Source organism: Legionella fallonii LLAP-10, assembly GCF_000953135.1.
GTDB classification, from domain to species: Bacteria; Pseudomonadota; Gammaproteobacteria; order Legionellales; family Legionellaceae; genus Legionella; species Legionella fallonii.
This window is the reverse complement of record NZ_LN614827.1, coordinates 4055858-4113528: the sequence shown is the minus strand read 5'-3', so window position 1 is coordinate 4113528 and position 57671 is coordinate 4055858. Positions and strand designations below refer to the sequence as shown.

Here is a 57671-nt window from a genome sequence, read left to right as displayed (position 1 = left end):
TAAACCCTCGGGGCCAAGCTGTCATTCGTGGCGAGATATGGAGTGTTTATGCCAAAAAGCCAATTGAGGTAAATAAGAAAGTTAAAGTCATCCAGACCTCGGGCCTTTGGTTGGAAGTGGATATTGATGAGGAGCCAATAGAATAATTAAAATTAACAAGAATTCTTATGGAGGATGTGAGATGGCCGCTTTTCTGGGAGTTATCGCTATAATAATTGCTTTATTGTTAATGTCCTCGTTCAAAGTTTTTCGAGAATATGAGCGTGGTGTCGTTTTTTCCTTAGGTAGGTTTTGGCGGGTTAAAGGCCCTGGGCTAGTTATTATTATTCCAATAATTCAACAAGTTGTTCGCGTTGATTTAAGAACCATAGTAATGGATGTGCCTAGTCAGGATGTCATTTCAAGAGACAATGTATCTGTTAGGGTAAGTGCGGTACTTTATTTTCGCGTGGTTGTTCCTGAAAACGCCATTATCCAAGTCGAAAATTATTATGAAGCAACCAGTCAATTAGCACAAACCACCTTACGTTCTGTTTTAGGCCAACATGAATTGGATGAAATGCTCTCTGAACGTGAGAAACTGAATAGTGATGTGCAAAAAATATTAGACTCACAAACAGATAATTGGGGTATTAAAGTATCCAATGTAGAAATTAAACACGTAGATTTAGATGAAAGTATGATTCGGGCTATAGCAAAACAGGCAGAAGCTGAACGTGATAAAAGAGCGAAGATCATTCATGCTGAAGGTGAATTGCAGGCATCAGAAAAGTTGTTACAGGCCGCTCAAGTGTTAGCACAGCAACCGCAAGCCATGCAGTTACGATATTTGCAGACACTCGCTGCAATTGCTGAAGAGAACAATTCAACGATAGTATTTCCTATGCCTATGGAGTTAGGTGATATTTTGACAAATATGGCTAAGAAAAAATAATATGGGGATGCCTTTGAGTCAATGTCGCTCTCTAATTGGACAGTGGGTTAATTTTTAGATTAACCACAACTTAAGCGAGGGGGTATTGGCGTTTCTCAATAAAGAATCGTAGTGATAAAGCGAGTTTTTCCATACGAATAAGATTATTATTTTATCAATATCAACTTTCGTTTATGGTCATTTTATGATAGAACTCTATTTTTTAGTATTAATTAGGTTCAACCATGTCAATTAAATCAGATCGATGGATAGAAAAAATGGCGGTAGAGCATGGAATGATCTCTCCATTCCAACCAGAACAAGTGCGCGAGAATGCCTCTGGTCGAATTATTTCTTATGGCGTTTCTAGTTATGGTTATGATGTGCGTTGCTCTAATGAATTCAAGATTTTCACCAATATAAATTCGGCTATAGTTGATCCCAAAGCTTTTGATGAAAACAGTTTTGTAGATGTTCAGTCAGATGTTTGTATTATTCCTCCTAACTCATTTGCACTAGCTCGGACAATAGAATATTTTCGTATTCCTAGAAATGTGTTAACTATTTGTCTTGGCAAATCTACTTATGCTCGATGCGGCATTATAGTTAATGTCACTCCCTTAGAGCCTGAATGGGAAGGTCATGTTACTTTGGAGTTTTCCAATACAACCACGCTGCCAGCAAAAATTTATGCCAATGAAGGGGTTGCGCAAATGCTCTTTCTTGAAGCTTCAGAAGTATGTGCCGTTTCCTATAGAGATAGAGGTGGAAAATATCAAGGACAAACCGGAGTTACTTTACCTCGGGCTTAACTTTTCTCGGAAGAGTTCCCGGGGTATGCTTCATCTGTATACCCCGTGAACAGATACGTTTTCTCTAACTCGATGTAGATAACTTGTACCGCCTTGACGCAGCATCACGTAATCAAGGTTTATTGATTTTCCTTATAAAAAAACGTCTATTCCCTTGCTCTAGGAATAGACATACTTTGATCCAATTGATGGGATGATATTAAACAGTTACTTCTCATCATCTTTGGGAAGCGGGTGCTTAGCTCGCGATGCGTCAACACGTTCACGTAGCTCCTTCCCTGGCTTAAAGTGGGGGCTATGTTTGGCCTCTGTGACCACTTTCTCACCGGTCTTGGGATTATGGGCATTCCGCGGTGGCCGGTAATGGAGAGAAAAACTACCAAAACCACGAATCTCGATTCGTTGGCCCTTAATGAGTGCTTCGCTCATTAATTCCAGTATTCTATTAATTCCATCCGCCACTTGTTTCTCTGTAAGATGCGTCATTCGAGCAGCGATGTGTTCAATGAGTTCCGATTTAATCATACCCACCTCGTTTTGTCGCGTGTGCTTTTTAGTCCGCCCCATGACACATCAGGTGCTGACAGCTTTCTTTGTTCTTGTTTTATAAGTATAGACTGGGTAAAAATTTATTCAATCTTTTCAAGCCAGTTAGTTAAAATTTGTTTTTCTCGTATGAATATATGCTTCAACGATCCCCCAACTCATCTCTATTTTAGTGCTGGTGATATGGAATGAGTCATGGACAGTTATGGTCTTGCTAGTAGTAATAATAGTATGTAGATTGGGTAGATTATTTAGTCGAAAACTTAAGTGTTCCCACACCGCACCCAAAATGGTCGTTGAATTGACAAAGACTAACGTTGCTTCATCTAAATTCACTTTAAGAAAGTCTCCCAAGATAAACTCAATTTTTTTAGCTTTTTCTATATAGTTTGGCCGCATTGCTAATCGAGCAACTTGCTCACAGGCTGCTTGATGTAGTTCGGGTAATAACTCTATGCCGACACATTTACTTACAGGATAAACCATGGCACAAGCAAGAGAGGCTTTACCTGTACCACTGCCCAGATCATAAAAAATCGTCTTATGATCCGGGCTTACTAAAGATAAAAGTGCAATAAATGGCAAGAATTCTATCTCTCCATAGGTGAACTCTATGGCATCTAGCCTCTTTCGTCCTTGCTGGGAAAGCTGAAAACCATCGACATGTTGATATAGTTGCTGGAAGGTGAGTTGGTGCTCCTGCAAATTTAATGATTTCTGCCATTGTTTAATCCGCTGTCGCTTTCTTAGTTGGTGAAAATAAATAAAGAGCAAGGCTATTGTTAGAATAAAGAAACAAACCAGCCCTGGTATTATATTCGTTAAGAAAGACGTTTTATCCGCCATGTTGTAATACGTTGTCATTTATTATTTTAGTTTTTTCCTCAAGGGTTAATCTAGGCCAGGCTTGCAGCAAGGCCTTCCCCGCTTGACGCTCGCTCACTGCTTTGTGGTGCGTTTCCCAAGGTAGCTCCCCATTTAAATAAAGCACAATAAAAAAAGCAGTGGCTATTGTAGTAAATACAGTGAATAAGCCAAAGCGCATTTCAAACATGCTCAGCAGTTTATTACTTTTATGTACCGCATCACTAGCAACACGTTCCACGTGATCACAGCTTTCATTGGCAACACGATGAAATTGATGCACATCATATTTAGCCAGTTGTTTGCCAATTGCCTCAGTTGCTTTGGCACAATGCTGTTCAATTTTAGTCACGCACTGTACCGTTAACAATTCCAGTTGCTCCTGTTGCTCTTGAAAATTCGCAGTAAATTGATTGCAACTGTTTTCAAGAAGCTGTAGCTGGATCTCTCCCTGGGATAAGGCTTTTTCTGCAATTACACGAAAACGAGTCGTTCCTGCTTGTGATAATAGCTCTTCCAGAGCAGTTAATTCGTTTTGTAGCCGTTGAGATTGTTGATTTATGCGCGTTGCTTGTTGTTCCAACTCCTGGCGCCATTCAATCATTTTGCTCTCTGCCAGCTCAAAGTAGGCAATAAATTCACCAGTATGTCTTAGCAATTCTTTTATCTTGCTCAAGTCATTCTCTTGAAGATGTTCCATGTGTGCTCCTTTTATCAGAGTGTCTCAGAAAAATATCCTTATTCTTCCCTATAGGATTGATTCACTTTTACATCTTTAGCATATAAGACTTCTTTCGAAACTCCCCTGTATCGGTGAGTTGTTTCTTTGATACGGTGTTCGATAAAGCGAGTTTCGAAAGAAGTCTACTGAGGAATAAAAAATTTTTTACCAATTTAACTATAGACTTATTTTGAGAAACACCGCGAATTAGTTATTAGTTTTAAAAATTAAATTTGTCATTAAAATAAACAAATTGTTTGTTTGCAACTATACTCATGGATAGATTTTTGCGTCTTAAATAATAAACACACTGTTAATATTTCCTTAATCTAGATTCATTAAAATAAAGATATAGCCTAAATGTAGGAGAGCAAAATGACACGTACTGGTTTTTTTACTAGAACTCCTGCGACACTTTCTTTTATTCACGTTGGTGGAGAACCTTTTCATGCGGCTGCTGTGGCTTTTATTGACGCGTTGAAAAAAGCGCCGCGAGTCAATGAAACTACGTTGAAAGTAGTATTGGATCGTTTTTTCGCCCATTATCCCAAGCTTAAGTCTCAGCAACCTTATCTTACCTTGGCTGAGCGCATGGATATTCTTATTAACGGCCCACGTAAATCAGAAATAGTCGAGTGTATGGCCTTTGTATTACGTCAGCTTGCTGTCGATGAAATTTATGCAAAACCTTTAGAGTATAAAGAAGTATTTGATGGGTTAGATTCCTCCACCCCAAAAAGTTACCTGCGTGATCCGGCAACACCAATGCCTGTATCTGCTTTAAGAGCACTGCCCCAAGTATTAGGAATAACTTTTGTTTTATCTCATGTAGAGCATGGAAAAGAGTTGAGAAGTAGAGAAATTTATGCCAATAGTTCGGTGGATACTTTCAAGCTAGAGTTAGTCTTACAAGTACAGGGTGAACAGTGTTTTCCACGAGTAAAAAATAAAACTGATTTTGCTTATGTAGGAAAGTTAGCTATTAATCCGCCTCAACCTGTTGAAAATGACAGTGAGAAGAATAGTACTATAGCTGAAATTCTTTCCCTAATTAATCAAGATAACAAAAGATTACTCCATTCTTATTTGCAATCGCGACAAAACTTACTTGCTACGATTGATGAGCATAAGTTATCTAACTCAGACATCATTCAAGTGTATATGGAGTTTTTGCCGGGTACCTACAGTCCTCATAATGATAGCTCTCAGTTTTTTGCTAAATTAGTCGATGCGGTAACAACCCCAGCAGCAGTAGAGAAACTTGGCAGTTCCAGCAAGCAGATTAATGATGGTCTAGTGAGCTCTCTAGCCGGTTGGATTAGCATGAATAAAATCGACGAAGAGCAATTATTTGAGCGTATGGAAGAATCATCAAGTAGAACAGCAAGCCCTGCTGCTTAATTAAAGCAACAGGACTTTTGTCTATAGACATTATATGACTATAGAAAACCTTGTGCTTTCATCCATTCATCGTTTGCAAATTTAGACATATAATTGCGGATGGAGTCAGGAATAATCACCAGACATTTTTGCCCTTTTTTAAGTGATTTGGCAGCTTGTAATGCGGCCCACATCGCTGCGCCACTCGATCCTCCTACTAATAAACCCTCTTCTCTTATTAGCCGTCTTGCAATGTGAAACGAATCTTCATCATTGGTTTTAACGTATTGGTCAATTAGGTTGTTATCTAAAACATCAGGAAAGAAATCATAGCCTATGCCCTCTACAAGATAGGGTTTAATTTCTGTACCTCCCCCGAGAATTGACCCCTCAGGATCCACACCTACAATTTTGATGGTTGGATTATATTCTTTAAGATGTTTGGCTATGCCTGTAATAGTACCACCAGTTCCTACCCCAGCTACTATCATATGTAAATCTTTGCCGAAATCATCGATAATTTCTTGGGCCGTGCCTTTATAGTGGGCATTGGGGTTATTCGGATTGGCATACTGATCTAAAATGTGCGAATTCGGTATTTCAGTCTTTAGTTTTTTAGCCAAAGAAATATGGCTGTCTGGATCTGAAGAGGCGGCTTCTGTGCGTGTTCTGTAGATTTTAGCCCCTAATCGTTCAAGTACACACTGTTTTTCCTGGCTCATTTTTTCTGGCATGGTAATAATCACGTTATAACCCAGTACTGCACCGGCAAGAGCTATTCCTATCCCTGTATTACCTGAAGTCGGTTCAATTAGGGTATCTCCTGGTTTGATGGTACCGCGGCGCTCAGCGTTGACTACCATTTCATAGCCAATGCGGTCTTTTACAGAGCCTCCCGGATTGAAAAACTCGCATTTTGCATAAAGCTCACATTCCAATTCACGACCTAGACGATTAATTTTTACAATGGGGGTATGTCCTATGGTCGCCAGTATATTGGGATAAATCATAGTAGTCCTTTATATAGATTAGAATCACAGATTATAAGCTTATAGCTTGTAAAAGGAAAATAAGAGATTAATTAGTTCCTAAAGTGCAAAATCAATTGATACTTTGTTTTGTGAGAATTAGAATGCGTTGCTCAAAATGGATACATGGAGTTTAGGTTATGAAACATATAGTAATCGACATATCCAGTTTAATTAACGATTTTAGACGAAAGCGCTCTCTACATGGCGTTACTCGTGTGACCTTGGCTTATCTGCACTATTATTTGGATAATATGCAAGCTCTGGTTCGACTTAAAAAGCGTGTTATTATTTTTCCCAAAGAGATTTCTAAAGAGGTTGCTCTTTTGCTGCTTTCCTGGGACCTTAGTCGTTTATCGGAGCTGATTCGCATTGTTATAAAAGGCATCTTGTCATCACGGCGAGCACTACCTAGCACTAACTGCTTTTTACTCAAAACAGATCATGGCGGCTTTAAAAATCCAAACTATATCAAGGCAATAAATGATAAGCAGCTTAGGTTATTAGTGGTAATACATGATTTAATTCCTATTCTATATCCTGAGTATTGTGCATCAAGTAATTCGCCGAGATTTTCTCAATGTCTGTCTGTTATCCTAGAGCATGCCAAAGGGATATTAGCAGTTTCAAATGCTACTCATAGTGATTTATCGAATTATGTTTTATCAACTAGAAAAAACTGTCCTCCGGTGATAACGGCAACATTAGCTCCGGGTATATCTCCAGGATTGCCCATAGATAAGCCACTTATTGATGAGCCTTATTTTATTACTATAAGTGCTATCGGGCCTCGGAAAAATCATTTGCTGTTGTTACGGATTTGGCGCAATTTAATTAATAAATTGGGAAGCAAAACGCCAAAACTTGTTATTGTAGGTATGCGTAATAATCCGTGTTGGAACACTCTGGCTATGCTCGATCGTTGTGAGGCCTTACGTGATTTTGTTATCGAGACCGAAGCCTCTGATAAGGAGCTAGCGAATTATCTATGTTACGCTAGAGCGCTCCTTTTTCCTTCCTTTCTAGAGGGATATGGATTGCCATTAGTTGAGGCCTTGAGCGTTAATGTGCCAGTTATCGCCAGTGACTTAGCTGTCTTTCGTGAAATTGCTGGAGCAGTACCGGATTTTCTTGATCCTTTAGATGGCAAAGGATGGATGGAGTATATTGAAAACTACGCGCAGGAGGATAGTAGTCTCAGGCGGGCTCAAATGCAACGTATGACAAATTTTTGCGCTCCTAAATGGCATGAGCATTTTGCTAAGGTAGACGTTTTTATGAATGAACTAGAAGGTTCCTTATGATTAAGTCTTCTATAGTGAATAGGCCTCTTCGGAAACTCGCAGAGGGGGATGAGGTGCAAGGCGAGACGACGTGCAGAACCGGAGTGTACACGCCTGTACATGAGGATTTGAGCACTGGAGCGACGAAGCAATCTAATGATGTTATTTCTGAAGATATTCCTGCCGATTTTTATCAAAAATTAATGGGGCATTTTCGCGGTTCTACAGGAAAAATTAAATCCCAGTTAGAAGTCTATTTGCCGTTCATTCAAGAGTTAAAGCGGTTTTATCCTGAATCTTTATTATTGGATTTAGGTTGTGGTAGGGGCGAGTGGTTAGAGTTACTACAAGAACATAACTTCACAGCTTATGGAGTTGATTCTGATGAACAACTTGCTGCAATGGCAAGGCAACGCGGATTAGATGTTTTATGTACGGATGGAATAACTCATTTAAAGCAGCTTCCGGATGAGAGTTTTTGCGTTCTGTCTGCATTTCATTTGGTGGAGCATCTGACTTTTGCTGAACTGCATGTTCTTGTGAGAGAAGCGCATCGGATTCTCGTACCTGGAGGCATTTTGCTAATGGAGACTCCTAATCCTGAAAATATTCTTGTGGGTAGCTCTCTTTTTTATCTTGATCCGACTCATCGGCGCCCTATTCCCCCCGAGTTGCTTGCATTCTTACCTCAGTATTGGGGATTTTCACGTATCAAGATAATACGTTTACAAGAGAAACATGCTTTAAGACAGAAAGAGCAGTTGACTCTAATGGATGTGTTTTCTGGCGTCAGTCCTGATTATGGGGTGATTGCTCAGAAAAATGCAATAACCACTATCATGGAGGCGACGCAACAACCCTTTGCCCAGCAGTATGGCCTACGGTTAGATGAGCTTGCAGAGAGCTATCAACAACAAATAGAAGACAAATTAGATCGAATTGTCCCGATTAGAAAATTTCTATTTAAATTTACCGCAAAAAATAAAAATAGATTAAAAGTATGGTCTAGTCAGTTAAAGCTGTTAAAAACTCTTTTTAAAGAAAAACAGTTTTATATTTCTTTTCGTACGTATTGGCGAAAGGCTGAAATAGCTACAGCAAAATATAGACATTTGCTACGTCAATTGGGGAGACGTTTATTTTGGGTTTTAACCCATAGTTATTATATAAAACAGAATGAAAAAAAGTCTTTGTTTCTATTGGGAGCTATTAATGCTTCATCGCAAGAAACAGCTATGCAGGACATTAAAGAGCAGCAATCTTTATATAGTGTTGCAAACACCTCAATAAGTATGAATCCATCCGCTTTATTAGGTTACTTAAAAAGGTATGTGAGAGACTCGGTCATTTTAAAAGAGGCGCCGCAATTATTTGTTGATATATCCGAGTTAGTAAAAAAAGATAATGCTACGGGAATTCAACGTGTTGTTCGTTCTATTTTAATTCACTGGCTAATAAATCCTCCTCAGGGGTGGCGTGTACAACCAGTATATGCAAATAAGTACGATGGCTATGTATACGCACATCACTTTACTTTAAAGCTATTAGGAAGTGATAAACCCTTTCTTAATGATATTCCTATAACTTATCGCGCTGGGGATATTTTTTTTGGTTTGGACCTTTGTTATGACATAGTTATTGCTCAACAGAGTTTTTATCGAAAACTACGAGAGCACGAAGTGAAAACCTGCTTTTTAGTCCATGATTTATTACCTGTTTTAATGCCAAATTATTTTCCTACTTCAGAAAGTAGAGTATATCGTCATTGGCTTGAGGTAATTGTCAGAAGTAATGGCCTTTTTTGTGTCTCTCAAAATACGGCCCAGGTGTTGAACGAATGGATAGTAAACAATAAGCTAAATCAAACGGATAGAGCTCATATCTCTTGGTTTCATCTGGGGGCCGATCTGCAAAATTCTGTACCAAGTTTGGGATTACCTGCTGATGCAGAGTTGCTTCTTAAACAACTACGACAGAATATGAGTTTTCTTCTTGTTGCTACTTTGGAGCCACGAAAGAGCCATAAACAAGCGTTAGATGCATTTGAGCTGTTATGGCAACAAGGCCATTCCCTCAATTTAGTTTTTGTGGGGAAAATTGGTTGGATGATGGACTCTTTCGTAGAGCGCATCAAGTCTCATCCTCAATACGGTATTCATTTATTTTGGATAGACAATGCCAGCGATCAATATGTGCAAAAAATATATAAGGCAGCTACCTGTCTGCTTTTCCCCTCAGAAGGGGAAGGATTTGGTTTGCCAATAATTGAGGCGGCTAATTATGGGTTACCTATTCTGGCTCGCAACCTTCCTGTATTTAGAGAGGTTGCTGGTGAATATGCTCATTATTTTAGTGGGTATGAGGCCAGCGATCTCGCAGAAGCAATTAATGATTGGATCCTCCTTTACCAACAGGGGGCGGTTTCTGACTCATCAGCAATGCCCAGATTAACGTGGAAGGAAAGTGCCACTCGATTATTAGCAAGTATTTTAATGCTGTCAAAAGATGAGTTTGAACATGAGTAGACAAAAAATCCCAATCTGCTAGGATCGCCAAGGCAATAATGGAAAGTTATTGATTTATTTTAACTTTGATTTAAAAATAATCAACATGGAGTAAGGACGTAAATGATGTGTCAGTCTATTAGTAAAACATGTGTTATCAGTTTATTATTAGCGAATGCAACTCTTTCTTATGCTGGAGGTATGGGCGAGGTTGATAGTGGTAAACGATTTTTTTTCAGCGCAGCACCCATTTATGGTTCTCTTAGCGATGCATCGCTTGATAAAATCGTATTTGCTGACACGATTGGTGCTGGTGGTGCAATTCGTGGAAATGAGGCTAATGTTGACTCCCGGTGGGGGTATTCGCTCTCTGCGGGCTATCAGTTTGGACCTGAAAGACATCATGATCTTGTATTGAGTTATACTCATCTATCAAATCGCGGCGACAATGTTGTGACCAATGGTAACGCGAATGACATTTTAATCAACAGATTAAGTCAAATTGTTCGAAATGATGAATTCGGCTTCCCTCAAGTTTCTACCGGCGGCGCTTATTTATATGGTCCTGCGACTGCTGCAATGATGAGCCATTATGATTATCAAACCGGTGATTTGATCACTCATAGGAATTGGCAAAGTACTTTTTTAGAGAATGTCCATTTTTCACGCTTTTACGGCATTAAGGCAACTCAATTTAAAAAAGATTTTTTTGCTCAATATGTGGGTACTGGTCGTGGCACAGGTGAATTTTTTAATGTGATAACTGCTCCCGTGAATGATGAAATAAATTATGAAGCAAAATATTTCGGTATAGGCCCTCGTATAGGGATGGGCGCGTCCTGGGATCTTAACCGCTTCATTAGTATTGGCGGCGACGTTTCTGCCTCAATATTAGGAGGCTCTTATAATTCCCAATGGAGTGAAACCATGGTAACCAGTATGCAGATACAGAATTTACCTGCGTCAGGAGTATACACCTACAACCAAAGTACCGATACATCACTTTGGACTTCTCTCATATTGGGCACCAACTTAGCAGTTGCCGCGAATTTTGATTTGCATAATGGCAGCCGAGTCGGGGTTCAAGGCGGTGTTAGCACAGAGCAGTATTGGACCAATGCATCAGCGGATTCTTTTGATGCTAAAAACGGTACCAATAGCGTTGGTGTTAACCAGCGTTTTTCAGTACAAAATGTATTCGTAAAATTCTCTTATCTTTGTTAATTAAAAAACGGCATGATTTATCGATGTTACTCAATCATGCCGTTTTGTAACAATATTACTTTTCTAGTGATATCAATCCAGGATAATACGTTGCATTAAGTTTTAAATATAGATGTTGTGGAGGTAAACCCATGCAAATGAGTCCGTTAGATCATGCCCATGTGTCCAACAAAGTTGTTTCTATCCCTAATCGAATTCACCCAACAGCAATAATTGCTTCAGGCGCAAAAATTGGTTCTGATGTTAGCATTGGCCCTTATACTATTATTGGCGATCACGTGACTATTGGTAATGGAACCTCTATTGCGTCACATGTCACTATAGAGGGTTGGACTCAGATAGGTGAACGTAATCAAATTGGTATAGGGGCTATTATTGGTGGTATTCCCCAGGATCTGAAGTATCGTGGGGAAATTAGTACGGTGTGCATAGGCAATGACAATATTATCCGCGAATACGTCACTATTAATCGTGGTACTGCTGGTGGGGGTGGTGAAACGCGTCTCGGCGATCAGAATGTGATTATGACTTCAGCTCATGTCGCTCATGATGTCGTCATAGGAAATCACAATATTATTTCTAATGGGGTGGCTGTTGGTGGGCATGTGGTGATTGAGGATTGGGTTACGGTTGGTGCTTTATCTGGTTTACACCAATTTATAAAATTGGGCAGACTCTCCATGATAGGGGCATTGAGCCTCATTACAAAAGATGTCGCGCCTTATACTCTAGTTACCGGAAATCCTGCCAAACGCTATGGAATTAATATAGAACGATTGCGTCGCAATGGTTTTTCTTCAGAAGCACGACAATCCATTCAACGGGCTTATAAAACCCTCTTTCATGAAGGACTTACTTTATCCGACGCTATAGTAAATTTAGAGCAGAATTTTCCAGACAATATTGATATTGGTTATATTACAAAATTTCTTCGCGGATCTACTCGGGGTACCTATCGCTAATATTATTCTATTAAGGTTTTTTTATGTCATTTTCGCAATTCGCCACTCCTTGTGGACCATTTTCTTTAGATGAATTGGCTGAAGTATCCGGGGCTTCGCTTTTGGATAGTAAAAGCGCGTCGTTCATGGTATTTGATTTGGCTACTCTATCAGCGGCAAGAGCTGATACTCTGAGTGTGTTACATCAAAAAAAATATTTGAACGAGCTGAAAACGTCTTTGGCTGGTGCCTGCATTATCGCCTCCGACCATATAGATTATGCGCCTAAAAGCATGCATTTATTAGTGCATCCTAATCCTTATAAGGCATTTGCTTTGATTGCTCAAACATTTTTTCCAGCAGAAAACATCGCTGCTTATATTGCTCCATCAGCTTATATTGCTCCTAGTGCCACTATTGGTGAACGCTGTTTTATTAGTCATGGTGCCTACATTGGTAATAACGTCACCATTGGAAATCGATGTAAAATTGGTGTTAATACTTTCATTGGTGATGGGGTAATCCTCGGTGATGAGTGCTGTATTGAAAATAATGTCAGCATCCAGAACACCATCATGGGTAAAAAAGTAGTCATTTATCCTGGTGCGTGTATAGGACAGGATGGCTTTGGCTTTGCAAGTGACCAACATGGACACTATAAAATTCCTCATCGTGGAGGGGTCCTTATTGGTAATGAGGTGAGTATAGGAGCCAACACCTGTATTGATAGAGGTACATTAGATAATACAGTCATTGAGGATTGGTGCCGTTTAGATAATCTGGTGCAAATTGGCCATAATGTAACAGTGGGAAAAGGCTCTATTTTGGTTGCTCAGGTAGGCATTGCTGGTAGCAGTCAACTCGGTAAGTTTGTTGTTTTAGCTGGGAAGGTTGGAGTGAGTGGACATCTAAAAATAGGGGAGCACACAACCGTTCTTGCTGGCTCAATAGTAGCCAAAGATGTTCCACCAAAAGCACGAATGGGTGGCTTTCCTGCCATCCCTGCTCGGGATTGGCATAAGCAAACTTGTTTTTTAAAAAAACAATTATCTCGTAAAAAACGATAACCACGCTTGATGCAATGATGCGAACAACTAGACAATATCTAGAAGATTGAGAATTGCTAAGGCTGCTTTTTGATTCGCATTTTTCTTTAACGTTTGATGAATATCAGTAAATTGTTGTATCAACAGATCATGATTGGGTGATTGTAATAGATGAAGTACGGAGCATGCAATTGCTTGAGCATGCGCCCTCCCTTGAATAAATTCTGGAACTAGTTTTTGCTGTGCAAGCAAATTCGGCAATGAAATATAAGGGATTTTAACTTGCGGTGCGATAATGGCATGAGTGAGTATCCCCCATTTGAAGGCAACTACCATGGGGCGTTTTAGGAGCATGGCTTCAAGAGTTGCTGTTCCCGACTTTACCAAAACCACGTCGGCTGCCGCCATGGCTTCTTGCGCGTGGCCGTTCGTGATTTCTAAGTTTAAACGATGGGGTACTGCTTGTGCATGACGCCAAAAGATCTCATGTAATTTGGGATTCGCTATGGGGACGATAAAATGTATCAGTGGATCGTGCTTGCTGAGTTCTTGCATTACCTCAAGAAATAAAGGGGCCATGTATTTTAATTCGCCAGAGCGACTACCGGGCAGGACGGCAATCACTTTATCTTCGGGGATGTAACCTAAGTGCTTTTTCTGTTGGGAATGATCATGCTGCAATGCAATAGAGTCTGCTAAAGGATGTCCTACAAATTGGACGGGAACGCTATGCCGTTGATAAAACGCCTCTTCAAAGGGAAACAAGGTTAAAACTAAATCGACCGCTTTTTTTATATAAAAAACGCGCTTTTGCTTCCAAGCCCAAATTTTAGGTCCGACAAATTGAACGGTTTTAATCCCTCTTTTTTTTAATCGTGCGGCTAGGGATAAGTTAAAACTGGAATAATCTATACCAATAAATACGTCAGGTGGATTAGTTATCCATTCATTATATAAATGTTGACGTATTTTATAGAGTTCGGGATATCTTTTAAGCACATCGCCAATACCCATTACCGAGAGACGCTCTATTGCAACTAGAGAGTTAAAACCTTCTTGTGCCATATGAGGGCCACCTATTCCCACGAATTCAACGTGGATTAGGTGTTTCTTTAATTCTCGAATCAAACCGCCACCTAAAAGATCGCCTGACATTTCTCCGGCCACTATGGCAATTCGTAAGGGGGGGGATAAAGCCAAAATAATCCTCTGTGACTAGTCGCTTAAATGGTTGTATACTAGCGTAAGTAGAATGTTTAAAACAAGTCCTGATTGCTTTATGATGAGCAGATTGTAGGTTATGGTGGCTCATAAATTCTTGTCGCTAATCAATAAATCATTACGCTGGGGCAAAGCAGAAAATGGAATATCTTTTTCATGGTTGAATTACAACGCGACATTAGTACACTGCAAGTTACTTGGTTGGGGCGCTGTGTTTATTTTTTGTCGTTTTTTAGAAATAATCAGGCAAGGAATAATATTGCACGGGTCTTTGGACAAATACTTTCTCCGTCTGCAAAGAAACGATTGGCCATGGCCTACTTCTCTCATCTTATGACTTCTCTCAAAGAGATTTTCTTATTTACGTGGATTAGTAATAAACGCTTGGCAAAGCGCGTACAGTTTATTGGTATAGAGCATTTACATCAGGCCACAAATGAAGGGAAAGGAGTTATATTACTTACCGGTCATTTTGGTAGTTGGGAGTTTGCGCCCCTTTTTTTTCTAGTAAGGGCCCCTCAATATACGAATCGATATTATTGCGTGCGAAAATCGCTGCGATTTACCTTTTTGGATAACATTCTTTTACGTCGCTATGAAAATGCAGGGTGTCAGATCATTAACAAAAAGAATGCAGTGAGACGCATTTATTCTGTCTTGCAAAAACAAGGAGTTGTTTTATTTCCATTTGATCTTCGACCGGCATACCACACTAAAAATAAATTGCGAGTCAATTTTCTAGGACAAGAAACGAGTACTTATACTAGCCTGGCTTTTCTCGTTGATAAACTACAGTCACCTGTAGTGCCTGTTACTTCCTACCGATTAAATAAAAAACACCATGTAATTGAATTTTACCCAGAAATAGAATGGGAACCCTATGCAGATAAGGAGCAAGCTTTTTTACATAATACCCAACGGTACAATAATAGACTTGAGGATATGTTGTTGGCCAATCCTGCTCAGTGGTTATGGTCTTATAAGCGTTGGCAGGAATAATAATGGCTAATATCTATCTTTCTAAACTCCGCATTACCCTTTGGGGGCGTTTATTCTATAAAATGTTTCCAATTCGAAAACAAATAGTTCTAGATAATATTGACCGTGTTTTTAAAGATGGTGCATCACCTGAGGAAAAGGAACGATTAGCACGAGCATTTTATTCCCACGTCTGTTCTATGTTAAAAGAATTGGCTTTATTAGGGTGGCTATCGACAAAACGAATTAAACGACAGGTAGAGCTACGCGGGGTTGAGCATCTTTTGGCGGCTGAAAGACAAGGACGGGGAGTGTTAATTTTGACAGGACACCTTGGCTGTTGGGAGTTTGGACCTGTTGGACTTCAGAGTATTACCCAGTTAGCTGATAAAATGTACGTTATTAGACGGCCCATTCGTAACAAGTGGTTAGAAAATAAAATTTTTCAGCGCTTTGATCGTTGGGGAATTAAGCGTATCAATAGCATTGATGGTATAAAGAAAATAAATGCGGCTTTAAAAAAACAAGGGATCGTTGTTTATCTTTTTGATCAACATGCCGAGACTCACAGTGGCATGGGAATCGCCGTCGATTTTTTTGGTATCCAAGCAGGAACGTACAGAAGCTTGGCGTTTTTTGCACAAAAATATCAAACACCTGTAATACCTGCGTCTATCTATCGAGAGAAAGGTAATAAACATGTGCTCGAGTTTCATCCACCCATAGGTTGGGAAAATAATGCCGACAAAGAGGTCGCTATATACAACAACACGTTAAAGTATAATCAGGCACTAGAAAAAATAATTTTAGAGCATCCAGGGCAATGGTGGTGGGTGCATAGAAGATGGAAATTGTAACTTAATTGAATAATTAGATTAATGAAATACATATGGCCATTTACTATCTTTTAATTTATATTAATTAATGAGTTGTAGTACTTGCAAGAAACTATCAGATATATTTTATTAACTTATGCAGGAAGCTGATTATGATAAATTTCAAATCATGTAAATGGGCTTATGGGATTGCGATATCTTTAGTCCTAGGATTATCTGGCTGCTATATGGATGGACAGAATCCACAAAATGTAGATTACTCTACGCACAATACAGCTAGAGTGGACACTGGAGCTGTAAAAGCAAAAAAAGTAGCTAAGAGCACTGCATCGTCAGCCAAAGAAGTACCTCAAAAAACAATGCCGGGTCCTAAACAAACAGCGGCTCCTCAACTTCCAGTAATTCAATAGTTTTAATTTTCTTTATATTGACCCCTCTTATTAATAAGAGGGGTCAATATCCTTACAGTCGTTTGCTAACTTGTGTAAATAAGGCGCATTTCCTTTTATATGGGTTTAAATTACTTTATACTCAGATGCTCTATTTCTATTCCATATGTAGTTGCCCTACGGCAAAATGGAGTTTGCTTTATCTATGAGTATGAAAACAGTAGTAGTTATTATTCCAACTTATAATGAGTCTCTGGTTATTGAAGAGACTATTCATCAAGTATTTAAAGCAACGTCCTCTTCTGAATTCAGTTTCCATATTTTGATTTTTGATAGTTGTTCAACGGATAATACTCAGGATGTAGTGTCTCGTCTTCAAGAAGTGTATCCGCAACTGCATTTAATAACCGAACCGCAAAAAACAGGGTTGGGGTCGGCTTATTTACAAGCAATGCGTCATGCATTAAACCGCTTAGGAGCGGATATTGTTGTAGAGTTTGACGCTGATTTATCGCATCAGCCACATTATCTATTGCCAATGATAGAGACAATGCGCGATCACGATGTTGTTGTCGGTAGTCGCTACATTAAAGGGGGAAGTATCCCTCACAATTGGGGATGGCATCGTAAATTTCTATCTAAATTTGGCAATATAGTGGCACGCATTATCCTTATTCCGAAGTATAAAGATTTTACTAGTGGGTTCAGAGCGACTCATTATTTGGCTTTAAATAAAGCGTTACCAAAGCAATTTATTTCAAATCATTATGCGTATAAATTAGAGCTTTTATGGAACCTGCATAAGACCAAAGCAAAAATTACGGAGTATCCCATTGCCTTTGTAGACAGGGTACAAGGAATAAGTAAGCTTCCTGCAAATAGCATCTTTGATTCTCTTCGTGTCTTAGCCATATTGCGTTTTAAAGAGCTAAAGCCCTATCTCAGCATGTGCGTAGTGGGTTTTGTTGGTTTAATTCTTCAATGTTTGGCATATAACTCCCTTCGCTTCTATTGTACCCCATTTATTGCTGCTCAATTGGCTGTTCTTGTCGCTATAATAAATAATTTTATTTTGAATAACCGGGTTACCTTTAAAAATAGAAATTTGAAGTTACGATTTAAATCTTTTGCCTTTTTTGTCAGTTACTCTTTGGTTATGGTCGGATTTCAAAGTAATTGGATGAGACTAGGAATTAGTTATTGGGGATCTGGATTATTAAAAGAAAATCTCATTATGTTTTCGGGGGTTGTAGTGGGCTCTGTATTAAACTATCTTTTTTACTCTCGAATGATTTGGAGAAAAAAAGAAAAGAGGTTGTTTTACAATAAAATTGCAGAGTAATAGCTCAGAGCCTCATTCTAATGTTTCATAACGACTACTTTATAATAAAAAGGAATATTTTTTACTCTCTGTCCTTGCCCATAAGACCATATTTTCTTTAGTTTTGACTGTTCCTTAGTGAGTTTGTTGATATCAGGCATCTCAAATCGCCATAATTCTTTTGAAATGAGTATTAATGGTCTTCCCGAAAGTTCTATTCCATTTGACCAAAAACGGTACATTAAACTTTCAAGACCAAAAATATGCGCTCCAAATATAGGGTATGTTTTTTTGATTGTGCCTTGGCTCAGAAATTTAGCTTGATAAAAAGATAGCTCACTTCCTATTGGAAAATTATCCAAAGGAATAAATATTGGTGTCTTGTGGGTTTCGACCTCAATTTGTTCTGCCACCTGATGAAATTGTTTAATTAAACGTTCCCAGGCGACCATTTTTATAAACAACTTTTCCTGTGCCACCTTAGACGTGTTAAAAACAGTAAACAAGGTTACTCCACCGTAGCATGCTAGCAACAAGAAGGCAGAGCCAAGCCATAAATTACGTTTTTTGGGATAATTGGTCATGAGCATGGCAAGCCAGGGGACAAGAGCCAAAAACAGAGGACCTATCCAGTTTAAATTGACTTCGTGATTAAGGCTATACAATGCAAAAAAAGCTAAGGGGATCAGAATAAAAATACGCATAAAGCGTATGGCATTGTATGCATCTTGAACATTCGCAAGAGTATTTTTTTTCAATAGCTCCCATAAACCGAAAACACCTAATGGAGTGATAAATAAAACAACCAATGCAAGAAGATAATGCAAATCGATAGAGGTGGTAGAGGCAAAACGCCGCTTGCTTTGGAACAAAAAAGATATCCATTCATGAGTTGCATTCCAGTAAATCACTGGAGAAAATATTACTGCAGCAATAACTGCACAGAGATAGGGTTCCTTGCGTTTAAACCAGAAGCGAGCAGAAGGGGTCGTCGTTATGTAGAAAAGAGTCGCCAATCCAAGTAAAACAATGGTGTATTTTGATAGCATTCCTAATCCTAGCCAAATGCCTGCTTGGTACCAGTAGTTTGCTTCATTTGAGATGAGGGCACGATAAAGACAATAAAGAGCAGCTGACCAGCATGCTAAGAGTGGTAAATCAGGCGTAATAACCAGCGTTTGCCAGAAAAAAAAAGGTAATACTGATAAGAACATTACAGCATACATGCCAGCATTACGCTCGATTGATGAGGTTAATTTATAGCTGAAAAGCATAGTGAGGAACCAGCATAGTAAGCTGCCCAACCGTACACTGAAATCATTCATACCAAAAACGGTGGTAGATAGTTTGATGAGCAAAGCGACCATGGGAGGATGGTCCAGATAGCTAAAATCAAGATGTTGGGCATAATTCCAGTAGTATGCTTCTTCAACTAACAGATCAGTTGAGATCATACAAAATAAATGGATTAATAGGGAAAACACCAAAATCATCAACAGATAGAATAAGATTTTTGGAGCTTTCTGTGAGCTCGCTGAATATGCTTTAAATAGACTAGTCATTTAGTTTGTACTACTAAAAAATTACAGTTTTTTATATGCCTTCTTGATTTTAAACAAGGGGGTTATTTTGTAAGTTGCTCCAGTTTGCTAACGCTGAAGCACTAGTATTCTGAAGAGTTGTTACTGCCCTTGATTATAGATGAAATCATCTGGATGAGAAATAGCATTTTTTTTCCTTATTCGCACCACCTTGTAGTAGTAAGGAATACCTTTTATACCTTGTCCTTGACTTACTGAGACTATTCTTTTCATCACTGATTGTTCTATGGTTTGCTCCTTAAGTATTGGATTGTCGAAGGAGGCTGGCTCGGTCGAGATTAAAATTAATGGTTTATCTAAATAATCTATTTTATTGGACCAATAACGATACATTAAGCTGTTATTACCAAAAACATGGGAGCCTGCTACAGGGTAGCTTTTTGTTATACCCCCTTGGGATAGCAGTTTTGCTTGATAAAAAGATAACTCGCTCCCTATGTGATAACTGTCTAAAGGGACAAATGTTGGACTTTGTTGCATTTCTTCTTCAATTTTTGCCGCAAGGATATTAAATTGTTGTGTCAATTTATCCCAGGCAAGGATGTCCTTAAGATATTTTTTATGGATTGTTTGGGATGTATTAAAGAACAGAAACATTAGAATAATGGCATAACAACCTAATAAAAAAACACAGGATTTCAACCAAGATAGGCGGGTCGCTGGATTGTTAGCAATAAGGGCTGCAAGCCATGGAATCAGTGCTAAAAAGATAGGCCCTACCCAATTGAATTTTACAGCGTGATTTAAGCTAAATAAGGCAAAAATTGTTAATGGAACTAAGGTGAAAATACGCATAAAGTGCTTTGTATTGGTACTGATGCTTGATATTTCCGGGCTATTTTTCTTCATGAGCTGGCAGAAACCATAAATACCAATGGGCATCAAGAAGAATAGAGTTAATAAAATGACATGGTGCAGACGTATGGATGAGGTGGATACTAAACGGCGGCTGCTTTGAAATATAAAAGAAACCCATTGGTGTGTTGCATTCCAATAAATGACAGGTGTAAAAATGAGCAATGCAATTCCGGCACAAAAATAGGGTTCTTTTCGTCTGAGCCAATAGCGAGCCGAGGGTATCAGCAATATATAAACAAGCGCAGCTAGTCCTACTAAGGCAATAGTATATTTTGATAGCATGCCCAGTCCCAGCCAAATGCCTGCAAGATAATAGAGGTTTGCTTCATTACGAACCAGTGCTCGATAAAGGCAATAAATGGATGCAGACCAGCAGGCAATAAGTGGGACATCAGGGGTAATGATTTGTGAGTGTAAGAAAAAAAAAGGCAATATTGCCAGTAGTATTAGTGCATAAGGGGCTGAGTTTTTATTGATTAACTGGGTAAGCTTGTAGCTATAAGTTGCTGTGATTATGAAACAGAATATGGTTATTGCTCGAACACCAAATTCGGTAGTTCCAAATATTAAAGTGGACAGTTTGATAAGAATGGCTACCATTGGGGGATGATCAAGATAACTAAAATCAAGATGCTGGGCGTAATTCCAATAATAGGCTTCCTCTACAATTAACACTGTTGTAGCGATAGATATTAGATGAAGGAATAAGGAAAATCCTAAAATTAAATAGAAATACTGTGTGAGTTTGCGATCTTGACATACGTTTAACAGAGATGTTGGAACTATTTTACACACTTGACTTTTTATCGTTGTAAAACCAATAGATTGCATTATTTACTTCCTGATTTGAGCCTATTTCATAGGCTGCAAGTTGATCCTTCATCATAGAAACGCGATTACCTAGGGCAATCGCGTTTTAAATTCAAGAACAATATCCTACTTTGGTGAAATCATTTCCTCTGGTTTGACATATTCTGCGAACTGTTCCGCGGTCAAAAAGCCTAATTTCACTGCCGCCTCTTGCAACGAAGTATTCTCATGGTAGGCCGTTTTAGCGATTTTTGCTGCTTTGTCATACCCTATATGTTGGTTAAGAGCGGTTACGAGCATTAACGAGTGATGCAAGTAGTAATCAATCACTTGATGATTCGCTTCAATTCCTTCGGCACAAAACTCTTGGAATGAATGGCAGCTATCAGCCAATAGGTTCAATGAATGAAGTACATTGAAGATAATGACGGGTTTAAATACATTCAGTTCAAAATTGCCTTGGCTCGCAGCGATTCCCACGGTGGTATCATTGCCTAGAACTTGGGCACAAACCATCGTCATTGCCTCACATTGAGTGGGATTTACCTTGCCAGGCATAATAGAAGAGCCGGGTTCATTTTCTGGAATGATTAATTCGCCAATACCACAGCGTGGGCCGGAGGCTAACCAGCGGATGTCATTAGCAATTTTCATTAAGGCACAAGCAAGAGTTTTCATTGCGCTGTGTGCAAAAACCAGGGGTTCATGAGATGCTAACGCCGCAAATTTATTTGGTGCAGTAACAAAAGGTAATTTAGTTATTTTAGCAACATGTTCTGCTACTTTAATTGCAAATTGTGGATGAGTATTTAATCCAGTTCCAACTGCTGTACCACCTGCAGCCAACTCATACAATTCAGGTAATACTTCTTCAAGTCTATGGATACACGCATCGAGTTGGGCTACATAACCTGAGAACTCTTGACCTAGAGTAATGGGGACGGCATCTTGCAAATGGGTTCGGCCTATTTTTACGATGTCTTTAAATGCAGCTACTTTGACCGCAAAAGCATCGCGCAAATTGCGTACAGCAGGTAATAGCTTTTTATTAAAGGCTAGGGCTGTTGCTATATGCATGGCTGTTGGGAAGGTGTCATTTGATGACTGAGACATATTGACATGATCATTAGGGTGAATGGGGGTTTTGCTACCCATGCTGCCACCAGCCATTTCTATTGCTCTATTGGAAATAACTTCATTGGTGTTCATATTGGATTGAGTACCACTACCTGTCTGCCAAACATGCAAGGGAAAATGAGAGTCCAATTTGCCCTCACTGACTTCTTCTGCCGCTTTAATAATTAAATCAGCTTTATCTTTGGGCAATTTTCCTAATTCTAAATTAGTTAATGCGGCTGCCTTTTTTAAAATGCCAAAAGCATGAGTGACTTCACGTGGTATGATGTCCTTACCGATATTAAAGTGATGTAACGAGCGTTCCGTTTGAGCGCCCCAATATTTATCTGCAGGGACTGCAATTTCACCCATACTATCTGATTCTATGCGTGTTGTGGTCATAAATATTCCATGTCTATTGTGAAAGTCAAAATTCTAGCATAGCAGACGAAAATAAGTAATTTTTGTGATACTGTGGAATGCGATTAGCATCAAGTAGTGACGTTCTGCTTGGAAGAGTATTATTTTTTTATTTATTAGTGGTGAATTAAGGTGAGAGAAATACGTATTTATCAACCAGGTAATTATCAAAGTGGGCAAGCTTTAGAGTTATCCTCCGAGGCGGGACAACATGTTGCTGTGGTTTTACGTATGCAGCCTGGAGAGAAAATCACTTTATTTTGTGGTGATAATCGTGAATTTACAGCAACTATCGAAACAGTAAAAAAGAAACAGGTAGTTGTCCATGTAGAGGCGGTAATAGAGAAAAGCAGAGAGTCCCCCTTAATGATCCATTTAGCCCAAGCCATTTCCAAGGGGGAACGCATGGAGTTAGTGATGCAAAAGTCCGTGGAGTTAGGCGTAGCAAGTATTACTCCATTAATCACAGAACGTTGCGTTGTTAAATTAGATAAAGAGCGTCTGGAAAAAAAACTACATCAATGGCAAGCTATTGTTGTCGCGGCTTGTGAACAATCCGGGCGCAATACAATTCCAACCGTTCATCCACCATTGGCTTTGGAATATTACGTAAAAACAACCCAAGCCCAATTAAAGTTCATCTTGCATCCCGAAGGCAATGTTACATGGCGAGACTATGCAATTGGCTCTTCGGAAATTGCTTTGGTTATCGGCCCCGAAGGGGGGCTGAGTCACGATGAGGTCACTATGGCCTATCAGCATGGATTTTCTCCTTTATCTCTTGGGCCTAGAATATTACGTACAGAAACTGCAGCGATTACTGCATTAAGTGTGTTGCAAGCTGTTGGCGGTGATCTATAATAGTAGATTGGAGTGATAAATAACTGAGGTCTAAACATGAGTGATCATATTAAAACGATAACAGATGCAAGCTTTGAGCAAGATGTTATCAATGCAGGTAAACCAGTGCTAGTCGACTTTTGGGCTGAGTGGTGTGGCCCATGCCGCGCTCTAACGCCAATTTTAGAAGAAGTGGCTGCAACACACGGTAAAGACGTGATTTTTGCTAAAATAAATATAGATGAAAACCCTCAAGCTCCATCAAAATTTGGTGTGATGAGTATTCCTACTTTAATTTTATTTAAAAATGGCGAAGTCGAAGCTGTAAAAATGGGCTTATTGTCCAAATCACAATTAAGTGCTTTTGTCGAAAGTCACGTTTAATCAAAGAATCCATCATCAGTAGTATCGACTGACTCGTTTTATGTCATTCCCGCGAAGGCGGGAATCTTTCATCAATTTAGCACTATGCTTCAATTGTGAATGATTCCCTGAGTTCACCGGGATGACAGTTTATCTATTTGAAGATAAGCTCATCAAATTGAACGCTTCGCGTATAGATAAGAAACACGGCACAGCAAAACATAAAGAGAAGAAGAAGAAAGGAATAGCGACGACATTGGAATAATCACTAATTTTAACAGCAAAGTATCCAAAAATAGAAGAAGCGGTTAGTTCGCTAAGTACAATCCCCCAATATCCTATTTTTTCTTTTTGATTTTCAATAAACAATGACGGATGGCGCAACAAATCTCCTCCTGATTTAGGGGTTCGTTTGAACTCACTTGATACGCCTAAAATCGCTTTAATGATGCCAAAAGAATAATTGGCCAGTGGCATTAGCTGTGAAATAAAAAATAAGGGGGTAAATAAAAAAGCTTTTTTCCAGCCAACAAATAAGGACTGATACATATAAACAGCAATTATATTGATAAATGAGAGCAAAATGATGATGTTTTGCATGGTTTGAATAAAAAAGTCTTTATAAGGGGTTTTAAAGACCAACAAAACTAAAGAGGGCAAGACTAATAAGCAGAGAAAACATAAAAGGCTATTACTTTGCACAAAGAAGTCTTTTATCTGCGTCAATTTCAGTTTGAATGACGTTTGTTCCCATAATGCTTTACTTTTTCCCATCGCAAGCATTTGTATGGCATTTTGCATCCCTCCTTGGCTCCATCGAATGCGCTGATTTTTATAAGCCTTTATGTTTTCTGGTAGTTCGCATAAGCAACACACATTAAATAAATATTTGCTTTGCCAGTTATTATAATAAGCGCGCATGGAAAGATTGCTATCTTCACATAAGGATTGAGTATACCAACCGCCACTTGAGACTATAGCTTGTTTTCTCCATACTCCTCCTGAGCCTCTGAATGTTGAAAATTTACCAAGATTGCGTAATCTGAAGATGTCTGCCTTAAACATACTCGCAGCTTGGATCTTGGTAAAAAACGATGAAAAGGTATTTAGATAATCCCAACGTGTTTGGATAAATGCCAATTGGGGGTGATTAAAAAAGTGAGGCACAGTGTTTAAAAGAAAATCTTTGGGCGGAATAAAGTCCGCATCAAAAATAGCGATGTACTCTGCATCAGTATATTTTAGTCCCTCATCAAGAGCACCTGATTTAAATCCATTTTTATTACCCCTGCGTATGTGTTGAATCGCAATATCAGAATTTTTGAATCGTTGTAAATGCTCGGTAATAATACTCGATGTATCATCAGTTGAATCATCCAATAACTGGATTTCTAGTCGGTCATGAGGATATTCCAAGGCAGCAACAGCATCAATGGTTCGGCGAATAACTAATGGTTCATTATAAAGAGGAATTTGCACTACAACTTTAGGCAAGTCACTCCAAGAATGATTTTTGTAGTAGTTTTCAATATAGGCTTTATCAGTGGCTATAATTTTTTTATTTTTTCGTATGGTAAAAAAAGCTCTTAAGATAAAAAGGGTCGAAACAAAAAAAATAACTATCAACATGATCTATAATCCCTAATATGTTTTGAGTCGATGTATTTTCCCCTAATATGATTCAAATAGATATGTTTTTTCCTTTTATGGTATGGTATTTGTACTGAATTTCATTATTTATTGGTTTTTCTATTTCTCTTGTTAAGAGAGTAAGATTTTATAACCTATTGATATTATTATTAAATAAAAATAAAGAAAACGCTTTACAAATTAGTTTACATTTTTTTGTCATAAAAATGTTGAATCTTGTTGTAAAGCTGTGATAGCCTGTTTGTTATATGGGACATGTCTTTAAAGCAAGGGTGTTTCATAGGCAGCAGAATCCCTAGCTGCTATTCTCTAACAAAAATTTTCTCGGATATTCAATTCATTAAATAACAAATCAAGTGAGAAGTATGAATCTTAGTGAACTTAAGCAATTACCTATTGCCGATCTCGTTAACATCGCACAAGAAATGGGGGTAGAAAATACCTCTCGTATGCGCAAGCAAGACATTATTTTCGCCATTCTTAAGGCCCATGCTTTAAAAGGAGAAGACATCCACGGTGATGGCGTTTTAGAAGTTTTGACCGATGGCTTCGGATTCTTGCGTTCCTCTGACGGCTCTTATTTGGCTGGTCCCGATGATATTTATGTCTCTCCAAGTCAAATCAGACGTTTTGGTCTTCGATCTGGTGATACCATCTCCGGCAAAATCCGTCCTCCCAAAGACAGCGAACGTTATTTTGCATTATTAAAAGTAGATCAGATCAACTACGATACGCCAGATAGTGCTAAACGTAAGATTTTGTTCGAAAACTTAACTCCTTTATTTGCCGCAGAGCGTTTGGTGATGGAGCAAGGTAATGGTAGTACTGAAGATTTAACCGCCCGAGTTGTTGATTTATGTGCTCCTTTTGGCCGAGGTCAACGTGGCCTGATTGTTTCTCCACCCAAGGCTGGTAAGACATTGATGTTACAAAACATCGCACGTTCTATAGAAAAGAATTATCCAGAGTGCTATCTCATTGTTCTTCTTATTGATGAGCGTCCTGAGGAAGTGACTGAGATGCAACGTTCTGTTAAGGGCGAAGTGGTTGCTAGTACTTTTGATGAACCAGCGAATCGCCATGTTCAAGTCGCCGAAATGGTAATTGAAAAAGCAAAACGGTTAGTTGAACATAAGCGTGATGTAGTGATTTTGTTGGATTCTATTACTCGCTTGGCTCGTGCATACAACACTGTAGTTCCTTCATCAGGTAAAGTACTTACTGGGGGAGTGGATGCAAATGCCTTACAAAGACCTAAGCGTTTATATGGTGCTGCACGGAATATAGAAGAAGGCGGTAGCTTGACTATCATTGCTACAGCTTTGGTTGATACTGGTTCTAAAATGGACGAAGTAATTTACGAAGAGTTCAAGGGAACAGGTAATATGGAAATCCACTTGAGCCGTAATATTGCTGAGCGTCGTGTTTTCCCTGCAATTAATATTAACCGCTCAGGTACTCGTCGAGAGGATCTCCTGTTAAGTCCAGAAGATTTACAGCGTACTTGGATCCTGCGTAAGATTCTTCAATCTATGGATGAATGTGATGCTATTGAATTCTTATTAGAGCGTATGAAGAACCATAAGACTAATGCGGAGTTCTTTGACGCAATGAAACGTCAAGAGTAAATTTAGCTCACTTTATTGTTTGTATTATGTAGTCCATATTGGGCAGAATGTATGATAAGGGTCTATATCACCCTCTATCCAAGGTACGTTTTGCTAATATGGACTATGTTTTTAATCGGCTTTCTTTCGTTAATCAGTCCATATTAAACATTTAGAGTGAGGTAACGATTGCGAATTCCTGTAATTTTGAGATAAACCACCAATGAAATACTCTGATCTTAGAGACTTTATCAATCAGCTCGAATTACGAGGACTATTAAAACGTATTGAATACCCCGTCTCTCCTCATCTTGAAATGACCGCTGTTAGTGATCGCGTATTACGCGCTGGCGGCCCAGCTCTTCTTTTCACTAATACACCTAATAATACAATGCCCGTTTTGACCAATTTATTTGGTACTGTGGAACGAGTTGCTATGGGTATGGGAGAAGAGAGTATCACTGCCTTAAGAGAAATTGGTACGTTATTAGCGGCTTTAAAAGAGCCCGAGCCACCCAAGGGGTTTAAAGATGCCTTTACTAAATTACCCTTACTAAAACAAGCGCTGAATATGGCTCCTAAGTATGTTAATGGTGCTGAATGTCAGACTCATGTCTGGGAAAAAGAGGAGGTCGATCTAACTTTATTGCCTATTCAGACTTGTTGGCCAGGGGATGTTGCTCCTTTAATTACTTGGGGTCTAGTGACGACAAAGGGGCCTCATCAGTCTCGAGAAAATATGGGCATTTATCGCCAACAGCTATTAGGCAAAAATAAATTAATTATGCGCTGGTTGTCGCATCGCGGCGGTGCCTTGGATTATCAAGCTTGGCAACAAGCCTATCCTGGCGAACGTTTTCCTATAGCCGTTACTTTAGGTGCTGATCCTGCAACTATACTGGCTGCAGTGACCCCTGTTCCTGATACTTTATCTGAGTATGCCTTTGCTGGCTTACTACGAGGACAACGCACGCGATTGACGCGTTGTATAGGTAATGAATTGCATGTGCCTGCTAGTGCAGAAATTATTTTAGAAGGTTATATTGAACCCGGCGAGGAAGCGCCGGAAGGGCCTTACGGAGATCACACAGGTTATTATAATGAAATACAATCATTTCCTGTATTTACTGTTGAGCGTATTACTCATAGAGAAAACCCTATTTATCACAGTACTTATACAGGAAGACCCCCAGACGAGCCGGCTATTTTAGGCGTTGCTTTAAATGAAGTGTTTATTCCCTTATTGCAAAAGCAGTTTCCTGAGATTGTTGACTTTTACCTGCCGCCAGAAGGCTGTTCTTATCGTTTGGCAGTAGTCACGATGAAAAAGCAATATCCTGGACATGCTAAACGTATTATGATGGCTGTTTGGTCTTTTTTACGTCAATTTATGTACACCAAATTTGTTATTGTTTGTGATGATGATGTGGATGCCCGCAATTGGCAAGATGTCGTTTGGGCCATGACTACTCGCATGGATCCTGCTCGTGATACGGTAATGATAGAAAATACACCGATAGATTATCTTGATTTTGCATCACCTGTTTCCGGATTAGGCTCTAAAATGGGTATGGATGCAACCAGTAAATGGCCTGGAGAAACTCAACGAGAATGGGGTAGACCTATTGTTATGGATAAAGAAATCTTAGAGAAAGTCAATGCCTATTGGCCTGCATTGGGGTTAGACGAATGAATGAAAAAATAATTCGCGCCCAGGTTGAAACGATTTCACCTTTGACCGATAGCATTGTTCAATTAATTTTAACTCCAGATGAATTTATAACGTATCAAGCAGGGCAATACCTACAAATTTTGCTTGATGAGGAGGCTTTTAGTTATTCAATTGCTAACGCACCTTTAGGTTCACATAAATATGAATTACATATCAGGCATAGTCTTGATAATCCATATAATCAACGTTTATTTGCTTACATTAAAGAGCATGGTGCCGTTTCTTTGCGTTTACCTTATGGTGAATGCTCTATTAACAAGTTAATAGAACAGCGCCCCATCATATTTATTGCTGGCGGCACAGGGTTTGCGCCTGTCAAGGCAATGATAGAACAACTATTGGCTTGGTCAGATTCTCGGCCTTTTGAACTTTACTGGGGAGCGCGCTCGCAAAGTGATTTGTATCTGGATGAAAAGGTGACTAGTTGGCAGACTCATGTTAGCCAATTTAATTATTTTTCTATACTGGCTAATACCAATAAAGAAACCTTAGCATCTAATGTTTTAAGAAAACATCCAATAGATCTGCGGGAATGGCAAATGGTAATTAGTGGCCCTTTTGATATGGTTTACAGCACTCGCGATGTATTAGTAGAACATGGCGTGTCTCGTACTCATTTATTTTCAGATGCATTTAGCTTTGAAGCTCAATGAGTGAGCTCTAGTGCTACTAAATAAGGAAAAAACGAGCAGCGATAATAGGAATTTTTATCGAAGTCAATTCATTTAAATGTCAGGTTTGAGTTAAAGGGGAAGGAAAAACGTATGAATACTCTCTATCAAGTTTTAGGTCTTTTGGGCGCAGGGATGATTTTATTTTTACTGTATCGCACGATTAAAGGCCGACCAGAACTATTCAGTAAAGAGAATTTAAATAAAAGTTTTTTTACCATGGGTATATTAGCCATAGGTTTAATTGGCTTTATTGCCTTATTAATATTGATGTTGAGAAACTCTTAGCGTTTAACTGTTTCTTCTCTTAGGGTGAATGTAATGGACTTCTTTCCAAACGCTACTGTGGAGGGAAGTTGCTTCGTCAATACGGAGCTCGAATTCTCATGTACTGGCCCACTCCGGTTCTGCGCTCCGTGCCTCTTCGTACTTTCCACGCCACAGCGAGTTTGGAAAGAGATCTAATGTTTGGAGTTCACATTATGATAGCCTCCTTCTCCTTCATTTTCGTTGAAATAATCGTGAAGGTGAGGATTATTAATGGGGTGGTGATTCGGATCAGCAATTAACATGGTCTCTTCAACATAAGTTATTTGGCTACTGTCATCAACTAATAAACGGTACCAGGGGTGACGTGTAGCAAATTCATGTTTAGGGGCCTGTGGATTGTAGTGTCCAGAGGCTTGAAATAAGGGATCTACATCTACAACTATAGCTCGGTACCGAATGCGTTTGTGAATAACTAAATCCCCTATATTAAATTTAGCTATTTTATTCATTATCGATTCCTTTTCTTGGCATTATGAGTTTTTTATCGGCATAAAGGAAAAGAGCTTGAGATGTTTTCACGTGAATGATTTAGGCAAAATAAATTGCCAAAATAATGCCCAATTCGTAAAGGAAGCATAGTGGTAATGCAAGCATGAGCTGTGACAACACATCGGGAGGAGTAAGTAACATTCCTATAATAAAGGCCCCCACGATGATATAAGGTCTGATTTTTTTCAATGTGATGATTTCAATGATTTTTAGGCGTACCAGAATAAGGATAACTAGTGGAAGTTGAAAACAAAAACCAAATAATAGGAGCATTCGTGTTATAAAGTCTAATGCATAGGCCATATCTGGCATAAAACGTACCCCTTTGGGGAGGGCATGGACAAAAAATTGAAACATGAATGGCAGAATTAAATAAAAACAAAAAGCTAAACCGGCAAAAAAGAATAAAATACTTAGGCTTATGGTTCCACGAAATTGCTTTTTTTCATTTTGATGCAACCCCGGGCTGACAAAGCGCCACAAATGATATAAAGCAAATGGGGTACTGAGTAGCATGGCTGCATTGACAGCAAGTCTCAGGGGGGTGACCAGAGGAGAGGTGACATGTGTTGCAATTAGTCCATCTTGATTGGGTATTACAGAGAGCAACGGGCTCATTAAGGCATGAAAAAGATCGCCCGCTATAAAAAAAAATATAAAGAATAAAACGCCAAAGCAGCAAAGGGTATAGATAGCTCGTCGGCGTAATTCAAGGAGATGAGTGATCATAGGCTAAAAATAGTTTAAAAGTTGCCTTAGCTTGAGGTATCGGTTCGTATTATAGGACATTCCCGCGAAGGCGGGAGTCTCTATCACTCGAATTATCAATTAGACTGCACAGGGCACTCTATTTTTAGCACCAATTCGCTCAGGTCTAATTTCTTTTAGGCGGTTAAATTGATCTACAAATACTACAGTGGGGACTAGTGTGGCGCAATCCTCTTCTAATACTTGAGCAAAAGAAGCAATGATGACTAAATCACCCGGGGTTACTAAATGAGCGGCAGCTCCGTTAACGCATATATCGGTTGAGCCTTTTTCACCGGTGATAGCATAAGTTTCAAAGCGTGTACCAGCGGTAACATTCCAAACATTGACCGCCTCGTAAGGCAGTATATTCGCTGCTTGAAGAAGCTCAGGAGAAATAGTAATACTTCCTTCGTAATCTAAATCAGCCTGGGTAACACAAGCACGGTGAATTTTAGACTTGAGCATTCTTCTATAAGCCATTATATGTTTCCTAAATGTAAATTAAAGCCAGTTTCTACGGACCAGGTTTTCTGGAATTTATTAGACCTCTTTCCAAACTCAACTGGGGTGTGAAATTGCTTCGTCGATACGGTACTCAAATCCGCATGTACTCTGTCTGTGTACACGCTGGTTCTGCGCTCCGTGTCCCCTTGCACTTTCCTTACCACAGCCAGTTTGGGAAGAGGGCTATTGTGTTTTAATTTTACATCATGATTGGAAATTTATGCTAGATAAATTTAAAAATAACCATAGTGTCACTGTATTGAGAAGAACAATAAGCACGGCACTAGTATTGTCCTTATTTGATTGACATAGAATTTATAATTAGCCGCTCAAAAAATCCCTTATTGCTTGCCTTTCATCCTAATTGACAATAATATCATTAGTTTAAATCTTAACGAAGGATGCATAATGAATGGAAAAATTGATCCAACTATTGACGATATAGACGATACAGTAGTCCAGCCCAAAGAGACAAGAGAGCCCTCTCAAAAAGGTAAAAGCCATCGAAGGGTTGACGCAAGACAAAAAGATACAAGTCATAAAGTATATAGCCAAAAGTCGGCTGGTTTCTTCTCCTATTGGCTTAAGAGTGAAATAGAGGATGTTATTGCTGAGCGATATGAGGAACAAGTCATTCAAAAAAAAGCGGTTCTACAAGCACCGTTAGATAATGAAGAGTACGAAGATTGCATAGAGTTCGAAGACTACAATGAGTACGACGAGCATCAACCATCTGAAGAGGAAACATATCGCAGCGACTTCAACATTTAAATAATTGCTTACATAATGGTGTCAGTTGATGCCATTATGTATTTATGAATAGTAATTGATAGCGATATTTTTTACAGTATTTTACATTGCAGAGTTTTTCCCCTGTTTTGCCCCACCCCGCCTTATCATTCAAGATAATGCTCAAATAGAGCATTATCTATGCTAAAGTGGACTGTTTTTATACTTAATCTCATTAGTAAATAGTATAACTGCTTTAACCAAGGTATAATTCTCTTTTCGTTTTTGTAGGTGATATAAAGTGAGGCATAGCCCACGTAAACGTTTTGGACAAAATTTTTTGCAAGATGGTGGCGTGATAGACCAAATTTTGCGTTCTATTAACCCCCAAGCGACTGACAATATATTGGAAATTGGTCCTGGTTTAGGGGCATTAACCCAACCTTTATTGCGTCAATTGGATCATTTGCTCGCAGTGGAAATAGATAGGGATTTACAGCAGTATTTAAGTCAATTACCAATTGCTCAGAATAAATTACAACTAATTTCAGCTGATGCTTTAACTATTGATTACGGTCAGTTTGGTACAGGTTTAAGAATCATTGGTAATTTACCTTATAATATTTCCACTCCTTTACTATTTCACTTATTACAATTTACGCCGTTTATAAAAGACATGTACTTTATGTTGCAAAAAGAAGTGGTAGATCGCATGGCTGCGGCACCAGATACCAAGGCTTATGGACGATTAAGTGTGATGTTGCAATATCGGTGTGAGGTGGAGCATTTATTTGATGTGCCACCAGAAGCTTTTGATCCACGCCCAAAAGTGGACTCTGCAATAGTGCGACTTATTCCTTATCAAACCCCTCCTTTTGATATCGTTGAGATAGATGTACTACAGAAATTAGTCACCAGTGCGTTTGCAATGAGGCGTAAGACCCTGACTAATAATTTAAAAGGTATTATTTCTTTTGCTCAATTAGCTGATTTAGGAATAGATGGAGGTAGAAGGCCAGAACAAATTTCTGTCTCTGAATATGTCCAACTAGCGAAATTTATTTCCAATTAGTGTAAAATTAAGTAATAACTGAATGTGGAGGTTGTCTTGTTTCATCGTCAACGAAAAAATCCCTTGTCTGCGCAAGCTAGATCCTTGAAAGATTTAGTGCGACATGTTGCTGCTTCTCAGTTTTTGGCAGAAGAAAAACGCCAGATATTATTACAGAAAATGAAAGAGCTAACACAATTAGAAGCGTCTCGTTATGAGAGTTTGTGTTTCGTTCTTATCGAAAACTTAGTGAATTATTGTCAAAACCTGCCAGAAACGACCAACAGCTATTACTCGCAATTAGGTGGATTAGTCGATCATGCTTTAAATCGTACTGAAGCTGCTTTAAGTTTATTTCAGGAGTTCATGGTTCAAGACGGTTCTGAACCAATATCCGAAGAGCAAAAGCAGTGGCAATATGCCCTTTATTCTGCCGCCATTTTGCAAGGCATAGGTAAGTTATTTGTTGACTATCGGATCAACGTATTTGATAGCGGTGGCCAACTATTAAAGCAATGGAATCCCTTGTTAGAAAGCTTAAATAGTACTGGTAGTTATTATGATTATGATTTTCAGAAAGAGTCTGATGTAGAGTTTCGTCGTCGTCTCAATTTGTTAATCGCACGAGCCTTAATGCCGGCTAGTGGCTTTGCTTGGATAGCCTCTAATCCGCAAATACTAGCGGTTTGGCTCGCGTTATTGAACGAAGATTCCCGTTCTGCGGGTACTTTAGGTGCCATTTTAATAAGGGCAGATGCTATCGCCATCCAACGGTATATTACTGAAAATATGGGTAGGAGTTTGGCGAGTCGAGGGGGACGTTATGGCCGTGCAGGAACTTTCTCCGGAGGCGTCCCGGAAACCCTGGCTGAAAAAGAACAAGCGATTGGGGTTGAGTTCATCCAATGGATGATTAAGGCCTTAGATGAAGGTCTCATTATGATTAATAAGGCTCCCTTGCTTATGGTTCCCGGTGGTATGTTAATGTGCCAAGAGATGTTCCAATTGTTTGTGCGTGAACATCCCGAATATAAAAATTGGCAGGCGGCACAAAATGGATTTTTATCTCTAGGCTTACATCGACGTAATGCAGATGGCTCAGTGATGAGTCGTTTTGAGCAAACGCATAATCAACAAATGTACAGTGGTGTAGTTTTTTCTGAATATGCAGTGGCATTACCGGAATCTGTAAAAGTGGTGCAATTGAGTACCGGAAAAGTTGAAACTTTATCAGCAACAGAATTAGTTAATAAGGCTCAATATCCTAGTCAATTTGTTCAGCAGCAAAATGCCATTGTTGTCGCTCCTTTGCAGAAGCTATCTGCTACTGGAAAGTGGCAAACCATAGATAACGACGTATCATTTTTGACGCTTGGAGCAAAACGTAGTGTCTGATTATGCTATAGGTGATTTGCAAGGATGCTATGAACCGTTACAACGCTTGCTCGAATTAATTGAGTTTGATGAAAAAGTAGATCGATTATGGTTTGTGGGGGATTTAGTGAATCGTGGTCCAGAGTCATTAGCGGTACTGCGGTTCATTCATTCTTTACCAATTCCTCCAGTGATTACCTTAGGCAATCATGATTTGCATTTACTGGGTTCATTCTTTGGTGATCAACCATGGAAAGGGCGCGACGATACGATTCAAGGGGTGCTTAAGGCTCCTGATGGTGAGAGTTTGGGGCATTGGCTTAGAAAACAATCTATTTTGCACTACTCGTCTGAGTTAAACGTGGTGATGTGCCATGCGGGAATAGCTCCTATGTGGGATTTAGAACAAGCAAGAAATCTGGCACAAGAATTAGAGAAAGTTCTTTCTGGAGATAATTATAAAGAATTTCTAAGCCATATGTATGGCAATCAGCCGGATATTTGGTCTAATGACTTAACAGGATTAGATAGATTAAGAGTCATTACTAACTATTTTACACGGATGCGATTTTGTGATGGCGACGGACGATTAGAGTTGGGGTATAAAGGTACTATTGATAAGGCCCCGCCTAATCTTTATCCTTGGTATAATGTACCGCGGCGTAAGGATATAGAGGTTGATATTGTTTTCGGGCATTGGGCTGCCTTAATGGGGATGAGTCCTAATCCTAAAATTCATGCTATAGATACGGGATGTCTGTGGGGTGGTTCCTTGACGGCATTACGCTTGCAGGATAGGCAAAGATTTTCTGTCCCGGGATTAGCTAGATAAGTAATTAATAAACCACGAGCGATAATATTAGTGAACTTTTTTTTACCCAAAAATAGATTTTTTTCCAGACTCTACTGGGGGGGGAAATTGCTTCGTCGACACAGTGATCAAATTTTCATGTACTGGTGTGTACGCCGCAGTTCTGGGCGTCGTTTCTCTTCATACTGCTCTTATGTCAGAGACTCTAGAAAGAGATCCAACGTTATCTTGTTGCAGATATTTCTGTTGTTTAGTTTGTTGGGATTCAATGGTTACTCGGCGACTAAGCCTTCCACAAACAAAAAGTTATATAGTTGGGTTGATGATCCCGCGCAAGAGGCGCAACGAGTAGAGCAAGCTGGGGCTAGGTTGCGTGAGGCAATAAATAATCCTGAGTACGAGATAGATCACTGGATTGAATTACCTACTTCTCCTTCATCACGTAAAAAAAGCCTTCATCAATTAAGCTTACGTGAGGCGATTTTATTGGCTTTACGTTATAACCCCAATATTCAAAATGTCGAATTAGATCGCATTATTCAACGTTATCAACTACGCTTAGCTCATAATGAGTTTGAATTACAGTACGCTCTTGGCGCATCCGGCGTGATACAAAAAAATACCTTTAATGGTGTGGGTAGTGATACTACTCGTACCTTTGTCGCTAGCCCAGAGCTTAAATTAAAAAACAAATTAGGCACTCAGGCCTCTTTATCCATAGATAATAATGTTGCTATATATAATGGTTATAATCCCATATTGAATCTTACTGTTACTCAACCTTTATTGCGTGGTTTTGGCCGATCGGTAAATGAAGCTGCTCTTTTAAATGCTATTGATATGGAACAATTGAATAAACTAGGTTTAAAACAATCGGTGGTTGATCAAATTACTCAAGTTATTATCGCTTATAGAACGCTCATTTTGAGTGGTAATAATTTAGAAAATCAGCGCTTGCAATTAGCTGAAGCAAAAAAATCTTATGAAATTAATGAGAAAAAAATAAAAGCAGGGCAGTTGGAGCCCACAGGCAATATTCAACAGTCATACCAAATCGAGTCATTAAGCTTAATGGTAGAACAAGGCGAAAATGATTTTAATACCGCCTCCCAGGATTTATTACAAACCATAGGTCTTGATCCGGAAATGCATTTATCAGTACCTAGTGATGTGACTTTAGACAAGATTATCGTGCCTGATTTACAACAATCTATTGAAATAGCTCTTAATCATAATACTCAGTACCTGGCGCAAAAAATGGCACTACGTGCAGACGAGCGCGCCTATAAGACGGCAAAAAATCAACAGTTATGGCAATTGGATGCGGGTGGCAGCGTGCAAAGCGGTACCGTCAATGACGTGACTGGCCTAAATGGCGGCGTTAGAGGAATATACAATGGCAAAAACGTCAACCAATCGGCACGGTTGACTTTAACGGTCCCTTTGCATGATTTAAATAGGCGCAGCCAGTTAGTCAATGCTAAAATCCGTTTAGAAAAAGACCGAATTAATTTGATTGCAGCCAAAAGAGCATTAATTACTAATATCACTAACACCATTAATAACATCCAAAGTTTGGCTAAGCGTTATCAATTGGCACAAAAACAGGTGAAGCTAGCAGAAAAATCTTATGCTTTGGAAAAGAAGAAGTTACAGGCTGGAATTTCAAGTGCCTTGGATGTGAACAATACGCAGAATCAGCTAATTCAAGCGCAATCGGGATTAATAGGAGCAAAGATTGCGTATCTTAATCAGTTATCAGCACTTCAACGGACTTTAGGAACGACGCTGGACTACTGGCACATTAAACTAAGGTATGGCGGATGAATAAATATTGCAAATCGACAATTGGAGCGATTTTAGCTTTAATCCTCGTTTCCTGTGGCGGTCACGAGAAACCAACGACTACTCAGGCTACCGTTAAGCAAACTTATGAAGTAAAACCTCAGCTTTTACATAAAACATTGCATTTTACTGGAACAATTCAACCCTTGCATGAAAGTACTTTGACTAGCCCTATGGAGGCAGTGGTTGAATCCATGAATTTTCATTATGGGCAAATGGTTAAAAAAGGTGATGTAGTTTTAACCTTAAACTCCAATGAGTTGCAAAAACAATATAATGATACTTTGACCGATTATCTAAAAGCGAAAGATAATTACACTATTGCAAAGGCTAAATTCTCTGGTACCCAGGATTTGTGGAATGCGGGATTGTTATCTAAAAATAATTATCTAAGTGAAAAATCAGGTATAGATACGGCGCGGGTTACTTTGATGCAAGCAACGCATAAACTCACGGAAATGTTGGAAAAAATAGATGAAAATAACTCACAAAAGCTCTCTGCGCTAAGTTTATCTGATTTTGAGAAGCTGAGAAAAGTTTTGACATCTAATCATAATGTCATTCGTTTGAAAGCTCCGGGTAATGGGGTGATGCTTTATCCACCGAAGACCGGGGAAGACAAAGCAACTCGGATAACTGTTGGCTCTTCAGTAAAGTCAGGGCAGGTTTTAGCTCTAGTAGGTGATTTAAGTGGTATTAGTGTGGAAATTGATGTTCCCGAAATAGATATTGATAAAATTCATCCGGGGATGAAAGCAACTATTAGTGGCGTTGCCTTTGGTAAACATCAATTAAAAGGAACTTTAGTGGCGGTCAATGCCCAAGCGTCTAATTCCAGTAATGGTGGTTTACCTTCATTTACTGCGGTTGTTGAGGTGGGCTCTTTAACTCCTGAACAACAACCATGGATAAAAGTAGGGATGAGTGCAGCCATTGAAGTTAATGCAGAAAGTAATAATCAATTATTAGTTCCTATTGCGGCAGTAAGAAGGGAACGAGGCAACAGCGTGGTTACGTTACAGCTGGCCAATGGTACTTTGGAACGAAGGATTATCACCACAGGTACTGCCCAGGCTAATTCAGTCGTTGTTGAGTCTGGTCTTAAGGCAGGCGATGTGGTGGTTTATGAATAAGCTTCTGGCCAAACTCTACTGCAGTGGCGGATGGCTTCGTCAAAACAGCGCCCGGCCTCGTACTTTGCCTGACTCTAGACCGCATCATGCTTTTATATACCACAGCGAAGTTAAGAAGAATGCTAATGATGGCCCTCTGATTCAGTTAACCGATTTGGTAAAAACCTATTCTCTTGATGGCGTGAGTACTACTGTACTAAAAGAAGTGTCTCTGACTGTTCATCAAGGCGATTTGCTTGCTATTGTTGGCGCGTCAGGTTCTGGTAAATCGACGTTGATGAATATAATAGGTTTATTAGATAAAGCAGACTCTGGTACGTACGCCTTAAAAAATAGAAACGTCGCCGGCTTAAGCGATGATGAATCTGCTACGCTGCGCAATCAGAGTATAGGTTTCGTTTTTCAACAATTTAATTTGTTACCTCGTTTTACTGCGATGCAAAATGTGGCCTTGCCCCTGACTTATAGGGGAGAGCATGCAGGAGAGATAAAAGAAAAAGTATTAAATGCCTTGGAGCATGTTGGTATGCGCCAGTATGCTCATCATCGACCGACCCAACTATCAGGAGGTCAGCAGCAGCGGGTAGCAATAGCCAGAGCTTTGGTTACTGAGCCGCAAGTACTGCTTGCAGATGAACCTACAGGGGCGCTTGATTCAAAAACAGGCACTGAAGTTATGAATCTATTTTTAGCCTTACATGCCGAAGGTCGTACCATTATCATGGTGACTCATGATGAACATGTAGCGGCTCAATGCAAGCGACGAATTACTATTGCCGATGGTCTTATTGTGGGTGAATCGGCATCATGAAGCTTATTAGTCATTGTCAGCAGGCTTTAGTCAATTTGACCTCTTCCAAATTACGTTCCTTTTTAGCTGTTTTAGGTATCTTGGTTGGTACAGCAGCCGTAGTTGCCTTAATCAGCTGCGGTCAGCTGGCTACAGAAAAAGCGCTAGAACAATTTAAAGCGCTAGGTACTGATTTACTTGCTGTTGCTGTTTATCAAAAAACACCCAGCAAATCACATAGTGGAGATGATTCATTATCCTCTGCTCAATGGCAGCAGCTGGCAGAACGAATTCCTTCTATAGTAAAAATTGCGCCATATAGTACGGCTTATCAACCCTTGAGTTTTCAAGGTAAATTGATGCAAGGCGTTGTCATTGGCGCTGATGAAAATTTAGCGAGTATTGTTCATATTGCCTTATCCCAGGGGCATTTTGTTTCTTATTTAGCGTCGTTTGAACATTTTTGTGTGGTTGGGGACGGATTGGCTCGGCAGATAAAAGCGATTAGCATGGATGATCCGGTAGGTAAGCAGTTACGCATAGGCCAATCTTTATACACCATTATTGGTATTGCTGATCGTTGGAAAGAAAACGGATTTTTTAATGAAGACATTAATCAAGCGGCTATTATTCCTTTAGCCGGCATGGCTTTAGTGAGCAAAGAGGCTAAGATCAATAATGCGGTAATCCTGCTTAAACCAGATAGTCCTATCGATGAAGTTATCGAAGAGATCAAACAAATTATTAGTTCGCTGGTGCCCAAGCTGAGTGTTTTTCCTCGTAGTGCAAAACAAATTATAGCCAGCATGGAAAGTCAGGGGCATATTTTTACCTTATTACTGGCGGTCATCGGCGGAATTTCACTTCTAGTTGGCGGCATAGGGGTAATGAATGTCATGTTAGTTTCTGTGAGTGAACGCAAAAAAGAAATCGGTATTAGAAAGGCAGTAGGAGCTAAAAATAGCGAGATTCAGGCTTTATTTCTTGTGGAGTCAGTGATGCTTTCACTATTAGGAGGCATTCTTGGCGTGCTTTTAGGTCTAATTTTTACCCGTATAGTGGCCTATTTTAGTGATTGGACCTTCTCTATTTACTGGCTGCCTCCTATTGCTGGTTTTTTAGTTTCTGCCGCTACCGGAATTTTCTTTGGCTTTTACCCGGCACGTCGTGCTGCAAAATTAGAGCCTATGGCCTCTTTGCGTAGCGAGTAACAAGCACGTCTTATAGAATCATCACCGCAACTTCCCATAACGATAGAATGCTATGACTAAATGACCGCTTGGTGTCGATTAAAGTCTAGTATAAACCATGCGTTTTTTTTATTTGCCAGGCCCAAGTCTCACACTACTCTTTAATGCTTCACTGTCTTGTGGCTGTGGTGATGATAGTTTTTTCATGGAACTAAGTTTGCTTATATAACTATCCCTGATTGCTTTTGCATGTGACAATTCGGCAATACCTGCAAGCTCATTAGTCTTCGGGAATCTTTTCTTATCTTGAACCGAATAAGCAGATACGAATTTGGGTGTCTCTTTTGATACAACATTTTCCATTGCGGTAGCCATGGCGGCCTGAACTTCCATCGCCTCACCACTACAGCCCTTTCCTTTAAAAGAAACAGGAGCGTTTGTTTTAGGGGCTTTTAGTACCATTTTTTTTACAGATTCAAGCTCAAGCAGTTTGATATAACTTTTGGTGGCATCCGCAGTGATAATTTCTTCGCGAAACTTTGGATATTTATGCCATTCACCCCCTCCCAAAGAGCAAGAAATGGCTAGAGCCTCATCATTCCCCATGCGGCTGATAAAATTAGTAGCTTTATCGCCCGCACCTAGATATTTTTGAATGATGGCTATAGAAGATGCTGACATGCTTTGTGTATTAGGCTTAACCATGTACAGTTGATTTTTCTGTCCGGGATGGAGATCGAAATAGCCCATCCATGGAAACCAGGTCTGATCACTCTGGCTATTATGGCCGGATGATTTATAAAAAGGGTAAATAACAGTAGAGTTGCCCTGAACAACAGTCATGTCTCGTGCTGAATTTTCGTAGATAGTAATACGGTCTTTATTTTTGAAGTGGTACATAAGCCCTCCATGGCGATCCTCTTCTTTAAATTATAGACAACTGATCGTTGTTTGCTTTGTTATGATACTTAATGTTTTGAATGGGGCTCGTACGTTCAATTTTTTTCAATTATTCGGAACTGCTAGGATATTTATGTAGTTATCTCTTCAAAATTTAAAAAGCCAGTTTTAATTGCTCCTAGTAATAGTTGTGTAACATCAACGTCTCTTCTCCACACCATGGAGTGCTTAAATGACAGAAACCAGGTGAAAACGAACAGGAACACAATTATTGTTTAAAATTAATACGAAATCGAACGATTTCTTATCAAATATGATATAATTGACAGTATGCTTTTATTGGTAACTGTATGTATATAGATAATACATGCTTTAATTAAGGAACCTCCATGCCAGCCGCTAATGTACGTAACCCTTTACTCGCCCAATGGCCGCCAGCGCCTCATACTAGGCAATATTTTTTATCCTCCGCATCTGCAGCGGTTGAAGTTGAGAAAAGAGGAAAAGAATTACCCGCAAAAAGTATAGTCGGGAATTTTTCACAAAAGGGAGAACCAGAATTTCACGAGCGCATGCTTGATTCAACAAGACTTTTTACTAATTTACCCGTTAAATTTTTTGATAAGTATTTAATGGTACAAAAAAGCGAAAATCCGATAATACTTCCCAGGATAATGGAAAATAAAAATGTTACAGTTCGTTCTTGTTTTCTTAAGCATCCTGCTTTTAACGATCCCTCTGGCCCTTTGCATATACAACATTGGGATGCTTTAGGATGGCCTTCACAACAAGCATATGAAGAATGGTTGAATACATCCATGCTTTTTGCTTTTGCTCATTGCTTCCATTATTGTTCTGCACCTAGGGTATTTGATGTCGACGGAGAAAAGAATAAATCTAGTGAATCTATGTTTTATTTCAAGCAAGTGATGGCTGATCCTCTATCAATAGGGAAAAAAACAAACATTTTGAGTGTCACTGGTTTTGAATATAGGAATTTTAATGGCGATATTCAATCGACTCTGCTTGATGTGAAAGAGCATTCGCGAGTCACTATGGAACAAATCTTAGCTGTTGCTGCTCAGACGCATACCACCGATATCGTATTAATTCCTTATGGTATGGGTGTCTTTATTCCACGAAATCAAGATGGTGATAATATTAAGCAAGCTACCTTTGCAGGAATGATTGAGGCACTTAATAAATATAAAGGCCCCCAGATCACTCTGCACTGTTGTGGTTGGCAAGGTTTTCATGACGTATTAGCGAGTGCCAACAATAAGAACATCTGCTTTGAAGATAAAACAGGCTATGATGCTTATACTGTAGCCAACGAGATTCAAGATCGCGGCGATGCCGGTGAAAAGCAACAAAGCGTTATGCAAAAACCACTGAAATCTATGCTCATTAATGCAGCAGATAATGATTGGACTGCATTGCTTGATCCAGGAAAGAGTCCTGGTCAATTTTCTGATAACCATACGTTGTATCATACAACTTCAGATGAATACTATGCCATTGTTATGTGTTTCGCCTATTTTTCTATACAACGGATGATCGATTTTTTTGAAAATTGTTTTGGTAATAAAATTATTCAGGTTAACGAGCAATCTACAACGCCTCATGAACTAAAAACCATTCAAAGTGAAATAGCTACTCAGAAAGAGAACGGTGAAGGCATACAACAAGAAGAGCTGTATCACAAATCAGTTGCATCAAGTATATCTAAGATTGACGGTATACTAGGTACTCTTCGCGATAAAATCAATCAAATTGACCATAATTTACCAGAAGCTGCTGAGCGGGCAACAATTCTGCTAAAGAGTTTAGAACAGTGTAGAAATAAATACCATGCTGCTTTGCTAAAAGAACCGCGTGGGGATGCCAAAAAGGCAGGACAACAGTTTAATATTGACTGTAACGCAGCTATCGATGAAGCAAAGCCAGTGTTAGAAAGAGATCTAAACTGGGGAGAGTATCTTGGAAATCTGGTGAAAGCTTTGGCTAATGCTATTGTCTGGTTAGTTTCAATAGGCAATTCTAATTCATTCTTTCCTTATAAAAAATCTGCATCAATTGAAGCAGTTGAAGAGGCAGAACAAAATTTAAAGCTTAATAATTTATAATCTTTATTGGGAAAGTGTCGGGCTAATAATGGCCCGACTTACTGAATGGATAAAGGATAAGGCATTTCTAATCTTAATTATTTTTTGGTGAGCTTTGTTTCAATTGCTTAATGCACCATTGTTGTGATGAATTAACCTCATTGCTAATTCGTACCACGCTAATTTCATCTACATTACTCCAGTTAATAACATCGCTGGCAGCAAGTTTGTATTGAATTACATATCTCCAGATGTTTTTTTGCGGTTGCTGAGGGGTGATGGTATAGCTTGCTACCCAAGGACTAGATACTCCAGTCACCCAATTGAGTTCTATAAAGTGATTAAGACTCGTGCTTTGTAAGTCTGGACACTCTAGCATGTATTGTACGGCTCCATTTCTGTTTTTCACCGCTTCAGCCCATACTAATGCAACATTTTTAGCGCTTTTAGGAGCTAGTGCTTTCTCCAACATAAAAATTTGGCGCGACATTTGATCTTTTTCAGTGGTTGGGCCTATAGAGTTTGTCGCAAATACACCATGAAGTGATAAATATAATCCACCAAAAACCAAAGATTTTTTTATTATAGATGCATACAACATAGTGAAATCCTATTTGTTAGTTGTGAGTGTTTGATTAGTAAAAATCTAGAATTGCTGATAAATTATACTACAGGATTTTGCGGTATGCGAAATCACCTAAAAAGAGGGACTAATATTTTAATAGGATGTCTAAAATAGTTTTATTGCATTGAATTTATAAGTATTTTATGATGGAAAAATTCTTGTCATTATGATAAATGGAACTTACGATGCTGAAAAAATCTCTAGTATTGCTATTACTTGCTAGCAGTACTTGTTCTGCCGTTTACGCGGGCGATCAATCATCTTCTGCTGAACAGAAGCCTGTCCCATCAAGTTATGCGCCTGTTGTAATTAATGAGACTTTTCAAACTATCTTGCAACGAATGACTGCTGCAAAACCGGCAATTGAGAGGAAACAGCAGGATTTGCTACAGCAACGCTATGATTTAAGTAATAATCCCTCAAAAACGACAACCATGTCTAATGGTAAGCCAATTCAGGAAGGAGTTAGAGTTAAATTGCCTCAGGGGGTGACTTGGGAGCAGTTAGGTGCTATGACCCCAGAAGAAATCAAAGGAAAAAAATTATTTCCTAAGGGCTTTTTACCCTTGCCTCATCCGAATCATTCCGAAGGCGGTATGGTTTTTCCCAAATTTGAAATTGATGAAATTAATAAGCAGGAAAATAGAGATTTAACTCGGTTTGATCTGGATTATGATATTCCCGACCATTTTTTACCACCGTTCCCCGCGCCAATTTATTTAACAACCAGACCTGATTTAGGTGATGTGTCACAGGGGAAATTAGTTACTATTGAGAATTACTATGAATTATTTAACGGTATTCTCAATCCCAAGCAGCTAGAAGGTTTAAGACTACTTCTTACTCCTTTTCCACAGCAACAGTTTAACCAGACTGAAGATAGGCGTAGTGTGAAACCTAGCCGTGGAGTCGCCTGCTTTGATTGTCATGCCAATGGCCATACGAATAAAGCAACTCATGAGGCTGGTGATGCACGCCCACAAGAATTTAGACATAGGATTACGACTCCTACTTTACGCGGGCTCAATGTACAACGTTTGTTTGGTTCTCAACGTGCTTTAAAATCAGTGGAGGATTTTACCGAATTTGAACAAAGAGGTGCTTATTTTGATGGAGATCCGGTTATTGCTACTAAGAAAGGAGTTAATATCCTGGAGCGCGGTAGCCAAGTTCATTTCATGGCTGAATTTCAGGAGCTTCTAGATTTCCCACCGGCACCAAAATTAAATTGGGAGGGCAAATTAGATCCTGTTAAAGCCACCCCCGCTGAGCTTAGAGGACAAGCCCTCTTTTTTGGTAAGGCAAAATGTGCTAGCTGTCATACCCCGCCGTATTATACCGATAACACCATGCATAATTTACAAACAGAGAAGTTTTACGCGCCACAAATGGTTAATGGTATGAAGGCTGTTGGTGACGGGCCTATAAAAACCTTCCCTTTACGTGGAATAAAAGATTCTCCTCCTTATTTACATGATGGTCGCTTATTAACATTAGCAGATACGGTAGAGTATTTTAATGTGATACTGCAATTGCATTTAACACCGGATGAGAAATCTGATTTGACTGAATTTATGAAGGCACTTTAAATTGTTACTGGGCGTTTAGTTAATTGAGCCGGCATGATAAGTAGAACCTAAATGTCAAATCAATGCAGCCTTGGTGCAGTGCAGCATCAAGGCTGCAACAGTTATTTTGAGGGGGCTCATTGCTCCCAATATGTGCTCTTGCTTAACTCAACGTTTTTTTGAGAGAGGAACCCAAACACAATTATTTACATCAAGTACCCGACAAATGCCCTTGATTCTAGTATCATTCTTATTGCTCTTAGCAATGTAACATGTTTTTTTGCATCCAAGTGATTTTCATCATCAATTAAAATATAAATGGTCTATAGTATAGGAATACACTTAAGTTATTCTTTTAAAGGAGTATTTTAGGTGTGTAGTCGTTTGTTTTGCCGATAATGCATTTGTTAAATGCCATAAAAGACGTGATAAGCTTTTATATTGAGCGCATATTAACTAAAATTAATAAACAAGAAATTATAAATAGAATAAAGGGGGAGCTATGAAAAAGTGGGGGCTCACTATAATAGCGCTGATGCTATTACAAAAAGTTGCTTTTGCAAACCAAAGTTGGGCTGAATGGGTAGCAGGGGTTAGAACAGAAGCAATACAACAAGGTATTCCTCCTAGTTTATTTGATGAGGCCTTTGCTGGAATTCATGAGCCTAGTCGCAAAGTTAAAGGGTTTATGCACTCTCAGCCAGAACGTCGATTAACTTTTTTGAAATACCGTAATACTCGAGTTGATAACTACCGTATCGCTATCGGGCGCAAAGAATACAAGAAAAATAAAGAAGTATTAGATGAAGTTGCTCGACAATACGGAGTTAATCCATGCTTTATCGTGTCCTTTTGGGGTATGGAAACAAGTTATGGATCATACATGGGCGATTTCCCGGTAATTAAAGCATTGGCTACTTTGGCTTATGACTCTAACCGTAAGGATTTTTTCCGTAAAGAATTATTTATTGCTTTGCGCATTCTTAAAGAAGGTCATGTCAGTTTAGATGACTTTAAAGGCGAGTGGGCAGGAGCTTCAGGTCAATGCCAATTCTTACCGTCAAGTTGGGTAAAATATGCAGTTGATTATGAAGGTAATGGTCATAAAGATATTTGGAAAAGTAAACCAGATGTTTTTGCTTCAATAGCGAATTACATGAAACAAAATGGATGGCAGACTGGCCAACCTTGGGCAATTCAAGTCAAACTTCCTGCTAAATTTGATATGAAATTAGAAGGTAAGAATATTGTTAAACCAGTCAGTGAGTGGAATGCTTTGGGTGTTCGTACTGAAAGTGGCCAGCCGTTACCTTATCAGAATCTGCAGGCTAGCATAGTACAGCCTTTGGGCGGCCCTACATTTTTGGCTTTCCCCAATTATAAAATGATTTTGCGCTATAATAATTCTATCTATTATGCGGGTGCGATTGGCTATATGGCAGATAAAATTTGCCAAGGTCAGCAAATGACAAACTAATCCAGTCGTAGTTGATACAGCAAAATTTGGAGAAAGACTAAAATTCTCCGAATTTTGTTGTGTTTCCATCAACTATGAGAAGGATAATCTTTCTTTTCGCCGATCTCTTTCGTCCCGTACTATTCAACCCTTTTAGGGAGATAAACGTGAACGAATATCTTGATAAAACAGCGAGTTTAACGCCGGCTATTCGACGTGTGGTTTGTGGCAAGGCCACAGAATATCCTAATACAGGGGCTTACAACACGGTTATGACTCAAGGTACCTACCTATGTCGGCGTTGTGGATTAGCTTTGTTTCGTGGTGGGAGTCAGTTTCACTCAGGTTGTGGATGGCCTAGTTTTGATGATGATATCGTTCATGCCGTAAAACAAGAGCCTGATCCGGATGGTCGCCGCATGGAAATACTATGTGCTCGCTGTGATGCTCATTTAGGGCATGTATTTACCGGGGAGGGATTTACGCATAAGAATTTACGTCATTGTGTTAACTCCGCTTCGCTTGATTTTGTAGCCGATAATCAAGTCTTGGACACTGAAGAGGCCATAGTGGCAGGTGGTTGCTTTTGGGGGGTGGAACATTTCTTACATCAGATTCCCGGAGTATTAAGGGTTGAGTCAGGTTATACCGGTGGACATACTTTAGATCCCAGCTATGAGCAGGTATGTCGTGGCAGCACAGGCCATTATGAAGCCGTGCGCGTCATTTATGACCGAGCCAAAACTGACTACTACCATATTTTAAAACGTTTTTTTGAAATTCATGATCCAACACAACGAACTGGGCAAGGTCCTGATTTAGGGCAACAATACCAAAGTGCTGTATTTTATTTTAACCAAGAACAAAAGAGTGAGGCAGAGTCTTTGATTCAACAATTGAGACAAAGAGGATATCAAGTGGCTACTCGGTTAATAGAAGCTCAACCTTGGTGGCCTGCGGAAGAATATCATCAGAATTATTATATGAAGCACCGTAAAGCACCATATTGCCATAGGCCAATGAGCCGCTTTGGAGATTAATAGATAGTAGTATTTGTTCATTATTGGCTATGGCAGGTAAACTTCTCAATAAATCCGGCAACACGTCATTCCGAGCAACATGAGAAATCTCCTGGATATTGGCTTTGTGTCTGTCTCAGGAGATCTCTCACGGTGTTCGAGATGACCGTTTTCCGGACTTATTGAGAAGTTACTATGGCAATACATAAATAATCACAGTTACTAATCCAATCACAGCAATTATTGGATGAAGGATAACCAATAATTTGGGAGCGGTCTTTCCTTTCTTATCCATGATGAACAGGGTGAGTCCTCCTAATGCTCCGAGAAGGAGCAACACTAAGCCTGCTATTAGCAAAGGAGCTGTGCCATAAATAAACATATAAATTATTATAAGTAATAAGGCAACTGCCGCCATGCTTCCATGAATAAATACGGCTCTTTTAGGTGTTGGTCTTTCTTCTAATAGTGCGGCTAAAATGACGACACCAAATACTATGGTGATAAGAAATAAAATAATTGCTGCTAGTAACATAGAATGTCCTTTTACTTCGCTAGATGAGCCGGTACAAGTAACATGGGCATTGTTGCAAGTCTTATTGTATTTTCAGCAACACTACCTAACAATAAATGGCTAAAACCTCGACGGCCGTGGGTTCCCATCACTAAGAGATCCGCTGGCCATTCTTGAGCCTCTTTAACTATGGCTTCAGCAATTCTGCCTTGAAATGGTTTCAGTTCAACAACTTTTTGATCTACGTTGATTTTCATATGATGACATATCGTTTCTTTGGCTCGGTCTAATAATTTCTGCCCTTCTTTAAGACACGCATTAATTACCGTAAGATAATCAAAGCCAGGGCCTCCATGATAAATAAGTGTTGCATCAATTATATGAATAAGGCGGATGTTGCTATTTTGATGTTCTTTGAATTTAAGCACTTCTTGTAATACCAGATCAGTGATTTCGCTATCATCCAATGCGACTAAGATATTCTTATAATTCATGACAACCTCCTTGTTTAATAAATTAATTATAGACGATTAATAGTGAATAAGAGGTTGCATGCGCATCGAAGATAACTTGCAAAAAAGGAAAAAGTGTAGCAGATTATAGCGCTTATACATCACTGCTTTATTCGGAAGAAGCTTCATCAGCCGATGATAATGCAGTAGTTGTTGTACAATTAGCCTGATTAATGCAGTAAAAGAACCAACAGTGGTTGATGATAAGAATCCTCTTTTTAGTTATAATTGAGGTCTCAGGACAAAAAATGGTATTTATGCTGTTCCAACCATCAAATACAGGGTTAAGTGAGTATATATTTTATGCAGTTTAATGGAACTAAGTTAAAAGAAATAACGAGTAAGCTCTTAAAATATCTTATTGATACAAAACACGTTAATCTGTTCTTAGTCGCTTTTAGGATGCTTATTAACGGCAAGAAGCGTTTCATCGGCATGATCATCGGTGCCACATTTTCTGCTTTTATTATCATGCAACAACCCAGCGTTTACCAAGGAGTAACTGATCGCCTTGTTTCCCCTATTCATGCAATTACAGAGCCCGATTTATGGGTTATGGGGGGAAGCTCTTTTTCATTTGATCAGCCTACCTTTTTCAAGGCAACAGACATTTATCGTGTGCGAAGCGTTCCAGGAGTACTTTGGGCCGTACCTTTATACCGTACCTGGTATTCAATGAAGCATCTCAAAACGAAAAAACAACAAAATTGGGAGATTATTGGCGTTGATGCTCAATCGTTAATCGGCTTGCCCAAGACCATGCTGAATGGGGTTCGTTCTGCTATCCATCATGCCAATGCCGTCATCATTGACGGCTATAGCCTAAAACAATTGGAAACAGAAAATAGAAAAACAATCCAGATGGGCGATAAATTAGTTGAAGGACGAAATACTTGGACTGTAGCGGGTATTAGTAGTCCCTTACGCACTTATATGACAGAACCTAAAGCGTATATGGTCAGTACGCATATTCCTAATGTATTAGGCCATCCTTCTTTCATTTTGGTTAAAGTAAAGCCTTCATATGATGTCAGCCAAGTTGCCAGTGAAATTCAGAAAATAACGAAATACTTTGCCTTTACCCCATCGCAATTTGCCGATCGTTCCAATAAATATTTTCGCGATCAAACTCCTATTGTAATGGGCTTTGTCTCAATTGCAATTATAGGGTTTACCATTGGTCTTGTGATGATGTGGCAAATTTTCAATAATTTTGTTGTCTCACATTTACATCAGTTCGGGATGCTGAAGATGTTAGGGGTCTCCAGTTCTCTTTTAATGAAAATGGTATTGTTTCAAGCCGGAGTCACTGGTGGATTAGGTTACCTTATAGGATTATTACTTACGGTCTTATTTGGATTAATTTTTTGTGATACAGTAATTGCCTTTCATCTAACATGGCAAATTATTTTTCTGGGAGCCGCAGGGACAACTCTCGTTGTTGCATTTGCTTCTTATTTTGGTATTTTGAAAGTTATTCGTTTGGATACGGTAGAATTATGTCGCGATTCGGATTAGCAAGGAATGAGGAAGTGCCTACCTTACGTTGTACGGGCATTTCAAAAATCTATCAAACTGGCATTTCCATGGTGACCGTATTAGATAATTTTTCATTAATGCTTCATCAAGGTGAAATTGGTATGCTGATGGGGGCGTCTGGGTGTGGAAAAACTACGCTCCTGATGATCACCGGAGGGATTTTGACGCCAGATAAAGGTTCTTGCGAAGTCTGTGGGGACGATTTATATAGTATGCCACCTCAAAAAAAGGTAGCGTTTCGTGCATCTCATATAAGCTTTCTTTTTCAACACCTTCACCTATTTCCTGCACTATCTGCCCTTGAAAACCTGGCTTTACCGCTATTGATTGATGGTGTATCTCCTAAACAAGCATATCAGCAAGCCAGACAACTAATGATTCGTTTAGGACTTGAAATTCACATTTATTCGAAATTAGATAACCTTTCCGGGGGACAGAAGCAAAGAGTAGCGATGGGGCGAGCATTGATTCGTGCGCCGCGCTTAATTATCTGTGATGAGCCAACCAGTAATTTGGATCATGATAGTACTAACTTAGTGTTTTCTTTGATACAGGAATATGCCGCGACTAAAGGATGTACCTTTTTAATATCAACTCATGATCATCGTATTACTAAACATGCTAATAAAATATATGAATTTAAGGGATTAAATGATTACAAAATCTCTTATCAAGAGGAAAATGCATGAGAAAAAAGATTATTAGTTACAGCCTATTGTTACTTTTGGGTATTGGGATAAGTTTTTTCTTATTACTTAGCTCTAAAATGCCAACCTCTCAAAAACTGACCACATCAGTTATTGATGACGAAGAAATTGTTGCATCTGCCATTGTTGATTCTGTAAATGATGTAACACGTGTTCCAACATTACAAAGTGGTGTCGTTAAAAAAATTAACGTTACAGTCGGGCAAATGGTAAAAAAGGGACAAACTCTGATTGTGCTTGATGATACTACGGCTAAACATGGGCTGTTAGTCAGCAAAATTGCGCTTAAACAAGCGAAAAATAACGTTGCTATTCAAGAAAAGACTTTACGTCACTCTAGAGATCAATTAAAGCTACTCAAAAGTATTGATAGACGTGCCGTCAGTCAAGCAGAGATAAAAGAAAAGATCCATGAAGTGGAGATGTCCTTAATACAGCTAGAGCAATTGCAACATAATTTAGACGTAGCAGGAGCTAACTTAAAAAATGCTGAGTTGACCCTTAGCCAGTTTAATGTGACTGCTCCTAAAGATGGTGTTGTCTTACAAATCAATGTTCATGTCGATGAATTTGCTGTTGGAACTCAACAGGTCGTATTTTTAGGAGACGCTAAAAAAGTAATGGTGCGTGTTTCCATAGATGAGCGTGACGCTCTCAATTTCAATTCTAAGACACGTGCATATTTAAAAAGCAATGATCATGAACAACTAAAGATACCGTTGAAATTTATTCAATTAGATCGATATATTGTCACTCAAGAGCGCCTTAATGCTCGTGTGCAAGAAGCTCTGTATTCTTTTAATAGGGATGATTATCCCAATTTAGCCGCGGGTCAGCAATTTGACGCCCATATTTTGATTAAAAAAAGCTAGTGATTTAATGAAACATTATATTTCTTACTGTATATTAGGTCTATCAATGACATTGACGGGGTGTTCTTTTGGTCCCAAATATGTCCCCCCTACGGCATCTGTTCCCACAAATTGGACTGAGGGAGGAGCAAATAGTAAGCCTATCGTTAATAATGAAGAAGCCTGGTGGCGTAATTTTCATGATCCCATCTTGAATAATCTTATTGAACAACATTCTGTGTTTAATTTAGATCTGAAAGTTGCCCAACAAAGAATAGAAACTGCTCGATCAGAATATGCCATAGCCTCCGCACAACTTTTTCCAACAATAAACATAGCTGGTTTACCCCCATCTGGAACCGGAGTTGCCATCAATCAATTAATTGCATTGACGACCTCTATAGACCCCGATCTTTTTGGCAAGTTAAAGCAAAATAAACAACGAGCATTAGCTAATATGAATGTAAGTGAGGCAGATCGTAATTTTGCTTTAATTAATTTATATACGGAAATTACAATCTCCTACCTAGGGTTACGTGAAGCCCAAGCAAGGCAATCGATATTGATCCACAATCTGGCTGGAAGCAAACAGATTCTGCAGTTTGCCACCTCACAACATAAAGCAGGCCAGGCAAAATATATTGATATTGCGCAACAGAAATCCTTAATTGAAAGTCAATTATCAAAACTAGAACAAAATAAAGCAGAAATCATGGCAATTTTGCATAAAATTGAATTGTTAACCGGCAATAATCCGGGGGTTTTAGCTAAAAAACTATTACCGGTCAAACCGATTCCTCAGATAACACAAGATATAAATCTGGGAGTTCCTTCCGATCTTTTACGTCGTAGGCCAGACATTATCGCCGCAGAGCAGCGAGTAGCTGCTGCGCATGCTAGTATTAAAGTTGCCATAGCTAATTTATTTCCTCAAATCAATATAGGTTGGTTATTAGGTTGGCAAACTCAGACACTTGCCAGTAACCTTTTCGCTATTCGAAATCCGGAATCTACCCTGTTCGGAACATTTAACGCCTCTATATTGGATCTAAGTTTATATCGGACTATTGATCTGAAAAAGCGGGAGAAAGTATTGGCCGCTCTTCAATATGAAATTGTGGTTATGAATGCCTTACATGAAGTTGAGATTCAATATAATTATTGTAAGCACTATAAAGAGAGCACACGTCATCTTCGTGAAGCTGCCAGACATAAGCGGCTTGTTTTAAGATTATCAAAAGACAGTTACGAGAAAGGTGCTTCTGATTTTAGTACAGTATTACGTTCTGAAGAAGAATTGGGTTATTTGGAAAACGCATATTTACAAAGTATGGTTATGTATCAAGTGGCTATGGTTAATCTTTATAAGGCACTAGGTGGCGGTGTTATTATTCCTAAAGAGAAAGCTATTACTGCTGAGAAGAAAACATTATAGATTTGAGTGGTCTAAATTATAATTGATATTTTGTTGTGCATTGGAATTCTATAGGGAGGTAATTTGTTCCTTGCGTGACAGCACATGATTAGCAATTAAATCAGGATGATTTATTAGATTAAAAAACAGATTAATTATTTCTTCATCCTTTAATAGATCCTGAGGCATTTTGATACTCTGGGCATAATGAGATAAAAAATGCCAGCGGCGTTGTTGAGTGCGGTTTTTAGTTTCATGAGCGCCATTATTCAATAAAAAATATACATTATGGGCTGCCAAATTGGACATGCGCTTTAATTCGTTACGTGACAGGTTATCTTCGATAACCCTACATGATATTGCACAAGAATTAATGTGCTTTGCTGAAAAAAAATGAACATGGTTTAGTTTATATAATTGATGGAGTAGCCATGTTTTCCTGGAGCATTTAACGAAAAAAATAAAATGCTGATGCCAATGTTTTGATAACATTTCTAAGATTAATTTTGTTGCTTTTGCTCTTTTACCGTATAAAAAACTTAAACGAGTCAAATCGAATACAATGCCTATTTTTCCTTGGGCGTCTTTTAATAAGCCATGCAAGAGCCTTTCAGTCTTGTAATAATGACTAGACAAATAACGTTTCATCTCAGAATCATATTCAGGGTAACGTCTGATAAAAGTACGTCTATTTTTTCTAAGCAACCTTTCTTTGGCTTTTGGCAGAGAGGATATGGATACAGAGCCTTTATGGTACACATAAGCATGATTAGCTAAAGCCGCTTTGTAGCCAATATGTCTGCCCCTATATATATAATCATATTCTTCATAGTATCCATGGCCGTATATTTCATCCAGTAATCTGTTTTTTTCTAGAATGACTGACTTAATATACAAACAAAAACCCACCACTGTAGGAGTATACGTTAGCTCAGGTAGGCACGCGCGCAAGTTGTTAAAACTTTCATAAGCTGGCTCAAAATCCATAAGACTATAGATGGCTTGAGTTGGGAAAGAGCAATGAACCGCATTATTTGATCTAGGACTTACAAATCCAATCGTATCATCTGCATAAGCAATTCTCTGCAGTTCTATTAAGGAGCCAGGAGTTGGTATGGTATCTGAATTTAAAAGAATAACATCATGGCCAGAAAGAGCGGCAAGCTTCAATCCACGATTTGTTGAACGCAAAAAACCTAAATTCTCGTCATTGATGAGCATTTGAAAGGGAATGCTATATTCTTTGCATTGCCAACATGCTTGTTCTAAGGCTTCCTTTAGTGGCGTATCCGTTGGCGAGTCATTGATTAAGATAAGCCGTGCATGCATTTTTGTTAATTCTGGAGCGAGCGAACTAAGAGCATTGAATAATGGAGCAACGAGCTCTGCATGCTTATAAAAGGGGATGATAATATCTACTGCAATCTGTTGGTTATATTGGTTTGTTGTCGACTCTATAGGAGCTGAATCCATTTCTTGCATTATTTTCCCAACCCAAATTCCAGTGCTACATTTTCAAAAGAACGATATATGTAAAAGTTAATCATAGAAAGGGAAAATAGCTAATATTGCACTTAAAGTAAAGTGCCTAGTGCAACACATTCCTTCAATTCTCATAAAGCTTTTATTGAAAGGTTATATTGTAAATGTTATGAGAAGACTTATAATTCTAACCAAATCAAAATGATGATAGTAATTAAGGTAACTTTTCAGTAACTTTGGGAAAAAATGTCATCCCGAAAGAAGCGAAGGATCTTCAAATTCAGGCACTGTGCTCATGACTGGAGATCTCTCACTTCGTTCGAGAAGGCGTTTCCCATACTTATTGAGAAGTTACTAATTAAGGATTTTGTGGTAGTTTTTCTTCTAATAGATTTCTGGCATGTAGACTAAACAACATGGCTGCAACTCTAATTGTTGTAAAACCTCCATAGCAATTAATGGATATTAAAATCATGTCATACCAACCTCACGTTGTTAGTTCCGATTACAGGGCTGATATAGATGGCTTACGTGGAGTAGCTGTTTTATCTGTCGTTGCGTATCATGCATTCCCCCATTGGTTTCAGGGAGGATTTATTGGAGTAGATGTTTTTTTTGTAATTTCTGGCTATTTGATTTCAACTATCATTTTTAAAAACCTTGATCAAGGAACTTTTAGTTTTAAAGAATTTTATATTCGACGTATTAAACGAATATTTCCTGCGTTAATTCTTATTTTAATTTTTTGTCTTGTATTTGGATGGTTTGCTTTATTACCTGACGAGTACAAACAGCTTGGTAAGCATATATTAGGTAGCACTGGTTTTGTACAAAACATGGTTTTATGGGGTGAAACTGGCTATTTTGATAACAGTGCGGAAACAAAACCATTACTCCATATTTGGAGCTTAGGTGTAGAAGAACAGTTTTATTTCATCTGGCCATTGTTTATTTGGTTTGCATGGATACGTAAATTTAATTTATTACTAGTCACAATATTTGCTGCATTAACGTCCTTTATTCTTAACATTAAGGGCATTAATGACAATTTTGTTGCTACATTTTATTTGCCTCATACACGATTTTGGGAGCTATTGTCGGGTGGATTGCTCGCTTGGATTAATTTATACGGCACGAGTACTTATCAGCAATGGAACATAAAAGGTGGTATTTTATCTGCTATTACGCATAAAAATTTTACGCAAAGTAAGTGGGTTGTTTTAAGCAACGCTCTATCTTTTTTAGGTATTATTCTTTTGTGTTGTGGTTTTTTGATAATAAATAAAAAGTTAAATTTCCCTGGAAAATGGGCAATTATTCCAGTTTTAGGCACTGTACTTATTATTTACTCTGGATCTGGTTCTTGGATTAATCGCGTGATTTTATCAAACCGTATTATCGTATGGTTTGGTTTAATTAGTTTTCCCCTGTATTTGTGGCATTGGCCGATTCTTTCTTTCATAAGAATTACTGAGAGCGAAACACCTGGTTGGAATATTCGGATAGCTGCTATTGTCCTTGCTACGGTTCTTGCGTGGCTTACTTATAGATTAGTTGAATGTCCTATACGATGGGGACAATACAATAGGATTAAAGTAGTTTCCCTTGTGGTATTAATGACGCTTATTGCGGGGCTAGGATACCAGGATTATATTAGAGATGGATATGAATTGAGGTTCCCATATATCGCTACAGAGCAGAACTTACAACATAAAAATATAGATTTCTCCAGTGAAGCACGTGAAAATTGTAAGCAACGGTTCCCTAAATGGGAGATTATGAATGATAATCCGTGTTTGCTTCAGCAAAAAGCTCATAACTCCATTGCTATCATTGGTGATTCTCATGCAGGACAACTTTTTACCGGGATGAGTAAGCATCTAGCGTCTAATCATGATGGTGTCGCCGTTTTTTCAGCGAGCTGTGCCGTGCCATTGATTGATATTTCCTCAGGAATAAGTGATGCTAACGTATATAATATACGCAAAGACGCATATAAATTGATTGCATCTGCTTATGATTATGTCATGCATGATCCAGAAATTAAAACAGTAATAATGGCCCATAATCCTCAATGTTCCTACGGCGACGCAGTGGACGTAACAAATCTCGGTAATAAAAATTATCGTAATGTGCTTGAGGTGGGAATGAGGAGAACTTTTTCAAAACTCATACAATCTGGGAAAGAAGTATTCGTATTGTTTGATAATCCGGGAATTAATTTTGATCCTAAAAGATGTCAGTGGAGGCCGTTTAGATTAATCAACAATGATGACAAGTGTTCTTTTCCTAGAAAAATGTTTGATGA

The 57671-nt window shown here is 38.9% G+C and carries 53 protein-coding genes (2 of these 53 running past the window's edge); 36 read left to right on the top strand and 17 right to left on the bottom strand.

Annotated features, from left to right (window positions below; genetic code table 11):
• From LFA_RS17175 to dcd, 3 genes are all read left to right on the top strand, one after another.
• Positions 1-146: the end of an NfeD family protein gene (locus tag LFA_RS17175; RefSeq protein ID WP_045097734.1), read on the top strand. The gene continues 1138 nt to the left of window position 1, outside the view; the window shows 146 of its 1284 coding nt (coding positions 1139-1284); the start codon falls outside the window, past its left edge; it ends in the stop codon at positions 144-146.
• Positions 147-181: 35 nt separating this feature from the next.
• Positions 182-934, top strand: coding sequence for a slipin family protein (locus tag LFA_RS17170; protein ID WP_045097249.1), 753 nt, complete (start codon positions 182-184; stop codon positions 932-934).
• Positions 935-1158: 224 nt separating this feature from the next.
• Positions 1159-1725 carry a dCTP deaminase gene (dcd, locus tag LFA_RS17165; RefSeq protein ID WP_045097248.1) on the top strand — a complete coding sequence of 189 codons (567 nt, stop codon included), beginning with the start codon at positions 1159-1161 and terminating at the stop codon, positions 1723-1725.
• A 207-nt stretch (positions 1726-1932) separates the two neighbouring features.
• Here dcd and LFA_RS17160 read toward each other — a convergent pair whose 3' ends face one another.
• The 3 genes from LFA_RS17160 to LFA_RS17150 all read right to left on the bottom strand — a co-directional run bounded on the left by LFA_RS17160 (position 1933) and on the right by LFA_RS17150 (position 3835).
• A complete protein-coding gene (locus LFA_RS17160; RefSeq protein WP_172653488.1) occupies positions 1933-2292 on the bottom strand; it encodes an integration host factor subunit beta in 360 nt (119 codons plus the stop codon).
• 84 nt (positions 2293-2376) lie between these two features.
• Positions 2377-3117 carry a class I SAM-dependent methyltransferase gene (locus LFA_RS17155; protein ID WP_045097247.1) on the bottom strand — a complete coding sequence of 247 codons (741 nt, stop codon included), beginning with the start codon at positions 3115-3117 and terminating at the stop codon, positions 2377-2379.
• Positions 3107-3835, bottom strand: a complete 729-nt coding sequence (locus LFA_RS17150; protein ID WP_045097246.1) for a hypothetical protein — start codon at positions 3833-3835, stop codon at positions 3107-3109. The genes LFA_RS17155 and LFA_RS17150 overlap by 11 nt, the downstream gene beginning before the upstream one ends.
• A gap of 396 nt (positions 3836-4231) precedes the next feature.
• On the opposite strand from LFA_RS17150, the gene LFA_RS17145 reads away from it, so the two are divergent.
• Positions 4232-5257, top strand: coding sequence for a hypothetical protein (locus LFA_RS17145; protein WP_045097245.1), 1026 nt, complete (start codon positions 4232-4234; stop codon positions 5255-5257).
• Positions 5258-5295: 38 nt separating this feature from the next.
• Here the strand turns inward: LFA_RS17145 and LFA_RS17140 are convergent, their stop codons facing one another.
• The gene (locus LFA_RS17140; RefSeq protein ID WP_045097244.1) at positions 5296-6246 is read right to left on the bottom strand and encodes a pyridoxal-phosphate dependent enzyme; all 951 of its coding nucleotides are present in this window, start codon (positions 6244-6246) and stop codon (positions 5296-5298) included.
• Positions 6247-6404: 158 nt separating this feature from the next.
• On the opposite strand from LFA_RS17140, the gene LFA_RS17135 reads away from it, so the two are divergent.
• From LFA_RS17135 to lpxD, 5 genes are all read left to right on the top strand, one after another.
• Positions 6405-7568 carry a glycosyltransferase family 4 protein gene (locus LFA_RS17135; RefSeq protein ID WP_045097243.1) on the top strand — a complete coding sequence of 388 codons (1164 nt, stop codon included), beginning with the start codon at positions 6405-6407 and terminating at the stop codon, positions 7566-7568.
• A complete protein-coding gene (locus tag LFA_RS19085; RefSeq protein ID WP_052674041.1) occupies positions 7565-10072 on the top strand; it encodes a glycosyltransferase in 2508 nt (835 codons plus the stop codon). Before LFA_RS17135 ends, LFA_RS19085 begins: the two co-directional genes overlap by 4 nt.
• 102 nt (positions 10073-10174) lie before the next feature.
• Positions 10175-11275 carry an Lpg1974 family pore-forming outer membrane protein gene (locus tag LFA_RS17125; protein WP_231865875.1) on the top strand — a complete coding sequence of 367 codons (1101 nt, stop codon included), beginning with the start codon at positions 10175-10177 and terminating at the stop codon, positions 11273-11275.
• A 131-nt stretch (positions 11276-11406) separates the two neighbouring features.
• Positions 11407-12237: an acyl-ACP--UDP-N-acetylglucosamine O-acyltransferase gene (gene lpxA / locus LFA_RS17120; RefSeq protein WP_045097241.1), complete on the top strand. Its 831-nt coding sequence runs from the start codon at positions 11407-11409 to the stop codon at positions 12235-12237.
• Positions 12238-12260: 23 nt separating this feature from the next.
• On the top strand, positions 12261-13283 hold the full coding sequence (gene lpxD / locus LFA_RS17115) for a UDP-3-O-(3-hydroxymyristoyl)glucosamine N-acyltransferase (RefSeq protein WP_045097240.1): 1023 nt from the start codon (positions 12261-12263) through the stop codon (positions 13281-13283).
• 27 nt (positions 13284-13310) lie between these two features.
• On the opposite strand, the gene lpxB is transcribed toward lpxD, so the two are convergent.
• Complete coding sequence (gene lpxB, locus LFA_RS17110) at positions 13311-14417, bottom strand: lipid-A-disaccharide synthase (protein ID WP_045097731.1); 1107 nt, start codon at positions 14415-14417, stop codon at positions 13311-13313.
• Positions 14418-14639: 222 nt separating this feature from the next.
• Between lpxB and LFA_RS17105 the strand changes: the two genes are divergently transcribed.
• From LFA_RS17105 to LFA_RS17090, 4 genes are all read left to right on the top strand, one after another.
• Positions 14640-15482, top strand: a complete 843-nt coding sequence (locus LFA_RS17105; RefSeq protein WP_045097239.1) for a lysophospholipid acyltransferase family protein — start codon at positions 14640-14642, stop codon at positions 15480-15482.
• 2 nt (positions 15483-15484) lie between these two features.
• Positions 15485-16318 carry a lysophospholipid acyltransferase family protein gene (locus LFA_RS17100; protein WP_045097238.1) on the top strand — a complete coding sequence of 278 codons (834 nt, stop codon included), beginning with the start codon at positions 15485-15487 and terminating at the stop codon, positions 16316-16318.
• Between the two features lie 131 nt (positions 16319-16449).
• Positions 16450-16707: a hypothetical protein gene (locus tag LFA_RS17095; RefSeq protein WP_045097237.1), complete on the top strand. Its 258-nt coding sequence runs from the start codon at positions 16450-16452 to the stop codon at positions 16705-16707.
• 184 nt (positions 16708-16891) lie between these two features.
• Complete coding sequence (locus tag LFA_RS17090) at positions 16892-18028, top strand: glycosyltransferase family 2 protein (protein ID WP_045097236.1); 1137 nt, start codon at positions 16892-16894, stop codon at positions 18026-18028.
• 17 nt (positions 18029-18045) lie between these two features.
• Here the strand turns inward: LFA_RS17090 and LFA_RS19080 are convergent, their stop codons facing one another.
• The 3 genes from LFA_RS19080 to fumC all read right to left on the bottom strand — a co-directional run bounded on the left by LFA_RS19080 (position 18046) and on the right by fumC (position 22794).
• The gene (locus tag LFA_RS19080) at positions 18046-19569 is read right to left on the bottom strand and encodes a glycosyltransferase family 39 protein (protein WP_084602219.1); all 1524 of its coding nucleotides are present in this window, start codon (positions 19567-19569) and stop codon (positions 18046-18048) included.
• A gap of 120 nt (positions 19570-19689) precedes the next feature.
• Complete coding sequence (locus LFA_RS17080) at positions 19690-21297, bottom strand: ArnT family glycosyltransferase (RefSeq protein WP_045097235.1); 1608 nt, start codon at positions 21295-21297, stop codon at positions 19690-19692.
• Positions 21298-21402: 105 nt separating this feature from the next.
• Entirely contained in the window at positions 21403-22794 is a 1392-nt protein-coding gene (fumC, locus tag LFA_RS17075) for a class II fumarate hydratase (protein WP_045097234.1), read from the bottom strand.
• Positions 22795-22944: 150 nt separating this feature from the next.
• Here fumC and LFA_RS17070 point away from each other — a divergent pair, with 150 nt between their 5' ends.
• Complete coding sequence (locus tag LFA_RS17070) at positions 22945-23673, top strand: 16S rRNA (uracil(1498)-N(3))-methyltransferase (RefSeq protein WP_045097233.1); 729 nt, start codon at positions 22945-22947, stop codon at positions 23671-23673.
• Positions 23674-23709: 36 nt separating this feature from the next.
• Positions 23710-24036 carry a thioredoxin gene (gene trxA, locus LFA_RS17065; protein WP_045097232.1) on the top strand — a complete coding sequence of 109 codons (327 nt, stop codon included), beginning with the start codon at positions 23710-23712 and terminating at the stop codon, positions 24034-24036.
• Positions 24037-24165: 129 nt separating this feature from the next.
• Here trxA and LFA_RS19075 read toward each other — a convergent pair whose 3' ends face one another.
• Positions 24166-25644 carry a glycosyltransferase gene (locus tag LFA_RS19075; protein ID WP_052674039.1) on the bottom strand — a complete coding sequence of 493 codons (1479 nt, stop codon included), beginning with the start codon at positions 25642-25644 and terminating at the stop codon, positions 24166-24168.
• A 386-nt stretch (positions 25645-26030) separates the two neighbouring features.
• On the opposite strand from LFA_RS19075, the gene rho reads away from it, so the two are divergent.
• The 4 genes from rho (at position 26031) to LFA_RS17040 (ending at position 29963) form a co-directional block, all read left to right on the top strand.
• On the top strand, positions 26031-27293 hold the full coding sequence (gene rho / locus LFA_RS17055) for a transcription termination factor Rho (RefSeq protein WP_045097231.1): 1263 nt from the start codon (positions 26031-26033) through the stop codon (positions 27291-27293).
• Between the two features lie 202 nt (positions 27294-27495).
• Positions 27496-28965, top strand: coding sequence for a 4-hydroxy-3-polyprenylbenzoate decarboxylase (gene ubiD / locus LFA_RS17050; protein ID WP_045097230.1), 1470 nt, complete (start codon positions 27496-27498; stop codon positions 28963-28965).
• Positions 28962-29657 carry an NAD(P)H-flavin reductase gene (locus LFA_RS17045; RefSeq protein ID WP_045097229.1) on the top strand — a complete coding sequence of 232 codons (696 nt, stop codon included), beginning with the start codon at positions 28962-28964 and terminating at the stop codon, positions 29655-29657. Before ubiD ends, LFA_RS17045 begins: the two co-directional genes overlap by 4 nt.
• Positions 29658-29768: 111 nt before the next feature.
• Positions 29769-29963: a hypothetical protein gene (locus tag LFA_RS17040; protein ID WP_045097228.1), complete on the top strand. Its 195-nt coding sequence runs from the start codon at positions 29769-29771 to the stop codon at positions 29961-29963.
• A 173-nt stretch (positions 29964-30136) separates the two neighbouring features.
• On the opposite strand, the gene hspQ is transcribed toward LFA_RS17040, so the two are convergent.
• The 3 genes from hspQ to panD form a co-directional block, all read right to left on the bottom strand.
• Positions 30137-30454, bottom strand: a complete 318-nt coding sequence (gene hspQ / locus LFA_RS17035; protein ID WP_045097227.1) for a heat shock protein HspQ — start codon at positions 30452-30454, stop codon at positions 30137-30139.
• A gap of 79 nt (positions 30455-30533) precedes the next feature.
• A complete protein-coding gene (gene tatC, locus LFA_RS17030) occupies positions 30534-31223 on the bottom strand; it encodes a twin-arginine translocase subunit TatC (RefSeq protein ID WP_045097226.1) in 690 nt (229 codons plus the stop codon).
• Between the two features lie 99 nt (positions 31224-31322).
• Positions 31323-31724, bottom strand: a complete 402-nt coding sequence (gene panD / locus LFA_RS17025) for an aspartate 1-decarboxylase (RefSeq protein ID WP_045097225.1) — start codon at positions 31722-31724, stop codon at positions 31323-31325.
• A gap of 432 nt (positions 31725-32156) precedes the next feature.
• Between panD and LFA_RS17020 the strand changes: the two genes are divergently transcribed.
• The 8 genes from LFA_RS17020 to LFA_RS16985 all read left to right on the top strand — a co-directional run bounded on the left by LFA_RS17020 (position 32157) and on the right by LFA_RS16985 (position 40692).
• The gene (locus LFA_RS17020) at positions 32157-32519 is read left to right on the top strand and encodes a hypothetical protein (RefSeq protein ID WP_045097224.1); all 363 of its coding nucleotides are present in this window, start codon (positions 32157-32159) and stop codon (positions 32517-32519) included.
• Positions 32520-32778: 259 nt separating this feature from the next.
• A complete protein-coding gene (rsmA, locus tag LFA_RS17015; protein WP_045097223.1) occupies positions 32779-33549 on the top strand; it encodes a 16S rRNA (adenine(1518)-N(6)/adenine(1519)-N(6))-dimethyltransferase RsmA in 771 nt (256 codons plus the stop codon).
• Between the two features lie 36 nt (positions 33550-33585).
• Positions 33586-34923, top strand: coding sequence for a conjugal transfer nickase/helicase domain-containing protein (locus LFA_RS17010; protein WP_172653487.1), 1338 nt, complete (start codon positions 33586-33588; stop codon positions 34921-34923).
• A complete protein-coding gene (locus LFA_RS17005) occupies positions 34916-35734 on the top strand; it encodes a symmetrical bis(5'-nucleosyl)-tetraphosphatase (protein WP_045097221.1) in 819 nt (272 codons plus the stop codon). Before LFA_RS17010 ends, LFA_RS17005 begins: the two co-directional genes overlap by 8 nt.
• Positions 35735-35941: 207 nt before the next feature.
• Positions 35942-37540, top strand: coding sequence for a TolC family protein (locus tag LFA_RS17000; RefSeq protein ID WP_231865874.1), 1599 nt, complete (start codon positions 35942-35944; stop codon positions 37538-37540).
• Positions 37537-38691: an efflux RND transporter periplasmic adaptor subunit gene (locus LFA_RS16995; RefSeq protein WP_045097220.1), complete on the top strand. Its 1155-nt coding sequence runs from the start codon at positions 37537-37539 to the stop codon at positions 38689-38691. Before LFA_RS17000 ends, LFA_RS16995 begins: the two co-directional genes overlap by 4 nt.
• Positions 38684-39502 carry an ABC transporter ATP-binding protein gene (locus LFA_RS16990; RefSeq protein WP_157010401.1) on the top strand — a complete coding sequence of 273 codons (819 nt, stop codon included), beginning with the start codon at positions 38684-38686 and terminating at the stop codon, positions 39500-39502. The genes LFA_RS16995 and LFA_RS16990 overlap by 8 nt, the downstream gene beginning before the upstream one ends.
• Entirely contained in the window at positions 39499-40692 is a 1194-nt protein-coding gene (locus LFA_RS16985) for an ABC transporter permease (protein ID WP_045097219.1), read from the top strand. Before LFA_RS16990 ends, LFA_RS16985 begins: the two co-directional genes overlap by 4 nt.
• Before the next feature lie 108 nt (positions 40693-40800).
• Here the strand turns inward: LFA_RS16985 and LFA_RS16980 are convergent, their stop codons facing one another.
• Positions 40801-41571: a hypothetical protein gene (locus LFA_RS16980; protein ID WP_045097218.1), complete on the bottom strand. Its 771-nt coding sequence runs from the start codon at positions 41569-41571 to the stop codon at positions 40801-40803.
• Positions 41572-41960: 389 nt separating this feature from the next.
• Between LFA_RS16980 and LFA_RS16975 the strand changes: the two genes are divergently transcribed.
• Positions 41961-43697 (top strand): hypothetical protein, encoded by a 1737-nt coding sequence (locus LFA_RS16975; RefSeq protein WP_045097217.1) that lies wholly within the window; start codon positions 41961-41963, stop codon positions 43695-43697.
• Between the two features lie 73 nt (positions 43698-43770).
• Here the strand turns inward: LFA_RS16975 and LFA_RS16970 are convergent, their stop codons facing one another.
• Positions 43771-44277, bottom strand: a complete 507-nt coding sequence (locus tag LFA_RS16970; RefSeq protein WP_052674038.1) for a hypothetical protein — start codon at positions 44275-44277, stop codon at positions 43771-43773.
• A 209-nt stretch (positions 44278-44486) separates the two neighbouring features.
• Between LFA_RS16970 and LFA_RS16965 the strand changes: the two genes are divergently transcribed.
• From LFA_RS16965 to LFA_RS16955, 3 genes are all read left to right on the top strand, one after another.
• Complete coding sequence (locus LFA_RS16965; RefSeq protein WP_045097216.1) at positions 44487-45890, top strand: cytochrome b6; 1404 nt, start codon at positions 44487-44489, stop codon at positions 45888-45890.
• Positions 45891-46371: 481 nt separating this feature from the next.
• A complete protein-coding gene (locus LFA_RS16960) occupies positions 46372-47346 on the top strand; it encodes a lytic murein transglycosylase (RefSeq protein ID WP_045097215.1) in 975 nt (324 codons plus the stop codon).
• 146 nt (positions 47347-47492) lie between these two features.
• Positions 47493-48365 carry a bifunctional methionine sulfoxide reductase B/A protein gene (locus LFA_RS16955; protein ID WP_045097214.1) on the top strand — a complete coding sequence of 291 codons (873 nt, stop codon included), beginning with the start codon at positions 47493-47495 and terminating at the stop codon, positions 48363-48365.
• Between the two features lie 172 nt (positions 48366-48537).
• On the opposite strand, the gene LFA_RS16950 is transcribed toward LFA_RS16955, so the two are convergent.
• Both LFA_RS16950 and LFA_RS16945 read right to left on the bottom strand, forming a co-directional pair.
• Positions 48538-48879 (bottom strand): hypothetical protein, encoded by a 342-nt coding sequence (locus LFA_RS16950; protein WP_045097213.1) that lies wholly within the window; start codon positions 48877-48879, stop codon positions 48538-48540.
• 11 nt (positions 48880-48890) lie between these two features.
• Entirely contained in the window at positions 48891-49352 is a 462-nt protein-coding gene (locus LFA_RS16945; RefSeq protein ID WP_045097212.1) for a universal stress protein, read from the bottom strand.
• Between the two features lie 306 nt (positions 49353-49658).
• Here LFA_RS16945 and LFA_RS19950 point away from each other — a divergent pair, with 306 nt between their 5' ends.
• From LFA_RS19950 to LFA_RS16925, 4 genes are read left to right on the top strand one after another with little or no spacing between them, the layout of a single operon-like run.
• Entirely contained in the window at positions 49659-50888 is a 1230-nt protein-coding gene (locus tag LFA_RS19950) for an ABC transporter permease (RefSeq protein ID WP_172653486.1), read from the top strand.
• Between the two features lie 14 nt (positions 50889-50902).
• Entirely contained in the window at positions 50903-51598 is a 696-nt protein-coding gene (locus LFA_RS16935; RefSeq protein ID WP_052674037.1) for an ABC transporter ATP-binding protein, read from the top strand.
• The gene (locus LFA_RS16930; protein ID WP_045097209.1) at positions 51595-52488 is read left to right on the top strand and encodes an efflux RND transporter periplasmic adaptor subunit; all 894 of its coding nucleotides are present in this window, start codon (positions 51595-51597) and stop codon (positions 52486-52488) included. The genes LFA_RS16935 and LFA_RS16930 overlap by 4 nt, the downstream gene beginning before the upstream one ends.
• Positions 52489-52534: 46 nt before the next feature.
• Positions 52535-53902: an efflux transporter outer membrane subunit gene (locus tag LFA_RS16925; protein ID WP_045097208.1), complete on the top strand. Its 1368-nt coding sequence runs from the start codon at positions 52535-52537 to the stop codon at positions 53900-53902.
• Between the two features lie 48 nt (positions 53903-53950).
• On the opposite strand, the gene LFA_RS16920 is transcribed toward LFA_RS16925, so the two are convergent.
• Entirely contained in the window at positions 53951-55363 is a 1413-nt protein-coding gene (locus tag LFA_RS16920) for a glycosyltransferase family 2 protein (RefSeq protein ID WP_045097207.1), read from the bottom strand.
• A gap of 473 nt (positions 55364-55836) precedes the next feature.
• On the opposite strand from LFA_RS16920, the gene LFA_RS16915 reads away from it, so the two are divergent.
• A protein-coding gene (locus LFA_RS16915) for an acyltransferase family protein (protein WP_045097206.1) crosses the window boundary here: on the top strand, positions 55837-57671 show its 5' portion. The gene runs 217 nt beyond the window's last position; only the first 1835 of its 2052 coding nucleotides appear in the window; the start codon lies at positions 55837-55839; its stop codon lies beyond the right edge, outside the window.

Bases quoted from the DNA above. Each gene is read 5' to 3' on its own strand.
- LFA_RS17105 (WP_045097239.1), top strand. From the start codon at position 14,640: ATGGTTGAATTACAACGCGACATTAGTACACTGCAAGTTACTTGGTTG.
- dcd (WP_045097248.1), top strand. From the start codon at position 1,159: ATGTCAATTAAATCAGATCGATGGATAGAAAAAATGGCGGTAGAGCAT.
- LFA_RS16990 (WP_157010401.1), top strand. From the start codon at position 38,684: ATGAATAAGCTTCTGGCCAAACTCTACTGCAGTGGCGGATGGCTTCGT.
- fumC (WP_045097234.1), bottom strand. From the start codon at position 22,794: ATGACCACAACACGCATAGAATCAGATAGTATGGGTGAAATTGCAGTC.
- lpxD (WP_045097240.1), top strand. From the start codon at position 12,261: ATGTCATTTTCGCAATTCGCCACTCCTTGTGGACCATTTTCTTTAGAT.
- LFA_RS19085 (WP_052674041.1), top strand. From the start codon at position 7,565: ATGATTAAGTCTTCTATAGTGAATAGGCCTCTTCGGAAACTCGCAGAG.
- LFA_RS16995 (WP_045097220.1), top strand. From the start codon at position 37,537: ATGAATAAATATTGCAAATCGACAATTGGAGCGATTTTAGCTTTAATC.
- trxA (WP_045097232.1), top strand. From the start codon at position 23,710: ATGAGTGATCATATTAAAACGATAACAGATGCAAGCTTTGAGCAAGAT.
- LFA_RS17125 (WP_231865875.1), top strand. From the start codon at position 10,175: ATGATGTGTCAGTCTATTAGTAAAACATGTGTTATCAGTTTATTATTA.
- LFA_RS17145 (WP_045097245.1), top strand. From the start codon at position 4,232: ATGACACGTACTGGTTTTTTTACTAGAACTCCTGCGACACTTTCTTTT.
- LFA_RS17135 (WP_045097243.1), top strand. From the start codon at position 6,405: ATGAAACATATAGTAATCGACATATCCAGTTTAATTAACGATTTTAGA.
- LFA_RS16960 (WP_045097215.1), top strand. From the start codon at position 46,372: ATGAAAAAGTGGGGGCTCACTATAATAGCGCTGATGCTATTACAAAAA.
- hspQ (WP_045097227.1), bottom strand. From the start codon at position 30,454: ATGAATAAAATAGCTAAATTTAATATAGGGGATTTAGTTATTCACAAA.
- LFA_RS16975 (WP_045097217.1), top strand. From the start codon at position 41,961: ATGCCAGCCGCTAATGTACGTAACCCTTTACTCGCCCAATGGCCGCCA.
- LFA_RS17020 (WP_045097224.1), top strand. From the start codon at position 32,157: ATGAATGGAAAAATTGATCCAACTATTGACGATATAGACGATACAGTA.
- rho (WP_045097231.1), top strand. From the start codon at position 26,031: ATGAATCTTAGTGAACTTAAGCAATTACCTATTGCCGATCTCGTTAAC.
- LFA_RS17155 (WP_045097247.1), bottom strand. From the start codon at position 3,117: ATGGCGGATAAAACGTCTTTCTTAACGAATATAATACCAGGGCTGGTT.
- lpxA (WP_045097241.1), top strand. From the start codon at position 11,407: ATGCAAATGAGTCCGTTAGATCATGCCCATGTGTCCAACAAAGTTGTT.
- LFA_RS17080 (WP_045097235.1), bottom strand. From the start codon at position 21,297: ATGCAATCTATTGGTTTTACAACGATAAAAAGTCAAGTGTGTAAAATA.
- LFA_RS16920 (WP_045097207.1), bottom strand. From the start codon at position 55,363: ATGCAAGAAATGGATTCAGCTCCTATAGAGTCGACAACAAACCAATAT.
- LFA_RS17170 (WP_045097249.1), top strand. From the start codon at position 182: ATGGCCGCTTTTCTGGGAGTTATCGCTATAATAATTGCTTTATTGTTA.
- LFA_RS16925 (WP_045097208.1), top strand. From the start codon at position 52,535: ATGACATTGACGGGGTGTTCTTTTGGTCCCAAATATGTCCCCCCTACG.
- lpxB (WP_045097731.1), bottom strand. From the start codon at position 14,417: ATGTCAGGCGATCTTTTAGGTGGCGGTTTGATTCGAGAATTAAAGAAA.
- LFA_RS16950 (WP_045097213.1), bottom strand. From the start codon at position 48,879: ATGTTACTAGCAGCAATTATTTTATTTCTTATCACCATAGTATTTGGT.
- LFA_RS16965 (WP_045097216.1), top strand. From the start codon at position 44,487: ATGCTGAAAAAATCTCTAGTATTGCTATTACTTGCTAGCAGTACTTGT.
- LFA_RS17040 (WP_045097228.1), top strand. From the start codon at position 29,769: ATGAATACTCTCTATCAAGTTTTAGGTCTTTTGGGCGCAGGGATGATT.
- tatC (WP_045097226.1), bottom strand. From the start codon at position 31,223: ATGATCACTCATCTCCTTGAATTACGCCGACGAGCTATCTATACCCTT.
- LFA_RS16945 (WP_045097212.1), bottom strand. From the start codon at position 49,352: ATGAATTATAAGAATATCTTAGTCGCATTGGATGATAGCGAAATCACT.
- ubiD (WP_045097230.1), top strand. From the start codon at position 27,496: ATGAAATACTCTGATCTTAGAGACTTTATCAATCAGCTCGAATTACGA.
- LFA_RS17140 (WP_045097244.1), bottom strand. From the start codon at position 6,246: ATGATTTATCCCAATATACTGGCGACCATAGGACATACCCCCATTGTA.
- panD (WP_045097225.1), bottom strand. From the start codon at position 31,724: ATGGCTTATAGAAGAATGCTCAAGTCTAAAATTCACCGTGCTTGTGTT.
- LFA_RS17095 (WP_045097237.1), top strand. From the start codon at position 16,450: ATGATAAATTTCAAATCATGTAAATGGGCTTATGGGATTGCGATATCT.
- LFA_RS17045 (WP_045097229.1), top strand. From the start codon at position 28,962: ATGAATGAAAAAATAATTCGCGCCCAGGTTGAAACGATTTCACCTTTG.
- LFA_RS16970 (WP_052674038.1), bottom strand. From the start codon at position 44,277: ATGTTGTATGCATCTATAATAAAAAAATCTTTGGTTTTTGGTGGATTA.
- LFA_RS17160 (WP_172653488.1), bottom strand. From the start codon at position 2,292: ATGGGGCGGACTAAAAAGCACACGCGACAAAACGAGGTGGGTATGATT.
- LFA_RS19080 (WP_084602219.1), bottom strand. From the start codon at position 19,569: ATGACTAGTCTATTTAAAGCATATTCAGCGAGCTCACAGAAAGCTCCA.
- LFA_RS16985 (WP_045097219.1), top strand. From the start codon at position 39,499: ATGAAGCTTATTAGTCATTGTCAGCAGGCTTTAGTCAATTTGACCTCT.
- LFA_RS17090 (WP_045097236.1), top strand. From the start codon at position 16,892: ATGAGTATGAAAACAGTAGTAGTTATTATTCCAACTTATAATGAGTCT.
- LFA_RS19075 (WP_052674039.1), bottom strand. From the start codon at position 25,644: ATGTTGATAGTTATTTTTTTTGTTTCGACCCTTTTTATCTTAAGAGCT.
- LFA_RS16980 (WP_045097218.1), bottom strand. From the start codon at position 41,571: ATGTACCACTTCAAAAATAAAGACCGTATTACTATCTACGAAAATTCA.
- LFA_RS16930 (WP_045097209.1), top strand. From the start codon at position 51,595: ATGAGAAAAAAGATTATTAGTTACAGCCTATTGTTACTTTTGGGTATT.
- LFA_RS17100 (WP_045097238.1), top strand. From the start codon at position 15,485: ATGGCTAATATCTATCTTTCTAAACTCCGCATTACCCTTTGGGGGCGT.
- LFA_RS17150 (WP_045097246.1), bottom strand. From the start codon at position 3,835: ATGGAACATCTTCAAGAGAATGACTTGAGCAAGATAAAAGAATTGCTA.